Raw genomic sequence first — 54,201 nt, 5'->3', positions numbered from 1 at the left:
CTATGTACGACCCTACGAGAGCTCAGCCGAACGCGAAGCCGCTTTGCAGCCCTTCATTGACCGCTACAACTGGCTGCGACCACACTCCGCTCTTAATCACAGGCCGCCCATGTCTCGGATCCGCGCTGTGAACAACCTCCTGAGATTCGACAGCTAGCGCGCGTTCTCCATCGCCTCCAGCATTTCCTTCGTGATCAGCACGACGCCGTTGGGCGATCGGTGGAAGCGCCGCGCGTCCTCTGCCGCGTCCTCGCCGATCACCATGCCGTCCGGGATGTGGCAGCCGCGGTCGATCACCACCTTGGACAGGCGCGAGCCGCGGCCGATGTGCGTGTCCGGCATGATCACCGCTTCGTGGATGTTGCAGCACGCCTCCACGCGCACGTTGGAGAACAGCACCGAGCGACGGATGTTGGAGCCGATCACGATGCAGCCCCCGGAGATGAGCACGTTGGAGGTCTCGCCGTTCAGGCCGTTGACGTCCGGCACGAACTTGGCCGGCGGCAACTGCTCCTGGTAGGTCCAGATCGGCCAGTCGCGGTCGTACAGGTTGAGCTCCGGCAGGTCCGAGGCGAGGTCGAGGTTGGCCGACCAGAATGCGTCCACCGTGCCCACGTCGCGCCAGTACGGACGATGGCGTGTCGACGCCGGGATGCTGGAGAGGTTGAGCGGATGCGCCAGCGCGCCGCCGTCCCGCACGATGCGCGGGATCAGGTTCTTGCCGAAGTCGTGCTCGGAGGACTCGTCCTTGCCGTCCTCCTCCAGCAGCTTGTAGAGGTACTCAGCGCCGAACACGTAGATGCCCATGCTGCCCAGCGCCTTGTCGGGCTTGCCCGGGATCGGCGGCGGGTCCTTGGGCTTCTCCAGGAACGCGGTGATCTTGCGGTCCGCGTCCACGTGCATCACGCCGAGCGCCGTCGCTTCCATGCGCGGAACCTCGATGCAGCCCACCGTGCACTTGGCGCCGCTCTCCACGTGGTCCAGCAGCATCAGCGAATAGTCCTGCTTGTAGATGTGGTCGCCAGCCAGCACCAGGATGTACTCCGCCCCGTAGGCACGCAGGATGTCGATGTTCTGCGTGATGGCGTCCGCCGTGCCGCGGTACCAGAACGCCTCGTTGACGCGCTGCTGCGCCGGCAGCAGGTCGATGAACTCGTTCTGCTCGCCGCGCAGGAAGTTCCAGCCGCGCTGCAGGTGCCTCAGCAGCGAATGCGACTTGTACTGGGTGAGCACCCCCATGCGGCGGATGCCGGAGTTCAGGCAGTTGGAGAGTGCGAAGTCGATGATGCGGAACTTGCCGCCGAAATACACGGCCGGCTTGGCGCGGCGGTCGGTCAGCTCCATCAGCCGGGAGCCGCGCCCGCCGGCCAGCACCAGCGCGACCGTCTTCTTCGGCAATTCGCGCGCGAGGATCATCCGTTCCATCTCTTCACCGCCCGCGTCACCTTCCACCGCCTCGAGAATGCTCAGGTTTTCCTTCATGGTCTTGTCCCCTGGGAAGCCCGGCATTCACTGTGGGTCAGGGGCACATCCGCTCATGTAGGACGCTGCCGCCTTCCGCTCGCCCGCCCGGCGGGGGCACAGGAAGGGGCGTTCGGGGGTGGAGACGCAACACGGCCCGCCGCGCAGCCGCTAGCATGCGGCTCTTGGGAGCTTTCATGCCAGCCGCCGATCGCCTGCTCGCCGCGTTCCTGCTGCTCACCGCCGCCTTCCTCGCGCTGGTCGGCTTTGCCGCCTTCGAACTGGTCGTGGCCGGACAGCATGGCCCCGCGGCCGTGGTCGCGCTGGCCGGGCTCGGCGGCGCCGCGGCCGGGGCGTTCACCTACTGGCTGCTGCAGCGCGATGCGGTGACGCTCGCCTGGGAGGGTGAAGCGCTGGCCTTCGAGATCCCGATGGCGGATGAGCCTGCTGCCGCGGTGCAGCCCCACCTGGCCACGGCGATTGCGGAATCGCAGCCGACCACAGCGAGCGCTACCCTGCGGCGCGCTTCCACCAGCGTCCAGCACATGCCGGTGGCGGACCTGCCCGCCGCGTATGTGGATGCCGTCCTGCGCGGCGCCGAGGCGCGCCTGCGCGCGCTCGACGCGCAGCGCGAGCGGCATTGACGCGCAGCCGCGCGGCGCCTCCGCGAACTACAGCGGCCGCGCGATGTACACGCCTTCGCGGCCGGGGATCGCCTTGCGCGCAGGCATGAGGATGGCGCAGTCCTCGGGCGCGCGGACTTCCGTGTCGCCATCGGTGGCGATCAGTTCGCCCTTGGCGAAGGTCTCGAAGCCCACGACCGGCCGCGTGAAGCGGAACCCCGGCGTGCGGATCACGTAGGTCTGCAGCAGCAGGTAGCGGCGCTGCGGTGCGACATTGCGCGGGCGTGCCTCGATCAGCCCGAAGTGCGCAAGGAAGTCGAGCGCCACCTCGACCGCGAGATCCGACGTGGCTTGGCGGAAGTGCTGGCCGCACTCGGCGACCATCGCGACCCCGGCATCCGAATCCGCTTCGCCGTGCCGCCCGTGCTGGATCACCGGGACGCCGGAGCCGAGCCCGTCCGGCATCACGAGGTGCACCGCGGGCCGGCCGATGGCCAGCGCCGCTTCCGCGTTGCGCGCAAAGGCGGGATAGACCCAGAACGGCTCGACGTCGTTGGACGTCGAGTGCAGGTCCAGGATGTGGTCCGCCGCCGCGACCACCGGCCGCAGTTCGCGCGCGCGCCGCAGCTCGGGGCTGTCCTCTTCGCCCTCCAGCCATTGCGGCGACCAGACGCGGTTGAGGTTGTGCACGAGCTGGCGGCTGTCGAAGGGCTGTTCCGGGTTGAACGACTCGTAGGCCGCCACGTTCGCGAAGCTCACCGTGAGCGTGCCGATGCGCGGACGGACGCTGTGGTCCAGCAGGTGCGTGGCCGCCACCATGCCGCAGAACTCGTTGCCGTGCGTGAGCGCATTGACCAGCACGTGCGGACCGGGGCGTCCCGACTCAAAACGGTGCACGTACGGAATGCCGGTGTTGCCCTCGCGATAGGCGGACAGGTCACGCGGCAGGACTTCGAGGGCGGGCTGGGTCGACATGGAAGACGATGACGTGAAGAGTGGGAAGGCAGTGTACCCACCGTGCGCCTTGCATCTGCGGGGACGCGAACCATACTGGATGCAACGTGGAAGGAGTCCGCGATGTGCCATCTCGCCCGTGAAGAGTCGTTCGAGTCGCAGGCCGGCCGCGAGGGCGTGCCTGCACAGCCGCCACGGGTGCGTCCGCGCCGCGCGGCCGTGGTCGCCGCGCTGCTGGTCGGTGGCTTCGCCGTGGCGGCGCTGCTCGCGCCGTCCAAGGTGGCGCCACTGTCGCCCCCGGCCGCGGCACGCAGTGACGTGCACGCAGCGCTGGCGTCGCTGCAGGCCGTGCCGGCGGTGCCGGCGGCAGGAGGTCTCGAACGCACCGCGCTGCCTGCCGACGACGACGTGCCTTCCGCGCCGGACACGGCGCGCCTGGGCGCCGCACCCTGCCACCACGGCATGTAGCGCGCGCCGGAGCTCCGATGCAGGGGCTTGGCACGGGGCCGCGGCCGGGGCCCTCCGTTTAGGGCACCATCGGGCGGATGCTCCTGCCCGACGCCGCCCCTGCCCGCTGGATCGTGGGAGCCGTGGCGGTGGCCGCTATCGCAGGAGTGGTCGCCCGTCCCTGGCGCCTGCCCGAGTGGTGCTGGCCCGTGGCGGCTGCGCTCGTGCTGGTCGGGCTGCAATTGCTGCCGGCGCGCGAGGCCTGGCAGGCCGCGGCGGGCGGCTGGGACGTGTACCTCTTCATCGGCGCGATGATGCTGGTGGCCGAGCTGGCGCGCCGCGAAGGCCTGTTCGACTGGCTGGCCGCCTTGGCGCTCGAACGGGCTAGCGGCTCACCCGCCCGCCTGTTCGTGCTGGTCTATGCGGTGGGCGTGCTGGTCACGGTCTTCATGTCCAACGATGCCACGGCCGTCGTGCTCACGCCGGCGGTCGCGGCTGCCGCGCGTCGCGCCCGCGTCGACCCGCTGCCCCCGCTCTTCGCGTGCGCCTTCGTGGCCAATGCCGCGAGCTTCGCGCTGCCGATCTCCAATCCCGCGAACCTCGTCGTGTTCGACGGCGCGCTGCCGGGACTCGCACGCTGGATCGCGGTCTTCGGGACGGCGGCGCTTGCTGCGACGGTCGCGACGTATCTCTGCCTGCGCTGGTGCTTCCGCCGCGAGCTCGCGGGCGAGGTCAGCGAAAGCCATCGTCCGCCTCTCGGACACACGGGACGCGTGACCGCGGCGGTCGTCGTGCTCGCGGCCGTCGCGCTGATGGGCGCGTCGGCGCTGCAGTGGCCGCTCGGGCCGCCCGCGGCGCTCGCTGCGGTGCTGGGCCTCGCCTGCGTGTGCGTGGCGAAGCGTGAGTCCCCGGCGGCTGCCTTGCACGCCGTGTCCTGGGGCTCGCTCGCGCTCGTCGCCGGGCTGTTCGTGATCGTGAAAGGCATGGAGCACGTCGGCGCGGTGCAGGCGCTCGCGCAGCTCGCGGCGCCAGGCCGGGGCCGCGGCTTCGATGCGCTCGCAGGCGCCGTGACGGCGCTGGCCGGCAACGCCATGAACAACCTGCCGGCCGGCATGCTTGCCGCAGCGACGCTGTCGGCCGTGCAGGCGCCCGAAGGCCTGCGCAGCGCGGTCGCGGTCGGGATCGACCTCGGGCCCAATCTCACCATCATCGGCTCGCTGTCCAGCGTGTTGTGGCTGATCGCCTGCCGGCGCGAAGGCGTGGCGATCAGCGCGTGGCGCTTCGCTCGCGTGGGAGCGCTCGCGATGCCGGTGGCGCTGGCCTGTGCCTTCGCGTTGCTGCGGGTGTCGTAGGCTGGCGGTGAGGCGCAGCCGAACCCCAGCTTGCTGCGCGACGCTGGATCGCTGGGGTTCGCTGGCGCTCACCACCAGCCTGCGAGTCGAATCCGAGCGTCACGACCCCGGCTGCGACGCGTAGCGACGCACGTGGAAGCCTTCGTCCTCGGAGGGCGGCTGGAACCAGGAGGAGATCTGCACGAACTCTTCTTCGGTGAGGTGGTGCGAGCCCTCGGGCCGCGCCACGTTGCGTTCGGCGATGCGGGCAAGGCAGGTCGCATCCGGCGTGTCGAGGAAGTGCATGGTGTGCGGCACGCCCGCCTGCTCGAACACGAAGCGGAACCACGCGCGCGACGCCCGGGTGTTCGCGGGAAAGTCCAGCACCACGCTGCGGCCCGACGCCAGCAGCTCGATCGCGAGCGGCCCGATGACCGTCTTCAGCCGCTGCGCGTAGCGACGGTAGTCGTCGAAGGTCTTCATCTCCTCGCCATAGAGGCGCGCGAGCCACACGTCCTCGCTGACGAGGACCGCGTCGTGCTCCTGCGCAAGGCGTTTCGCCACCGTGCTCTTGCCGGCGCCGGCCTTGCCGCAGAGGAAGTGCAGCGTCGCTTCGGCCTTCATCGCGGCATCACTTGGTAGAAGTCCCAGCCCGCGCTGCGCCCGCCGAGGCATGTGGCCAGCGTGTCTTCTACCCGACGCCACATCTCGAGGCGATTGCGCCAGCGGCGCGTCTGGTGTCCTTCGTTGTCGAACAACAGGTACTCCACGGGCCGGCCGCGCTGCCGCAGGCCGGCGACGACCTCGTCGGAATCCTGGCGTTGCACGCGGATGTCGTTCGCGCCCTGGATCACCAGCAGTGGCGCCGTGATCTCGTCCAGGTGGGACACCGGCGCCTCGCGCATCATGCGTGCGCGCTCCTCGGGCTTCGCAGGATCGCCATAGAAGGCGATGAAGTAGTGGCGGTTGCGCCAGAACGGCGGCCAGTTCTCCATCACGCGCACCCAGTTCGCCACGCCGACCAGGTCGACGCCGCACTTCCAGTCCTGGCGCTTCTGGATCAGCTGCATCAGGACGGAGTAGCCGCCGTAGCTCGCCCCCAGCACCGCCATGCGCTGCGGATCGGCGAGGCCCTGGCCGACCGCCCACTGCGCCGCCTCGGCGATGTCGGCCTGCACCTTGTCCCAGGACTGCATCCGGCCCGCGGCTAGATGCTCGCGCCCGTAGCCCGCGGACCCGCGGTAGTTGACCGTCAGCACCGCATAACCGCGGTTCGCGAGCAGCTGGTCGCCGTTGAATCCCGCGGTGCGCCACTCGTCACGCACCCAGGGACCACCGTGGATGTCCACGACCAGGGGAACGGCTCCCTGCACACCGCGGGGGCGGATCACGTAGCCGTGGATGGTGCGGCCGTCGCTGGCGCGAAAGGAGTACGGCTCTTCCGGCGACAGCGCTGCCCGGCGCAGGGGCTCCTTCGGGTCCAGCCGCGTGACTTCGCCGGTCGAGCGATCGAGCAGCAGTTCCGCATCGTCGAAATCGCCGCGCGCATGGAGGATCCAGCGTCGGCCGTCCTCGCTGCTGCTCTGGGGCTGCAGCGCGCGCGGCGCGTCGTCCAGTGCCCCGGTGGCGCGTGCGCGTTCGGCGGCGCGCTGCACGTCCGCGCCAAGCGCCGCGTCGAGGTAGCGGATCTGCGGAAAGCCGGGCACCACGGCGTACCCCACGGGGCCGCTCGCGAAGCGGGTGTAGTACACGCGGGCGATGTCCACGTCGGCGTCGGATGCGCGCATCGTCTCGCCTCCGGTGACGGTGTCGACCTCGATCACCGCGAGCTTGTCGCGTCCGAGGTTGGACACGCCCCAGGCCTTGTGCTTGTCCGGCTCGATGCGGTGGATCCAGTAGCTGTCCCAGGGGCCCGCCGTGCGCAACGTGCGCCAGCCACCCGTGCCATCCGGCACCTCGAAGGCGTGGCCGGAGCCGTCGGTCGCCCCGAGCTGGCGGATGCGGCCGGCGAGCTGCCGGTCCTCGCCGAGGATCCATTCGAGCACCTGCCCGTCGCTGCGCGCGATTTCGCGCACGCTGCGGGTGGTGACATCGGCTTCATACAGGTCCATCGTGGCGCGGTCGCGGCGGTTGCTTGCAAGGAAGAACCGGCTGCTGCCGGGCGCACCGTAGCCGACGATGGTGGAGCGCACGCCGGGCCAGGGCGTGACCTGCCAGGGCTCGAACGCACCGCGGGTGTCGATCACCTGGATCTGGGTGTTCTCGTCGCCGCGCAAGTCCTTGATGTAGGCAATGTGGCGGTTGTCCGCCAGCCAGAGGTAGGACGGCCCCGCCGGGCGCGCGAGGTAGCCCGTGGCGAAGGTGCGCGTGTCGCCACCCGCAACGCGACGCACAGCGAGGCCCGTATCGGTGCCCACGGCTTGCGACCACACCAGCCATTCGCCATCGGGCGAGAGCTGGAAGCCGCCGGCGAAATCCACGTTCGCGACGAAGCGCCGCACGGGCACCAGCGGCGCCAGCGTGCCTTGCGCTTGCGCGGCGGCCAGCGCCGGATGGCGCGCTGGCGTGGCGCAGCCGGCAAGCAGGAACGTGGCCGCGAGCGCGAGCGGCGGCAGGATGCGGTGCAGTCGCATGGGTCCCCTCCCTGGAGGGGACGCAGTGTAGGGTCGTTCAGTCCGCCGCGCTCGCGCGCGTGAGACGCTTCAGGGTTTCCCCGTCCAGCTTCAGTTGCGCGGCGCGCACGAGCTCGGCCAATTGGGGGAGTGACGTCGCGCTCGCGATCGGGGATGCGACCGCGGGTTGCGCGATGGTCCATGCGAGCGCGACCTGGGCCGGCGTTGCGCCGGTGTGCCTGGCCGCGTCGTCCAGTGCGGCGAGGATGCGCCGTCCGCGCTCGTTCAGGTACTTCTTGACCACCATGGCGCCGCGCGGGCTCTTGGCCGCGTCGGCCTCGCTGCGGTACTTGCCCGTGAGGAAGCCGGAGGCCAGCGAGTAGTAGCCGATCGCGCCCACCTGTTCGCGCACGCACAGCGGCTGCAGCTCGCGCTCGAACTCCTCGCGGTCATACAGGTTGTACAGCGGCTGCAGCGACTCGTAGCGAGGCAGGCCCAGCCGCCGGCTGGTTTCCAGTGCCTCGGACAGCCGCGCGGCGGAGTAGTTGGAGGCGCCGATCACGCGCACCTTGCCTTCCTTCACGAGCGCGCCGAAGGTCTCCAGCGTATCGGCGAGCGGCGTGGACTCGTCGTCCTTGTGCGCCTGGTACAGGTCGATGCAGTCGACCTGCAGGCGCCTGAGCGAGGCCTCCACCGCTTCGCGGATGCGCTGCGGCTTCAGGCCGATGCGGCCCTCGCCCATGTCCATGCCGACCTTCGTGGCGATCACGACGCGGTCGCGCTTGCCCGATTGCTTCAGCCACCTGCCGATGACGGTTTCGGATTCGCCGCCCGTGTGACCCGGCACCCAGCGTGAGTACACGTCGGCGGTGTCGATGAAATTGAAGCCGGCGTCGACCCAGGCGTCGAGCAGTGAGAAGGAGGTCTTCTCGTCGGCGGTCCAGCCGAACACGTTGCCGCCGAAGCAAAGCGGCGAGACCTTCAGGGCCGAGCGGCCCAGGTTGCGGTAGTCCATGCGGGTTCCTCAGTGGGGAAAAGACGGGAGCGGACAGCCGTTCGGCTGTTCGGATTCACACCCCGCCGTGCGGATGCGTCGGGTCGACCCAGAGCACCTGCTCGGGCTGCTCCACGGGTGCGATGTCGAGGTTGATGGCGACGGCTTCGCCGTCGCTGCGGCACAGCACGCATTCGAGCGTCTCGGTGGCGCTGGCGTTGATCTCCTGGTGCGGCACATAGGGCGGCACGTAGATGAAGTCGCCGGGGCCCGCTTCCGCGGTGAACTCCAGGTGCTCGCCCCAGCGCATGCGCGCGCGGCCCTTGACCACGTAGATCACGCTTTCGAGGTGGCCGTGATGGTGCGCGCCGGTCTTCGCGTTCGCATGGATGCTGACCGTGCCTGCCCAGAGCTTCTGCGCGCCGACCCGGGCGAAGTTGATCGCGGCGCGGCGGTCCATGCCCGGCGTCTGCGCGGTGTTCGCGTCGAGCTGGCCGCCGGGGATCACGCGCACCCCGTCGTGCTTCCATTTCTCTTCGTGGCCCGGCTCGTGCGCATGGTCGTGGCCCGGGCCGTGCTCGTGGTGATGCTCGCTCATGGCGCCAGCGTACACCGGAACGCCGCAGGCAGCACAATGCGCAGCCATGACAGCCCCAGCGCTTCCCGTCCTCGATGCAGCCGCCCTGCGGGCGCTCGCGTCCCGCCATGCCGGCCCCGCTTGCCCCGCATGCGTGGCCATTCGCGCGCCGGGCTGGGAGGCGTTGCCCGGGTCCTTCGATGCCGCGGCGTTGCGCCGGGTAGGCACGCTGCGCCAACCCGGCACCGACGATCCGACGCTGGAGGAACACCACCCGGCCGGCACGCGGTCCTGGTCGCCCGACGCGCCGATCGCGCCCGCATGGTTCCCCTACAACCGCTGCGACGTGTGGGAGTGCGCTGCCTGCCACCGGCCCTTCCTGCGCTACACGGAGTACGGCGGCTATTACCAGGAGGAGCGCATCCGCGAACTGCTGCCGGACCGGATTGTCGATGCGCCCCGCTGAACTCCCTCGCTGAAGCGGTGGAGCGCTACCGCACGATGTCCTGAGCGCCGGCGCCGACAGGCGCTGTGCGCTGCCTCCTGCATGCTCGGCTGGAGATGCGACCTACGCTCGAGCACATGAAGAGCCAGTCCGTTTGCGTGCTCCTGTTCAGCGCCGCCATCGTTGCGGCCGCAGGAGCGACCACCCTGCCGAAGCATCCGCCCTTGACGAAGCAGGCCTACGCGGCGCAGAAGGCGCAGATCGATGCGCAGCTCGAGGCCAATCGCAAGCTGTGCGGCAACATGAAGGGCAACACGCAGGACATCTGCGAGGTCGAGGCGAAGGCTCGCGCCGACGCGCTGAAGGCCGAGCTGGAGGCCAGGTACAAGCCGAGCCCGGAGTCCATCTTCCAGTCCCGCAGCGTGACGGCCGAGGCGAACTACGCCGTGGCGAAGGCGAAGTGCAGTGTCGTCAAAGGGACTGCGAAGGACCGCTGCACGAAGGACGCCAAGGCGGCCCGCGAGGCAGCGCTGCGGCAAGCCAAGGTCGAGAAAGTACAGGAGACCGGCGGCGCGTTCGCGAACGGCGGCGCCCGGGCGCACAGGCATCTGCAGGACAGCGCGTCGTGAGTCCAGCGCTGTAGTCGGGCTCCGACACCGGCTGGGGCAGGCGTCCGACTGCTGGGCCTGGGGCCCGCGCGTTTCCTGAACTGGGGCCCCTCAGAATATTCCCCAAAGAAAGGACATCCATGAACAAGCTTTCCAGCCTCGCCATCGCCGTTGCCTTCGGCTTTGCCGGCCATGCCTTCGCCGCGGACAACACCGGCATGAGCAAGGACGCCTACAAGGAAGCCAAGGACAAGATCGAAGCCCAGTACAAGAGCGACAAGGCCGCCTGCGATCCCATGAAGGGCAACGCCAAGGACGTGTGCAAGGCCGAAGCGAAGGGCAAGGAAAAGGTCGCCAAGGCCGAACTGGAAGCCCAGTACAAGCCGTCCTCGCACAACGAAGAGAAGGCGAAGATGGCCAAGGCCGATGCCGACTACGACGTCGCCAAGGAAAAGTGCGAGGACCAGAAGGGTTCCGCCAAGTCCGCTTGCAAGAAGGACGCCAAGACCGCGCACGACAGCGCGAAGTCCCAGGCGAAGGCGGACGCCAAGGCCGCTGCCCCGGCCGACAAGGACAAGAAGTCCTGATGGTCCCGGCGTGGAGCGGCGGGTCCGCTCCACCCATCGATTGACGCACGCGGTTCGAACCGCTGCGCTCTCCTCGCGGGTCCGTATCACCCGGACCGGCCTGCCTGGCATGCCCAAGAGAAAGGGCCGACGCGCGCGTCGGCCCTTTTGTTCATGTGCGCGCGCGTCGGCTCGATACGACGGCGGTTACGCCAGGCCGATGCCGCGAAGATAGGCGTCCACTGCCTTGGATCCGTGCGCTTCCAGGTCGAAGGCCTCGGTATCGAGCAGCCAGTTCTGGATCAGGCCATCGAGCAGCGCGTGCAGGCCATGCGCGGCCACGCCGGCCGGCACCGACAGGCGCACGCCGCGCGCGTGCGCGCTCTGGAGCAGCACGTCGCGAAAGCGCTCTATCCACACGTTGCGCACCTGCAGGTGGCGCTCGCGCACGGCGCACAGGCTGTCCACGTATTCGACCTTGTGCGTGGCGACTTCGAACACGCGCCGCGTCTGCGGGTCGTGCACGGTCTGCTGCAGGGCGATGCGCAGCGACTTCTTCAGGCCGGGCAGCGGATCCTGGTCCGGCACTGCGTCGACGAGAGACATTGCGCACTGCAAGGGCATCGCGACCCGGTCCATCATCGCGTTGAACAGGTCCGCCTTGTCCTTGAAGTGCCAGTAGATGGCGCCGCGGGTCGTGCCCGCGGCCTGCGCGATGTCGTTGAGCGACGTGCCGGCCACGCCTTGCGCGAGGAAGACGTGCTCGGCCGCATCGAGCAGCGCACTGCGCGTCGCGAGCGCATCTTCCTTGGATCGGCGGACCATGGGCGGGAATATACATGCAATGTTGCATGTATATACTCGCGGGTTTGCGCTGGCCCGCTGTCCGGGGCCGTCCCTCGCACTTCACCGAACAAGAAACACGATGGCTGCTCGTCTGCCGCAGGTTCCTGCGTGGTCTCTCCTGTTTTCACTCGTGCTCGTCCTCGCCGCTTGCGGCAAGGACGGCGGCGGCGCAGCGCAGCAGGCGGGTGGCGGCACGCCTCCTCCGCCCGAAGTGGGCGTGGTCCGCGTCGCCACCGGCGATGTCGGCCTCGTCACCGAGCTGCCCGGCCGCCTCGAGCCGGCCCGCGTCGCGCAGGTGCGGGCGCGCGCCGCCGGCATCGTGCTCAAGCGCGTGTTCCGCGAAGGCAGCGACGTGCGCGCCGGCCAGGTGCTGTACCAGATCGACGCCGCTCCCTACCAGGCTGCGCGATCGAGCGCGCAGGCCGCGCTGGTCAAGGCGCAGGCCAACCAGGTGAAGGCGCAGGCGCTGGAGCAGCGCTATCGCCCGCTGGTGGAAGCCAACGCGATCAGCAAGCAGGAATATGCCGACGCAGTCGCCGCCGAGAAACAGGCGGAAGCCGACGTCGCTGCCGCGCGCGCGGCGCTGCGAACGGCCGACATCAACCTCTCGTATGCGACGGTGACGGCGCCCATCTCGGGGCGCATCGGCCGGTCGCAGGTGACGGAGGGCGCACTGGTGGGGCAGGGCGAGGCGACGCCGCTCGCGATCATCCAGCAGATCGATCCCATGTACGTGAACTTCACGCAGTCCGCGACCGAGGTGATGAACCTGCGGCGCGCGCTGCAGGCCGGCCGCCTGAAGCGCGCCGGCGAACAAGGCGCCGAGGTGCGCATCGTGCTCGAGGACGGGACGCTGTTCCCGCGGCCGGGCCGGCTGCTGTTCGCGGACCTCACGGTCGACCCCAACACGGGCCAGGTGACGCTGCGCGCCGAAGTACCGAACCGGGAAGGCCTGCTGCTGCCCGGCATGTACGTGCGCGTGCAGATCGAGCAGGCGAAGGCGAGGAACGCGATGCTGCTGCCGCAGCAGGCCGTCACGCGCTCGCCGCAAGGCGACACCGTGATGGTCGTGGACGCGAAGGGGCTGGTGAGCCCGCGCACCATCAAGATCGACGGCTCGCAGAACAACCAGTGGGTGGTCGTGGGCGGGCTGCAGCCCGGCGAGCAGGTGATCGTCGACGGCTTCCAGAAGCTGCGTCCCGGCGCCCCGGTGAAGCCGGTGCCATGGACGGCGGGAGACACCGCGCGCGCGGGCACCGCTGCCGCTCCCATGTCGGCGCCGCCGGCCGCGGCTGCGTCCGCGCCTGCCCCGGCTGCTTCTGCTGCCTCGGCCGCTGCGCAGGCGAAGAAGGGCTGAGCGCGCCATGGCGAAGTTCTTCATCGATCGGCCCATCTTTGCCTGGGTGATCGCGCTGTTCCTGCTGGTCACCGGCGCGGTCTCTATCACCAAGCTGCCCGTCTCGCAGTACCCGCCGGTGGCGCCGCCCGCCATCGTGCTGACCGCGACCTACCCCGGCGCCTCCGCCGAGACGCTGGAGCAAAGCGTCATCAGCGTGATCGAGCAGGAAATGAACGGCTCGCCCGGGCTGATCTACATGGAGTCGGTGACGCAGGCCAACGGCGTCGGCCAGATCACCATCAGCTTCGAGCCGGGCACCAACCCGGACCTCGCGCAGGTGGACGTGCAGAACCGGCTCGCGCGCGCGACGCCGCGCCTGCCCGCCGCCGTGACGCAGCAGGGCGTGCGCGTGGAGAAGTCGCGCTCGAACTTCCTGCTGTTCACGATCCTGTCCTCGGACGACCCGAACTTCACGCCGGTGGACCTGGGCGACTACGCCTCGCGCTCGGTGCTGCCGGAAATCCAGCGCATCCCCGGCGTGGGCCAGGCGCAGCTGTTCGGCACCGAGGCCGCGATGCGGGTGTGGATCGACCCGCAGAAGCTGGTCGGCTACAACCTGTCGGCGGCCGACGTGAACAACGCGATCCGGGCGCAGAACGCGCAGGTCGCCGCGGGCACCATCGGCGACCTGCCGAACGTGCCCGGCCAGTCGGTCGCAGCCACCATCGTCGTGCCCGGCCAGCTCACGACGCCGGAGCAGTTCGGCAACATCGTGCTGCGCTCCACGCCCGACGGCGCGACGGTCCGCCTGAAGGACGTCGCGCGGGTCGAGCTGAATGCGCAGACCTTCGCGAGCTCCGCCCGCCTGAACGGCAAGCCGTCCACCGGCATCGGCGTGCAGCTCTCGCCGTCGGGCAACGCGCTGGCCACCGCGGACGCGATCCGCAAGCGCATGGGCGAGCTCGCGCCCTACTTCCCGCGCGGGATGAAATGGGACATTCCGTACGACAGCTCGCGCTTCGTGCGCATCTCCATCCGGCAGGTGGTCGAGACGCTGCTGGAAGCCGTCGCGCTGGTGTTCCTGGTGATGTTCCTGTTCCTGCAGGACTGGCGCTACACCATCATCCCGACGCTGGTCGTGCCCGTGGCCTTGCTGGGGACCTTCGGCGCGCTGCTGGCGCTGGGCTTCTCGATCAACGTGCTCACGATGTTCGGCATGGTGCTGGTGATCGGCATCGTGGTGGACGACGCCATCGTGGTGGTGGAGAACGTCGAGCGGATCATGAGCCATGAAGGGCTGCCGCCGCGCGAAGCCACGCGCAAGGCCATGAGCCAGATCCAGGGCGCCATCGTCGGCGTCACCGTGGTGCTGGTGTCGGTGTTCGTGCCGCTCGCCTTCTTCGCCGGCTCCACCGGCAACATCTACCGCCAGTTCGCGGCGGTCATGGTGTCGTCGATCGGCTGCTCCGCCTTCATGGCGCTGTCGCTGACGCCCGCCCTGTGCGCTTCGCTGCTCAAGCCCGTGGAGGCCGGCCACCACGTGGAGAAGCGCGGGTTCTTCGGCGCGTTCAACCGCGTGTTCCAGCGCACGGCCAAGGGCTACGAAAGCGTCGTTGCCCGCGTGCTGCGGCGCGCGGCGCGCTACCTGATCATCTATGCCGCGATCGCCGGCGTGGCCGCGCTGATCTACGTGCGCCTGCCGACCTCCTTCCTGCCGCAGGAAGACCAGGGCTACATGATCGTCAACGTGCAGCTGCCGCCCGGCGCCACCCTGCAGCGCACCACCAGCGTGATGGAGCAGGTCGAGGACTTCATCCTCAAGCAGCCCGAAGTGCAGAGCATGGTGGGCGTGCTGGGCTTCTCCTTCTCCGGCCAGGGCCAGAACGCGGGCCTCGCGTTCGTGACGCTCAAGGACTGGAAGGATCGTGCGGGCGAGGAACACTCCGCCGGCAGCGTGGCCATGCGGGCTTTCGGCGCGCTGTCGCGCGTGCGCGATGCGTTCATCTTCCCGCTCAGCCCGCCGCCCATCCCCGAGCTGGGCGTCGCGTCCGGCTTCACCTTCCGACTGCAGGACCGCGGCGGCAACGGCCACGAGGCGCTGCTCGCGGCGCGCAACCAGCTGCTGGGACTCGCCGCGCAAAGCAAGGTGCTGACCCAGGTGCGCCCCGACGGCCTGGAGGACGCACCGCAGCTGCAGCTGGACATCGACCGCGACAAGGCGCAGGCGCTGGGCGTGAGCTTCGACGCGATCAATGCGACGCTGTCGACGGCGCTGGGCTCGGCCTACGTGAACGACTTCCCGAACCGCGGGCGCCTGCAGCGCGTGGTCGTGCAGGCCGATGCGCCTTCGCGCATGCAGCCGGAAGACCTGCTGCGCCTGAACGTGCCCAGCACGCAGGGCAAGGTCGTGCCGCTGTCCTCGTTCGCCACCACGCGGTGGATCACCGGCCCCATGCAGAGCGTGCGCTACAACGGCTATCCCGCGATGCGCATCTCGGGTGCACCGGCGCCGGGCTACAGCACGGGCGCGGCGCTCACCGAGATGGAGCGGCTGGCGGCGCAACTGCCGCCGGGCTTTGCCTACGAGTGGACCGGGCAGTCGCGCGAGGAAAAGCTCGCCGGCTCGCAGGCGCTGATCCTGTACGGGTTCGCGATCCTCGCCGTGTTCCTGTGCCTGGCTGCGCTGTACGAGAGCTGGTCCATCCCCTTCGCGGTGATCCTGGTGGTGCCGCTGGGCGTGCTGGGCGTGCTGCTCGCGACGCTGCTGCGCGGCTACGCGAACGACGTCTACTTCCAGGTGGGCCTGATCACCATCATCGGCCTGTCGGCGAAGAACGCCATCCTGATCATCGAGTTCGCCAAGGACTTGCAGGCCCAGGGCCGCAGCGTGATCGAGTCGGCGCTGGCGGCCGCGCACCTGCGCTTCCGTCCCATCATCATGACCTCGATGGCCTTCGGCCTCGGTGTGCTGCCGCTCGCGATCGCCAGCGGCGCCGGCTCGGCCAGCCAGCGCGCCATCGGCACGGGAGTGCTGGGCGGCATGCTCACCGGCACGGGGCTGGCGGTGTTCTTCGTCCCGATCTTCTTCGTCCTGATCCGCGGCCGCTTCCGGGGCAGCGAGCGCCAGCGCAAGCTGCACGCCCACGAACTGCCGCCGGAACTGCCGGCCGGCGCCACGGCGGGGGACCAGGTATGAGTGCACGCATGCGGACCCTCACCCCGCTGGCGGCGGCCTTGCTGCTGGCCGGCTGTTCCATGATCCCGACGTACCAGCGGCCGCCCGCGCCCGTCGCGGACAGCTTCCCCTATCCGTCGGCCACGGACGGCACGCCGGCGGCGCAGCTGCCCTGGGAAAACTTCTTCACCGACGCGCGCCTGCGCTCGCTGATCGCCAGCGCGCTCGCGAACAACCGCGACCTGCGGGTGGCCGTGCTGAACATCGCCCAGGCGCGGGCCCAGTACGACATCCGCAACGCCGATCGCCTGCCGAACGTGGGCCTGAACGCCAGCGCGACGCGCGCTCCGAATGCGTTCGGGAAGGAAGCCAGCATCTACACGGCCAACCTGGCCGTCAGCAGCTGGGAGCTGGACTTCTTCGGCCGGGTTGCCAGCCTCAGCGAATCCGCGCTGGACCAGTATTTCGCGACCGAGGAAGGCCGCAAGGCGGCCCAGATCACGCTGATCTCCACCGTCGCCAACACCTGGCTGGCGCTCGCTGCCGACGAGGAACTGCTGCGGATCACGCGCGAGACGCTCGCCACGCGCGAGGAGACGCTGCGGCTGAGCAAGCTGCGGTTCGAGAACGGCGTCACCAGCGAGATCGACTTCCGGCTGGCGCAGTCGCTCACCGAGAGCTCGCGCGCGGCGCTCGCGCAGACCGAACGGCAGCGCGCCAACGACATCGACGCGCTCGCGCTGCTGGTCGGCCAGCCGTTGCCGCCCGACTACACGACCGGGGTCGACACGCTGGGCGTCACCTTGCCCGACGTGCCGGCAGGCGTGCCTTCGGACGTGCTGGTGCGGCGCCCCGACGTGCGCCAGGCGGAGCAGCAGTTGCTCGCCGCCAATGCGAACATCGGCGCCGCGCGTGCGGCCTTCTTCCCGCGCATCTCGCTGACCGCGGGCGCTGGTACGGCCAGCACGCAGCTCTCGGGCCTGTTCAAGGGCGGCTCCTTCGTCTACTCGGCCGGAGCCTCGCTCGTCCAGCCGATCTTCGACGCGGGCCGCAACAGCGCCAACCTGGCCTCGGCCGAAGTCGCGCGCGACATCGCCGTTGCGCAGTACGAGCGCAGCATCCAGCAGGCGTTCCGCGACGTCGCCGATGCGCTCGCGGGCCGCGCCACCTACGGCGAGCAGGTGCGCGCGGTGGGCGCGGTGGTGGAAGCCGAGTCGGCGCGCTACCGGCTGGCGCGCCTGCGCTACGACGCCGGTGTCGCGAGCTACCTGGACCTGCTCGATGCGCAGCGTTCGCTGTTCGCCGCGCAGACGACACTGGTGCAGTCGCGCCTGCAGCGGCTGCAGAACCAGGTGCTGTTGTACCGCTCGCTGGGCGGGGGCTGGACCGAGCCGCCGGTGGCGGCGCGCTGAAGCGCGTCCGGCGCGCGGGCGCTCAGTGGCGCGTGCGCCGGGGCAGGGCGCGCAGCCACTGGCCGACGCGGGACTGGGCGATGGTGGAGAGCAGGCTCAGGGCAAGCATGGGACGGGTTCCGTGCAATCTCGTGATGCGTTCATCTTCGTGCCGGCGGCCAGCCGGGAGCGTCGGCGCCGCGCGGCATTGCGCGTCGCCGCGTCGCCCACGGCCGTAGGAGCCGCGACGAACACAAAGGTCTTCAGGGGGCGTCGCCGCGCGCGACCTGGTGGTACACGCTGGTGATCGCGTAGCCCTTTTCCTCGATCTGCGCGCGCGGGTCGTCGATCTCGTAGGGATGCAGGTGCTCCTCCGCGTCGTCGACGTGCACGTCTCGCTGGCGTGCCTGCCAGTCGACGTTGGTCGCTTCTTCGGGGATGGGCTGGCCGGTGGGCACGATCAGGTAGCTGAGCTTGTCACCGGGCTCGCTGCGGCGGTAGATGTCGACTTGCATGGGCCGCATTCTTGGCCCAACGGCAAACCGGCGGGCGTAGGACGGCGCCTATGCTGGGGGAAATCAGGAGAGGCGGCGCGTGGCGCAGCGGCGCCGGCCAGCCCCGAGGGGGTTTACGGTCGAGGTCGACGGGTCTACACTCTGCAACCCACTTCTGACCCCTGGACGCGCCATGATCGATCGATCGCGACACAGTGTCCTGGTGGTGGACGACAACGCGTCCGCCCGGTACGCGACCGCGCGCAACCTCAGCGCGGGCGGCTTCCACGTGCTGGAGGCCGCGGCGGGCGCGCAGGCGCTCGAACTGGTGGAGTTCGTCTCCGCAGTCGTCCTCGACGTGCACCTGCCCGACCTCCTGGGCTTCGAGGTCTGCCGGCTGCTGCGGTCGCGTCCAAGCACGGCCGCACTGCCCGTGATCTACGTGTCCGCGATGTACGTGAGCGAGATGTCCCGGGAGCAGGGCATGGAGGTCGGCGGCAATGCGTACATGGTCGCCCCCGTCGATCCCGACGCGCTGCTGGCGACGCTCGACCAGCTCATAGGCGAGGGACCGGCGTACCTGCACTAGCGTCGCGCAGGACCGCTAAACCACCATCGGCGTCGCAGCGCCATCCAGCGACAGGATCGCGCCCGAGATGTAGGAAGCCTTGGGCGACGCCAGGAACAGCACGGCCGCGGCGATCTCCTCGGGTTGCGCGAGCCGGCCCAGCGGCATCCTGGCCTCCGCGGCGCGCCGCACTTCCTCCACCGAGCTGCCGCGCAGGCGCGCATCGGCGGCGAAGCCCTCGGCGAGCCGGTCGGTCAGCGTGAGCGTCGGGTTCACTGCGTTCACGCGCACACCGTGCGCGCCCCAGGCGGCCGCCAGGCCCGCGCTCGCCAGCATCAGCGCCGCGTTGGCGGAGCCGCCGGGCAGGTGCGTGGGCGTGGCGACCTTGCCGCCCATCCCGATCACGTTGACCACGCTGCCGGCGCCCCGCGCGCCCATGCGCCGCACCACGGGGTCCAGCACGTTGATCGTGGTGAAGAACTTCGAATCCATCGCATCGCGCCAGGCCTGCGGGGCTAGCTCCGCATAAGGCGTGCGGCGCGCCGCGCCGGCGGAGTTGACCAGGATGTCGATGGGGCCGTGCGCCTGTTCCGCCGCCTCGATGGCTCGCAGCGCGTCCTGCGCGTCGCGCAGGTCGGCGCAGAAGCCGGCCACGGCTGTCCCGAGCGTGGCGCGCGCCTGCTCCATGCGCTGGGCGTCGCGGCCGACGATGCTCACGCGGCAGCCCTCGTTCAGGAACTCGCGGGCGCAAGCCAGCCCGATGCCGCGGCTGCCCCCGGTGATCAGCACGTGCTTGCCGTGCAACTGCAGGTCCATGGTCTCGCTCCTAGGGAATGTCCAGCACCACGTTGCCCATCACGCTGCCTTGCTCCACGATCTCGTGGGCGCGCGCGATCTCGGAGAGCGGCAGGCGCAGGCCGACGGTGTGTTGCAGCGCGTTCGCGCCCAGCAGCGTGTCGAATTCGCGCAGCCCGGCGGCGCGGTCCTCGGCGGGGATCTCGTAGATGAATTCGAACAGGATGCGCGCGCGGCTGCGCATCAGCCACATGCCGGGCAGCGTGGACTCCGCCGCGCCCATGCCGTAGACCACGATCGTGGCGCCGGGCCGCAGGCACGCGGGATAGAGATGCGCATTGGCCGTGAGGTCCATCTCGATCACGGCATCGGCGCCGCGGCCGCCGCTGAACGCATGCACGCGCTCGCCGACGTTCTCGCTGCGGTAGCGGATCACGTGGTCGGCGCCGGCGCGCAAGGCATGCTCGGCTTTCGCATCCGTGCTGACGGTCGTGAGCACGGTGGCGCCCGCGCGCTTGGCCAGCTGGATCGCGTAGTGCCCGACCGAGCCGGCGCCGCCGGACACCAGCACCACCTGGCCCGGCTGGAGTTCGGCCCGGCGCACCGCCTGCAGCGCGGTGAAGGCGGGAATGCCCAGGCAAGCGCCTTCGGCGTCGCCCAGCGCATCGGGCATGCGCACGGCCTGCGCGGAGGGCAGGGCGATGTACTGCGCCGCGGTGCCGAACGGACGGTTCCACTGCGCGTTCCAGGTCCACACGCGTTCGCCGATGCGCGACGCCGGCACGCCCGGGCCCACTGCATCGATCACGCCCGCCCCGTCGCTGTGCGGGATGATCAGCGGCCACGCGAGCGGCGGCCGGCCGGGGCCGCCGCGGCGCGTCTTGTAGTCGGACGGGTTCACGCCCGAGGTGTGCAGGCGAATCCGCACTTCGCCCGGACCGGGCTGCGGCGTCGGCTGTTCGCCGAACTGCAGCACCTCCGCGGCGGGGCCGGTGCGGGTGTAGAAGGCAGCTTGCATGGAGATCTCCGTGGCTCAAGCCGGCGTGCGCGCGCGGCGGTGCAGTGCGTACGAGAAGCAGGCGCCCAGCAGCGGCAGGGCGAGTGCGGGGACGAGCAGCAGCGGCGTGGGGCCGCCATGGTCGAAAGCGTAGCCGGCCAGCGTGACGCCGATCGCCTGGCCGTTGAAGAAGCAGAAGGCGAACAGGGCCATGGCGGTGCCGCGGGTGGCGGGCGCCATCTGGGTCGCGTTGGTCTGCAGTGTGTTGTGCAGCAGGTAGGTGCCGAAGCCCACGGCCAACGCCGTCGGCGCCGCGATCCACGCGACGGGCGAGACAAGGAAGGAAAGAAAGCCGAGGCCCATGACGATGCCGCCGGCCAGCACCATGCGGCGCTCGCCCAGCCGGCGCACCACGTGGCGTGCCACCAGCGCATACACCAGGCCGCCCAGGGCGTACATGGCGATCATCCCGGCCGCGGTGGAGAGCGCGAGGCCGAAGCGCTGGTGCAGGTACGTCGGCAGGAAGGCGAGCGGGCCCAGCAGGAACACGCCCTCGGCGAACACGCAGGCGATCACCACGCGCGCCCAGGGAATGGCGAGCACGGCCGCGAGCTGGCCGGCAAAACCGAAGCGGCCGCCTCCGCGCACCGGCGGCGCGGCCGGGATGTGCCGCAGCCGCACGAACAGCAGCGTGCCGACCACGACATAGCCCGCACTCAGCGTGCCGAAGGCTCCGCGCCAGCCCAGCGCCGAGTCGGCGAACAGCCCGCCACCGAGCTGGCCGGCCGTCATGCCCGACAGCGTCCCCATCAGCAGGCGCGCCAGCGTCGCCTGGCGCTGCTCGTAGTGCACCGCATCGCCGATCCAGGCGATGGCCAGCGGGATGACGCCCGCCGCCGTGATGCCCCACAACACGCGCAGCCGCACCAGCGCGTCGAAATCCGGCGCGAGCGTGCAGGCCAGCGAGCTCGCCGCGCAGGCGAACAGCGACGCGCACATGACGCGCGCCTTGCCGTAGCGGTCGCCCAGCGGCCCGAACAGCAGTTGCGAAATCCCGTAGGCGATCGCGAACGTGAGCACCACGCGACCCGCGACGCCCGGCGTCACGGAGAAGTCGGCGGCGAGTCGCGGCAGCAGGCCGTCGCAGATGCGCAGGGCGGCGCCGCTGAAGAACCCGGCGATGGCCAGCAACACCACGGCGGCACGCGTGGCGCTGTTGTCGGCCTGGGTGGATGCGGCGGAGGCAACTGCAGGAGAGGTCACGGACTATCCTACAACGACGGCGCCCGCAGTCATCCGGCGTTGGCGCCGTCCTACGGCCTGGCCCAGCGATTCGCGCGAGCATCGTGCGCGATGAACCTGCCCCGCGTCCAGCTCACCGCCGGTGAACACCAGATCGTCGTGCACGTCGCCCGCAGCGACGAGGAGCGCGCCGTCGGCCTCATGCACCGGCGCGAGCTCGCGCCGGACGAAGGCATGCTCTTCATGTGCGACACGTGCGAAGTCCAGAGCTTCTGGATGAAGGACACGCCGCTGCCGCTGTCCATCGCCTTCCTCGAGGACGACGGCACGATCCTGAAGATCGCCGACCTCGAACCGCACGACCTCGAGGGCGAGTCCTCCGGTGACCCCGTGCGCTTCGTCCTCGAAGTGAACCAGGGCTGGTTCCGCGAGCGCGGCATCGCCCCGGGCTGCCGGCTCGCCGGCCCTCCATTCCTCGGATGAACACCACCATGCAAGGCATTCCCGACCGCGCCGCCATCGCGCAGGTCCTCGTGCACCCCGGCGAGCCCTATCCCCTGGGCGCCACCTGGGACGGCGAAGGCGTGAACTTCGCGCTGTTCTCCGAGAACGCCACGCGCGTGGAGGTCTGCCTGTTCGACGAGCACGGGCAGGAGACCCGCGTCGCGCTGCGCGAGCAGACGGCGTTCATCTGGCACGGCTACCTGCCGGGCCTGGCGCCGGGACAGCGCTACGGCTTCCGCGTGCACGGGCCGTACGACCCCGATCGCGGCCTGCGTTTCAACCCGAACGTCGTGCTGCTGGACCCGTACGCACGCGCGCTGGACAGCGTGGAGGACTTCGGGCGCGGCCTGTTCGGCTACGTCACCGGCGACGAGCGCGAGGACCATGCCATGCAGGAGCAGGAGCAGCGTGGCGTCCCGCTCGGCGTGGTGGTGGACAACGCGTTCGACTGGGAGGGTGACCGCTGGCCCAACACGCCGCTGCACGAGACCGTGCTGTACGAGGCGCACGTCAAGGGGCTGACCATGCTGCACCCCGACGTTCCCGAGGAATTGCGCGGCACCTACGCCGGGCTCGGGCACCCCGCCACGGTCAACTACCTCAAGCGACTCGGCGTCACGGCGGTGGAGCTGATGCCGGTGCATGCGCACCTGGACGATCCCTTCCTGCTGGACAAGGGCCTGACGAACTACTGGGGCTACTCCACGCTCAACTTCTTCGCGCCCGACCTGCGCTACAGCGCGGCGTACCGACGCGGCGACCCGGTGGGCGCCGTGCGCGAGTTCAAGGAGATGGTGAAGTCGCTGCACGCCGCGGGGCTGGAGGTGATCCTGGACGTGGTCTACAACCACACCGCCGAGGGCAACCACATGGGGCCGACGCTCAGCTTCAAGGGCATCGACAACCCGACCTACTACCGGCTGGTGCCGGACAACCCGCGCTTCTACTTCGACTACACGGGCACCGGCAACACGCTCAACGTGCGGCATCCGCAGACGCTGCAGCTGATCATGGATTCGCTGCGCTACTGGGTGCTCGCCATGCACGTGGACGGCTTCCGCTTCGACCTGGCGAGCACGCTGGCGCGCGGGCTGCACGAGGTCGACCAGCTCTCGGGCTTCTTCACCATCATCCACCAGGACCCGGTGCTGTCCAACGTGAAGCTGATCGCCGAGCCGTGGGACGTGGGCGAGGGCGGCTACCAGGTCGGCAACTTCCCGGTGAAGTGGGCCGAGTGGAACGGCATCTACCGCGACTCGATCCGCGCTTTCTGGAAGGGCGAGGGCGGCCTGGCGAGCGACCTGGGCTACCGCCTCACCGGCTCGAGCGACCTGTACCAGGGCGACGGCCGCAAACCCTCGGCGTCGATCAACTTCATCACCGCGCACGACGGCTTCACGCTGCGCGACACGGTGAGCTACAACGACAAGCACAACGAAGCCAACAAGGAAAACAACCAGGACGGCCACAACGACAACCGTTCCTGGAACTGCGGCGCGGAAGGGCCCACCGACAACGAGGAGGTGAACCGGCTGCGCGCCCGCCAGCAGCGCAACTTCCTCGCCACGCTGCTGCTGAGCCAGGGCACGCCCATGCTGCTGGGCGGCGACGAATGCGGGCGCACGCAGCAGGGCAACAACAATGCCTATTGCCAGGACAACGAGATCAGCTGGCACGACTGGGCCGGCATGGACCGCGCGCTGCTCGCCTTCACCGAGCGGCTGATCCGCATCCGCAAGCGCCATCCCGCGCTGCACCGGCAGAAGTTCTTCTCCGGCCGGCCCATCCGCGGCACCGACATCCAGGACGTGATGTGGTACCGGCATGACGGCCAGCTGATGGCCGACGAGGACTGGCAGAACCCGCACACCCAGTCGCTGGCGATGTTCCTGGCGGGCAACGGCCTGAAGGAAACCGATCGCCAGGGTCGGCGGCTGGAGGACGACCACCTGCTGCTGATGCTCTCGGCCTCGCACGAGGACCTGGAGTTCACGCTGCCCGAGCTGCAGGGGTGCACGCACTGGGAACTGCTGCTGGACACGAGCGACGACGACGCGAGCGAGACGCGTCCGGCCGGCGACAAGACGCTGCTGCCGGGCCGCACGCTCAAGCTGTACCGCTGCCCCCGGAGCTGACGGACTGGCCGCCCGCGGCGACGAACAGCGTCGCCGCGGCGATCACGGCGTCGGGCTGGTCCTTGTGCGGCGAGTGGCCGCAGTGCGGCAGCTCCAGCAGGCGCGTCTGCGGCACCGCGCGTGCGATGCCGCGCACCTGCTCCAGCGTTCCGTATTCGTCGTCGACGCCCTGGATGGCCAGCAGCGGACAGGTGATCGCGCGGATCTCCTGCGCGATCGACCAGTCGCGAAACACGGGCGACAGCCAGGCGTCGTTCCAGCCCCAGAACGCGGAATCGGGATCCGCGTGGTAGCGCGCCAGCTTCTGCCGCAGGTCGGTCGTGCGGTAGGCCTCGCGTGCCTGCCGGATGCTGGTGACGGAGATCTCCTCCACGAAGATGTGCGGCGCCAGCACGATCGCGCCGCGCAGCGCCTGCGGGAACGCGGCCGCGTAGAGCAGCGCGATCGTTCCGCCGTCGCTGTGGCCGAACAGCCAGGGCCGCTTCACCTCCAGCGCGCGCAGCACGGCGGGCAGCACGTGGCGCGCCTGCTTGTGCATGAAGTCCGGCTGCCAGTGTTCATCGGCGGGCCGCGGCGTGGACTGGCCGTAGCCGGGGCGCGAATACACGAGGCCCCGCACGCCGGCGGCATCGCACAGGCGCGCGGGGAAGTCGCGCCACATCGCCACCGAGCCCAGGCCTTCGTGCAGGAAGACGAGCGTGGGCGCGGCCGCATCGGCTTTGCCGACCCATGCATATTCGATGCGGGTGGACGTGCCGGCAAGCTCGAGGGAGAGGAAGGCCATGGCAGCCAATATAGTGCAGGCTGCCGGAGAACTTTCGCATGAACCCCATCGACGCACCGCGCCCCGAGGGCGCCGAGGAAATGCCGCAGGCCACGCGGCTGGACGACGTCCGCATCCGCGACGTGCGCCCGCTGATCTCGCCCGCGCTGCTGCAATACGAACTGCCGGCCGACGAGGCCGTGCAGGCCTTCATCGAGCGCAGCCGCACCGAAGTGGCCGCCGCCGTGCACGGGACGGACCCGCGGCTGCTGGTCGTGGTGGGGCCCTGCTCGATCCACGACCACGCGCAGGCGATGGAGTACGCGCGGCGCCTGCGCGGCCTGGCCGACGAACTGCGCGAGGACCTGCTGCTGGTGATGCGCGTGTACTTCGAGAAGCCGCGCACGACCGTGGGCTGGAAGGGCTACATCAACGACCCGCGCCTGGACGGCAGCTTCCGCATCAACGAGGGCCTGCGCCTCGCGCGCCAGTTGCTGCTGGAGATCGCCCAGCTCGGCTTGCCCGCAGGCACCGAGTTCCTGGACCTGCTGAGCCCGCAGTACATCTCGGACCTGATCAGCTGGGGCGCGATCGGCGCGCGCACGACCGAGAGCCCGAGCCATCGCCAGCTGGCGTCCGGCCTGAGTTGCGCGATCGGGTTCAAGAACGGCACGGACGGCAGCGTGCAGATGGCCGCCGACGCGCTGCAGGCCTGCCGGGCGCCGCATGCCTTCATGGGCATGACCAAGATGGGCGTGGCCGCCGTCTTCGAGACCGAGGGCAACGCCGACTGCCACATCATCCTGCGTGGCGGCTCGCGCGGGCCCAACTATGCGCCGGCGGACATCGAGGCCGCCTGCGCGCTCGCGCGCAAGGGCGGCGGCAGCGGGCGCGTCATGGTGGACTGCTCGCACGCCAACTCGGGCAAGGACTACCGCAAGCAGCCCGAAGTGGCCCGCGAACTCGCGCGCCAGATCGCGGGCGGCGAGCGCCGCATCCTCGGGGTGATGGTGGAGAGCCACCTGCACGGCGGCCGGCAGGACCTCGAGCCCGGCAAGCCCTTGCAACCGGGCGTCTCCATCACCGACGGCTGCCTGGGCTGGGAGCAGACGCAGGACGTGCTCCGCGAGCTCGCCGCCGCGGTGCGCAGCGCGCGCGCCGGCTAGGCGAACCAGGCCGGGTTCACGCCACCAGCCACTCGATCGCGGCGCCGAGTTCCGTGAAGACGCGCAGCTGCAGGCCCTTGGACTGCGCTGCGAGTTCGCTGGCGTGCGTGATCTTGTCCGGCGGCACCAGCGAGGCGACGCGCTCCAGGTGCGACAGGTATTGGTGCGCCAGCAGCCCGATCTCGCGTTGCTGCTCGATGCCGAAGGTGCCCACCACGTCCATGAGGTTGATCAGCAGGCGCCGGTCGCCTCGTTCGCGGGTGCGATGGGCCATTTCGACCAGCGCCGGTATGGCGTTCTCCACGAAGGCAAGGGCGGTGATCTCGACGACGGCGAAGCTCGGGCCGTGGGTGTAATTCAGCAAGGCGGGCACGTCCTGAGTATGCCTGCGCAAGAGCGCAGGACCTCTCCTCCATCGGTCGTGTTTGCGCGCCGCAACGCCGCAGTACGGCGAAAGCAACATCGCGCAAGCTGCGTGTCAGGCGTAGCTGTAGAAGCCGCGGCCCGTCTTGCGCCCCAGCCGGCCCGCGTCCACCATTTCCTGCAGCAGCGGCGCAGGACGGTACTTGGGATCCTTGAAGCCGTCGTAGAACACCTTCATCACGGCGAGCATGATGTCGAGCCCGATGAGGTCCGCCAGCGCCAGCGGGCCGATGGGATGGTTGCAGCCCAGGCGCATGCCCGCGTCGATGTCCTCGGCGGTCGCCAGGCCCTCCTGCAGTACGAACACCGCCTCGTTGATCATGGGGCAGAGGATGCGATTGACGACGAAGCCGGGGCTGTTGCGCACGGTCACCGGCGTCTTGCCGATCGCCTTCGCGAATTCCGCGCACACCGCGTGCGCGGCGTCGTCGGTCTGCAGCCCGCGGATCAACTCCACCAGCGCCATCACCGGCACCGGGTTGAAGAAGTGCATGCCGATGAAGCGGCCGGGATGCTTCATCACGGCGGCGAGCTGCGTGATGGAGATGGAGGACGTGTTGCTGGCGACGACGGCATCGTCGCGCACGATGTCCTCGACCTGGCGCAGGATGCGCAGCTTCAGCTCGATGTTCTCGGTGGCGGCTTCGATGACCAGGTCGCAGTCGCGCAGGTCGGCGTACTGCGTGCTGCCCTTCACCAGCGCGAGCGCCTTCGCTTTCGCGTCCTCGGTGAGCTTCTCCTTCTTCACCAGCCGGTCGAGGCTGCCGGAGAGCGTCTTCACGCCGCGCTGCACGGCCTCGTCGCTGATGTCGATCATGGTGACGGGCAGGCCGACGACCGCGCACGCCTGCGCGATGCCGTTGCCCATGGTGCCGGCGCCGATGACGCCGATCTTGCGGATGCTGTTCATGTTCAGGCTCGCTCGAAGATCGCGGCGATGCCCTGGCCGCCGCCGATGCACATGGTCACCAGGGCGTAGCGGCCGCCGGTGCGCTGAAGTTCGTAGACCGCCTTGGTGGCGATGATCGCGCCCGTGGCGCCGACGGGATGGCCCAGCGAAATGCCGGAGCCGTTGGGGTTCACCTTCGCAGGGTCCAGCTCCAGCGCGCGCGTGACGGCGCAGGCCTGGGCGGCGAAGGCTTCGTTGGATTCGATCACGTCCAGGTCGGTGGCCTTGAGGCCGGCGCGCTGCAGCGCCAGGCGCGTCGCCGGCACGGGGCCCAGGCCCATGATCTTCGGGTCGACGCCCGCGTGCGCGTAGGCGACCAGCCGCGCCATCGGCTTGAGGCCGTGCTTGCGCACGGCGTCGCCGCTGGCCAGCACCAGGGCCGCCGCCCCGTCGTTGAGGCCCGAGGCATTCCCGGCCGTGACGCTGCCTTCCTTGTCGAAGGCCGGCTTCATCTTGGCGAGCTGCTCGATGGTGGTGTCGGCGCGCACGTGTTCGTCGGTGTCGAACAGCACGGTGCCCTTGCGCGTGGCGACCTCCACCGGGACGATCTGCTCCTTGAAGCGGCCTTCGGCGACGGCGCGGGCGGCGCGCCGGTGGCTTTCGACGGCCAGCGCGTCCTGCATCTCGCGCGTGATGCCGTCGCGCTTCGCCACGTTCTCCGCGGTGATGCCCATGTGGATGCGGTGGAACGGGTCGTGCAGGATGCCCAGCATGTAGTCCGTGGCCGCGAGGTCGCCCATGCGGCCGCCCCAGCGCGCGCCCTGCATGAAGTAGGGGCCGCGGCTCATGGACTCGGCGCCGGCGCCGATCGCGATCTCGGCGTCGCCGAGCATCAGCACCTGCGCCGCGGAGACGACCGCCTGCAGGCCGGAGCCGCACAGGCGGTTGACGTTGAACGCCGGCGTCTCCAGCGGCAGGCCGGCTTCGATCGCGGCCACGCGCGAAAGGTAGGCGTCGCGCACGTCGGTGGGGATCACGTTGCCCATCACGACGTGGCCGACGGTGTTGGCGTCGGCGCCAGAGCGGCGCAGCGCTTCCTTCACGGCGGTGGTGGCGAGCTGGGTGAGCGGCACGTCCTTGAGGCCGCCGCCGAAAGTGCCGATCGCGGTGCGCGCGGCACCGACGACGAAGATATCGCGAGTCATGAGAGGTCCAGTGGGATTACATGTTGCGGCGGTACTGGCCGCCGACTTCGAACAGGGCATTGGTGATCTGCCCCAGGGAACACACGCGCACGGCGTCCATCAGGACTTCGAACACGTTGCGATTGGCGATGACAGCCTCCTGCAGGCGCTGCAGCAGCGCCGGCGCCTCGGCTGCGTTGCGGGCGTGGAAGTCGCGCAGGCGCGCCAGCTGGCCCTGCTTCTCTTCTTCGGTGGAGCGCGCGAGCTCCAGCTTCTCCAGCACGGCGTCGCCGTGGGGATTGCGGAAGGTGTTGACGCCCACGATGGGCAGCTCGCCCGTGTGCTTCAGCATCTCGTAGTGCATGCTCTCGTCCTGGATGCGACCGCGCTGGTAGCCGGTCTCCATCGCGCCCAGCACGCCGCCGCGTTCGGCGATGCGCTCGAACTCCGCCAGCACCGCCTCCTCCACCAGCTCGGTGAGTTCGTCGATGACGAACGCGCCCTGGTTCGGGTTCTCGTTCTTCGCCAGGCCCCACTCGCGGTTGATGATCAGCTGGATCGCCATCGCGCGCCGCACGGAATCCTCCGTGGGCGTGGTGATCGCCTCGTCGAAGGCGTTGGTGTGCAGCGAGTTGCAGTTGTCGTAGATCGCGATCAGCGCCTGCAGCGTGGTGCGGATGTCGTTGAACTGGATCTCCTGCGCGTGCAGCGAGCGGCCCGAGGTCTGGACGTGGTACTTGAGCTTCTGGCTGCGCTCGTTGGCGCCGTAGCGTTCCTTCATCGCGACCGCCCAGATGCGGCGCGCCACGCGGCCCAGCACCGTGTACTCCGGGTCCATGCCGTTGGAGAAGAAGAAGGACAGATTGGGCGCGAAGTCGTCGACGTGCATCCCGCGGGCGAGATACGCCTCGACGAAGGTGAAGCCGTTGGACAGCGTGAAGGCGAGCTGCGAGATCGGGTTGGCGCCAGCCTCGGCGATGTGGTAGCCCGAGATCGACACCGAGTAGAAGTTCCGCACGTCGTGGTGCACGAAGTACTCGGCGATGTCGCCCATCACCTTCAGCGAGAACTCGGTGGAGAAGATGCAGGTGTTCTGGCCCTGGTCTTCCTTCAGGATGTCGGCCTGCACGGTGCCACGCACGTTGGCGAGCACCCATTCGCGGATCTTGGCCGCCTCGGTGCCGGTGGGCTCGCGGCCGTTGTCGGCCTTGAACTTGGCAAGCTTCTGATCGATGGCGGTGTTCATGAACATCGCCAGGATCGTCGGCGCCGGGCCGTTGATGGTCATCGACACCGAGGTCGCGGGATCGCACAGGTCGAAGCCCGAGTACAGCACCTTCATGTCGTCCAGGGTCGCGATGGACACGCCGGAGTTGCCCACCTTGCCGTAGATGTCCGGGCGCGGATCGGGATCGTTGCCGTACAGCGTGACCGAGTCGAAGGCGGTGGACAGGCGCTTGGCCGGCATGCCGGCGGACAGCAGCTTGAAGCGCTTGTTGGTACGGAACGCGTCGCCTTCGCCCGCGAACATGCGCGTGGGGTCCTCGTTCTCGCGCTTGAAGGCGAACACGCCGGCGGTGTAGGGGAAGCTGCCGGGCACGTTCTCCAGCATCAGCCACTTCAGGATCTCGCCGTGGTCCTCGTACTGGGGCAGCGACACCTTGCGCACCACGGTGCCCGACAGCGAGGTGTAGGTGAGCGCGGTGCGGATCTCGCGGTCGCGGATCTTCACCACGTACTCGTCGCCGGCGTAGGCCTTCTGCATGTCGGGCCACTGCTTCAGCAGGTGCAGGGCGTCCTTGTCCATGCGCGCGAGCCGCTGTGCCGCCAGGTCCAGCGTGGCTTCCGCCGCAGGCGCGCGCCCGGGCTTCTCCAGCTTGAGCATGCGCGCGGCTTCCTTCAGTTGCTGGATCTCGCGGGCGAGCCGCACCTGTTCGCGCACGCGCTTCTTGTAGCCGCGCACGGTGTCGGCGATGTCGGCGAGATAGCGAGTCCGGCCGGGCGGCACGACCGGCGCCTGGTTGGTGCTGTGGCGCACGGAGACCTGCGGCAGGCGGCCCTCGCGCAGGGGCAGGCCGAGCTCCTGCAGGCGCGGCTTCAGCGCCTGGTACAGCGCCGTCACGCCGTCGTCGTTGAAGCGCGCCGCCATGGTGCCGAACACCGGCATCTCCTCCGGCCGCTTGCCGAACGCCTCGCGGTTGCGCTGCACCTGCTTGGCGACGTCGCGCAGCGCGTCGGCCGCGCCCTTGCGGTCGAACTTGTTGATCGCCACGAACTCGGCGAAGTCCAGCATGTCGATCTTTTCCAGCTGGCTGGCCGCGCCGAACTCCGGCGTCATCACGTACAGCGGGATGTCCACGTGCGGCACGATGGCCGCATCGCCCTGGCCGATGCCGCTGGTCTCGACGATGACGAGGTCGAAGCCGGCGGCCTTGCACGCGGCGACCGTGTCGCCGAGCGCGGCGCTGATCTCGCTGCCGAAGTCGCGCGTGGCGAGCGAGCGCATGTACACGCGCGGCCCTTGCTTCCAGGGGCCGATCGCGTTCATGCGGATGCGGTCGCCGAGCAGGGCGCCGCCGCTCTTGCGTCGCGAGGGGTCGATCGAGACGATCGCCACGCGCAGGCTGTCGTCCTGGTCCAGGCGCAGCCGGCGCACCAGTTCGTCGGTGAGCGAGGACTTGCCGGCGCCACCGGTGCCCGTGATGCCCAGGACGGGCACGCGGCGCTGGCCGGCGGCCGTGCGCAGGTCCTGCACCAGCTTCGCGTCGGCGCTGCCGCCCTCCAGGGCGGTGACGAGTTGCGCGAGCGCGCGCCAGCCGAGTTCGGTGTGGCCCTGGATCGCGTCCAGCGACTTCGGCGCGTACGGCGACAGGTCGCGGTCGCAGCGCATCACCATCTCGCCGATCATCCCGGCCAGGCCCATCTTCTGGCCGTCCTCGGGGCTGTAGATGCGCGCCACGCCGTAGTCCTGCAGCTCGCGGATCTCGGAGGGCACGATCACGCCGCCGCCGCCGCCGAACACCTGGATGTGCTCGCCGCCGCGCTCGCGCAGCAGGTCGACCATGTACTTGAAGTACTCCAGGTGGCCGCCCTGGTAGGAGCTGATGGCGATGCCCTGCACGTCCTCCTGCAAGGCGGCCGTGACCACCTCGTCGACGCTGCGGTTGTGCCCCAGGTGGATCACCTCCGTGCCCATGGACTGCAGGATGCGCCGCATGATGTTGATCGCTGCGTCGTGCCCGTCGAACAGCGATGCGGCCGTGACGAAGCGCACCTTGTGGGTGGGGCGGTAGCTGGCGAGCGCCTTGAATTCGGCGGACAGGTCGGTCATGGTCGGATGGTCAGTTCACTTCACTTTGACACCCGCGACGCCGGGCGGGTCGGGGGGGTAGCGCAGTTTGAGCCCGTGCAGCGTGTCGCGCACGATGCTGGCGATCATCAGGTTGCGGTGCGTCTTGGAGTTCGCCGGCACGATGGTCCACGGCGCCCATTCCGTGCTGGTCGTGCGCAGCAGCGCCTGGTAGGCCTTCTGGTAGTCGCGCCAGTGCTTGCGCACCTCGAGATCGCCGGCAGCGAACTTCCAGCGCTTGGTCGGGTCGTCCACGCGGGCCTGCAGGCGCACGCGCTGTTCTTCCGAGCTGATGTGGAGCATGAACTTCAGGATCACCGTGGCGTTCTCGCACAGCATGCGCTCGAAGTCGTTGATCTGGCGGTAGCGCTCCTCCGTGCGCTCGCGGGTGAGCTTGCCGTTCACCACGGGCACCAGCACGTCCTCGTAGTGGCTGCGGTTGAACACCACGATCTCGCGCGCGCGCGGCATGCCGTGGTGGATGCGCCAGAGATAGTCGTGCGCCCGCTCGTCCTCGCTGGGCGCCTTCCACGGGATGCTGTGCACGCCCAGCGGGCTGGTGCGCGAGAACACGGCCCGGATCGCGCCGTCCTTGCCCGAGGCGTCCATGCCCTGCAGCACGACCAGCAGGGCGTAGCGCCCGTCCGCGTAGAACAGGTTCTGCAGTTCGTCGAGCTCCTGCGCGATGGCGTCGACCTGCTGCTTGTCCTTTTCCTTGTCGCCGCTGGACCAGGGGGTGGCCGCCGGGTCGACCTCGGACAGCTTGAAATCCGCGGCATGCTTGCCCGCGGGGGGCTGCCAGTCGGCGGCGCGGGGCGCCTGGAAGCGGGGCTTGGGCATGAAGGGGGGACTTTAGTTGACGTTTACGTCAACGTCAATTTTCCCACGGTCGGCGGCCAGCGTACAGCACGCGGCCCGCCGGGGGGATCTCCGGGGAGACGACGGTCACTATGCTCGGGCGACCTCCTGGGCCGGGGACTAGGACAAACGCCAATGCACGTTCGCCGGCCGACCCGCAGGGGGATACTGCCGCCTTCCAAGTGAGGAGACCGATGCAAATGGACCGTCGCAATTTTTTCCAGGGGTCCGCGGCCGTCGCTGCGGCCGCCGCGGGCCTGGCCGGCTGCGCGAGCACCGGCGCTGACGTGGCGATGGGCAGCGGCGCCAAGCCGCTGTTCGCCGTGCCGGACAGCTTCGTGCCTGTCGTGGGTTCGAGCGAGGTCTTCCCGGTGCGCCGGATCTACTGCATCGGCCGCAACTACGCGGCGCATTCGCGCGAGATGGGTTCGGACCCGAATCGCGAGCCGCCGTTCTTCTTCCAGAAGCCCACCGACGCCATCCAGCACGTGACGCCGGGCGTGGTGGCGGACCATCCCTATCCCACGCTGACGAAGAACTACCACTACGAGGTGGAGCTCGTGGCCTTCCTGCACCGGGGCGGCCGCAACATCCCGGTGGAGCGCGCGCTGGACCACGTCTACGGCTACACCGTGGGCCTCGACATGACGCGCCGCGACCTGCAGCAGGCGATGGGCAACGAGAAAAAGCCCTGGGAAATCGGCAAGAGCTTCGACCACTCCGCGCCCATGGGCCCCGTGCATCCGGTGGCGCTGGTCGGGCACTTCACGCAGGGCGCGATCTGGCTGAAGGTCAACGGCCAGACCAAGCAGAGCGCCGACCTCAACCAGATGATCTGGTCCGTCGCCGAGCAGATCGCCCACCTCTCGCAGGCCAACGAGCTCTACCCCGGCGACATCATCTACTCGGGCACGCCCGCCAACGTCGGCCCGGTGGTCCGCGGCGACGTGATGGAGATCCACATCGACAAGCTGCCGAGTTTGCAGGTGCGGGTGGTGTGAGCGGAGCGTCTTGGCGGCCAGGAGAACGCAGAGGACGCAGAGATTACGCAGAGAGCGCAGAAGGGAAACCGATTTCCTTGAAAGTCTTCTCTGCGTCCTCTGCGTAACCTTTGCGTCCTCTGCGTTCCGTTGCCCGATAGCGCTGGCGCTCCGCCGCTTTCGCCGGGTGGCAAAATCGGGGCATGAACGCCCCCGTCCCTTCTCCCGATCGCGATCAGCCGCGGCCCGCCGAAGGCTATGCGGGTGATGTCACGCCCGAGCTGGCTTGCCGCTGGTGGCAGGCGGGCGAGGCCGTGCTGGTGGATGTGCGTACCGATGCCGAGCGCGAGTGGGTGGGCTTCGTGCCGGGCGCGGTGCCGCTGGCGTGGAAGCAGTGGCCCGGCATGCAGGTCGATCCCGACTTCGGCGCGCGCATCCGCCAAGCCGTGCCCTCGGGCAAGAAGGTCGTGCTGCTTTGCCGCAGCGGCGTGCGCTCCATCGCCGCGGCGAAGCTCGCCACGCAGCAGGGCGTCGAGGCCTACAACATCCTGGAAGGCTTCGAGGGCGACGCCGACGAGCAGGGGCACCGCGGCCGCAAGGGCGGCTGGCGCCTGCGCGGCCTGCCCTGGCGCCAGAACTGACAGGGCGCCGCGCGCCCGTCTTCCGCTTCCCATTTCTCCGCTTCCCACTTCTCTCGACAAAGGTCCTCCATGCCCGTGAACCTGAGCGCCCCGCGCGCGGAATCGCTGCACGCCGTCCCGGGCGTGCGCATCGGCGTCGCCGAGGCGGGGATCCGCAAGGCCAACCGCAAGGACCTCACCGTGTTCCTGCTGGACGAAGGCGCCGCCGTCGGCGGCGTGTTCACGCGCAACCGCTTCTGCGCTGCGCCGGTGCAGGTCTGCCGCGAGCACCTGGCGCGCGGCGACATCCGCGCGATGGTGATCAACACCGGCAATGCCAACGCCGGCACGGGCGAAGACGGCCTGGTGCGCGCCCGCGCCACCTGCGTCGCCGCCGCCCGCCTGCTGAATGTCGCGCCCGAGCAGGTCCTGCCGTTTTCGACGGGCGTGATCATGGAGCCGCTGCCGGTGGACCGCATCGAGAAGGGCCTGCCCGCCGCCCTGGCCGACGCGCGCCCGGACCACTGGCTGCGCGCCGCCGAAGGCATCATGACCACGGACACCGTGCCCAAGGCGTTCAGCCGGCAGGTGCAGGTCGAGGGCGCGACGGTGACGATCACCGGCATCAGCAAGGGCGCCGGCATGATCCGCCCCAACATGGCCACGATGCTGGGCTTCCTGGCCACCGATGCGCAGATCGATCCACGGCTGCTGCCGGAGCTCGCGTTCGAGCTGGCCGAGGGCTCGTTCAACCGCGTCACGGTGGATGGCGACACCTCCACCAACGACTCTTTCATCGTGGTCGCCACCAACAAGGCCCGGCATCCCGTGATCACCTCGCTGCACACGGCCGCCGGCGCCGCGCTCAAGGGCGCGATGCTGGAGGTCGCACGCCAGCTCGCGCAGGCGATCGTGCGCGACGGCGAGGGCGCGACCAAGTTCATCACGGTGCGGGTCGAGGGCGGCCGCACGGCCGCGGAGTGCCGGCAGGTGGCGTACGCCATCGCGCACTCGCCGCTGGTGAAGACCGCCTTCTTCGCGAGCGATCCCAACCTGGGCCGCATCCTCGCCGCCGTGGGCTACGCCGGAATCGAGGACCTGGACCAGGCGCACATCGAGCTGTTCCTCGACGACGTGCACGTGGCCACGCGCGGCGGCCGCAATCCGTCCTATCGCGAAGAGGATGGCCAGCGCGTGATGAAGCAGTCGGAGATCACCGTGCGCGTGGCGCTCGGGCGCGGCGAAGCGTTCGACCAGGTCTGGACCTGCGACTTCAGCCACGAGTACGTCACCATCAACGCCGACTACAGGTCCTGATCCACCACCCGGCCTCTCCCGGAGGGAGGGGCGGCACCCGTTGCCAAGAAAGAAACCCCGTGAGCCAGAATTTCGACGCGCTCATCTCCCGCGCCATGCAACTGCTGGACCGCCTCGAGGCCGTGCTGCCGCAGCCGCTGTCCGCCCCCGACTGGAACGCCGCCATCGCTTGGCGCTATCGCAAGCGTGCCAGCGGCCATGGCGTGCTGGAGCCGGTGAAGCACGTGGCGGACATCCGCCTCGAGGACCTGAAGGAGATCGAGCCGCAGAAGGAGAAAATCCAGCGCAACACCGAGCAGTTCGTGCACGGGCATCCCGCCAACAACGTGTTGCTGACCGGCGCGCGCGGCACCGGGAAGTCCTCGCTGGTGAAGGCCTGCCTGAATGCGTATGCGAAGCAGGGCTTGCGGCTGATCGAGATCGACAAGGCCGACATGGTGGACCTGCCGGACGTGATCGACGTGGTGTCGGCGCGGCCCGAGAAGTTCATGGTCTTCTGCGACGACCTCTCCTTCGAGGAGGGCGAGCCGGGCTACAAGGCGCTGAAGTCCATCCTCGACGGCTCGGTGGCCGCGGCGACGCCCAACGTGCTGATCTATGCGACCAGCAACCGGCGCCACCTGCTGCCCGAGTACATGAAGGAGAACCTCACCTACAAGCACACGGACGACGGCGAGGTGCATCCGGGCGAAGTGGTGGAGGAAAAGATCTCGCTGTCCGAGCGCTTCGGCCTGTGGGTGAGCTTCTATCCGTTCAGCCAGGAGGAGTACCTGCACATCTGTGCGACCTGGCTGCAGCACTTCGGCGTGCCCGCCGCGGACATCGAGGCGGCCCGCCCGGAGGCGCTGGTCTGGGCGCTGGAACGCGCCTCGCGCAGCGGCCGCGTGGCCTACCAGTTCGCCCGCGACTACGCGGGACGGCATCACGCGTGAGTACTGCAGGTGTCCTCGTGGCCGATGGCGATCGCCCGCGCGAGGGCGGTCCCGAGCGCAAGGAAGTCGAAGTCGCCGTCGGCGTGCTGATCCGCCCCGACGGCGCCTTCCTGCTCACCTCGCGTCCACCCGGCAAGGTGTACGAGGGCTACTGGGAATTCCCCGGCGGCAAGGTCGAGCCCGGCGAAACCGTGGAGCAGGCGCTACGCCGCGAACTGCAGGAAGAGATCGGCATCACCATCGGGGCGGTGCATCCGTGGCACGTGGAGCGCGTGGACTACCCGCACGCGCTGGTACGGCTGAACTTCTGCAAGGTCCACGACTGGACCGGCACCCTCCACATGCACGAAGGCCAGCAGTACGCCTGGCAGCAACTGCCGGTCACGGTGCAGCCGGTGCTGCCGGGAACCGTGCCGGTGCTCGCGTGGTTCGCGCAGGAGCGCGGGTTCGTGGGGGACACGTACTGGGTGTGAGCACGGGCAAGGTGAACGCAGAGTGCGCAGAGGTTACGCAGAGAACGCAGAGGGAAAACGGAAAGCCTTCAAAGGTTTTCTCTGCGTCCTCTGCGTAACCTTTGCGTCCTCTGCGTTCTCCTGCCCGGTGAAGCGCTCGCGCCAGCCGAGCGCCTACTGCTCCTTCGGATCGCCGAACGGCAAATCGTCCGGTGGAGCCGGATCGGGCACACGGAACGTTTCGCTGGCCCAGGCGCCGAAGTCGATGCCCTTGCAGCGTCCGCTGCAGAAGGGCCGGTAGGGATTGCTGGGTGCGTACACGCTGTCGCCGCCGCAGGCGGGGCAGCGCACGATGCGAGCTTTCTCGGCACGGGTAGCCATGGCGCTTGGAGTCAGGCGCAGAGCGTGAGTTCGAACGGCGTGTTCTCGGTGCTCGCGAGCATCTTGTCGTTGTCCTGGCGCATGAGCCGCACCGACACGATGAGGCGGTTGCCGCTGATTTCCGGCACCACGCCGAGCGACTCGTCGATGCGCAGGCGCAGCAGCTGGAAGGTGCGGCCCTGCGGCAGCGTCTGCTGCAGCTGGCCGCCCGCGGCCATCACCTTCTGCGGCGCGCCCGAATCGCGCAGCAGGCGCAGCAGCTGGTGGATGGACTCGGCGAGCGGCGCCAGCGTGTTGGCCCAGCGCTCGAGGTCGGCGCGCCGCTGCTCCGCTGGCAGGTGCTGCCACGCGTAATAGGCCGGCAGGTCGAACTCGCAGGTGCCTCCGGGAATGCCGGCGCGGCTGCGGATGCTCATGAGCCACTCGTTCTCGGTGAGCGACTGGCCCGCCTTGCCCGGCGTGCCGTTGACCGCGCTGAAGCAGGTCTCCAGCTGCCGGATCACGCCATCGAGCGCCTGCTCGGAGATCGCCGGATTGCCGCGGTAGGCGTTGAGCTGCTGCTTCTGACGCTCCAGGTCCTTCAGCACGTCGGACTTCAGGTCCGCGCGCGCCGCCACGTCCATCACTTCGAAGATGGTCGCGAGCGCATAGTGGTGGTCCAGCGGATGGCTGCGGGGAATCAGCTCGCCCAGGCGGCGGAACAGGTGTTCCAGCCGCAGGTAGGTCCGGATGCGTTCGTTGAAGGGGTATTCGTAGAGGATCACGCGCGGACGGTGGACGGCAGGGGCCAGGAGCAGGGCGCCATCATAGCCCGAAGCTCCGCGCCGCCTGTTCCACTTCGTACCGCAGTGCTTCCAGCGTGAGTCCCTCGTTGCAGATCACCAGGTCGGCCGCGGCGAGCCGCAGCGCGCGCGGCGCCTGCGCCGCGATGATCGCGCGGACCTCGTCCGGAGCCAGGCCGCTGCGCGCCACCACGCGAGCCACCTGCGTCTCGGGCGAGCAGTCGACGACCAGCACGCGGTCGACCTGCTGGCGCCAGCGGCCCGACTCCACCAGCAAGGGGATGTCGAAGACGATGCAGCGCGCGCCGGCCGCCAGCGCCGCGTCCACCTGGCGCGCGACTTCCTCGCCCACCAGCGGATGGATGATCTGCTCCAGTTCGCGCCGCGCCTCCGGATGGGCATAGGCGCGTTGGCGCATGCGGGCCCGGTCCAGCGCGCCGTCGGCAGTGACGAACTCCGGGCCGAAGCGCGCGCGGATCGCGACTATCGCCGCGCCGCCCGAGGCCGTCGTTGCACGCGAGATCGCGTCGGCATCGATGGCCGCGGCGCCCAACGCCTGCAGCATCGCCAGCACGGTGCTCTTGCCGCTGCCGATGCCGCCGGTGAGGCCGATGCGCGCGGCCATGCGCTGCCTCAGTGTGCGCCGAAGGGGAAGGCGAAGGGCAGCAGGGCCGGCATGGCGGCCGGGCTGAGCGCCAGCGCCAGCAGGCCTGCACCCGCCAGGTAGGGGCCGAAGGGCATGGGGATGTCCTTGTTGGCCAGCTTGCCCACGAACAGCAGCAGGATGCCGATCGCCGCGCCGACGATGGATGACAGCAGGATGATCGCCACCAGGTAGGGCGCGCCTAGCCAGGCGCCGAGCGCGGCCAACAACTTGAAGTCCCCGTAGCCCATGCCTTCCTTGCCGGTGGCCAGCTTGAACAGCTGGAAGATGAGCCAGAACACGCCGTAGCCGAGCGCCGCGCCCCACACCGCGGAGGCGAGCGGCACGGTCCAGCCTGCCGCGGAGGCGAGCAGGCCGAGCCACAGCAAGGTGTAGTTCAGGTCGTCGGGCAGGATCTGCGTGTCCATGTCGATCAGGAACAGGCAGATCAGCAGGGCGGCGAAGGCGGCCCACGCGGCGGCCTGCAGGCCCAGGCCCCAGCGCTCGCCGCACAGGAAGAAGAAGGCCGCCGTCACGACCTCCACGACCGGGTAGCGCACGCTGATGCGCGCCTTGCACTGCGAGCAGCGCCCGCGCAGGGCGAGCCAGCTCACCACGGGGATGTTCTCGTACCAGCGGATCTGGTGGCCGCAATGCGGGCAGCGCGAGCGCGGCGCCACCAGGTTGAACACGGGCTCCGCTTCCTCCTTCGCGGGCTGGCCGGTGAAGTCCGCGCATTCGGCGGCCCACTGCCGCTCCAGCATCTTCGGGAAGCGATAGATGACGACGTTGAGGAAGCTTCCGATCAACAGGCCGAAGATGGCGGCGAGGATCGCCGCCTCGAGACTTGCAGGCAGCAGCATCAGACGACGGAACCGAGTTTGAAGATCGGCAGGTACATGGACACGACGATGCCGCCGATGATGGTACCCAGGATCACGATGATGATCGGCTCCATCAGGCTGGACAGGCCCGCCACCATGTCGTCGACTTCGGCTTCATAGAAGTCCGCCGCCTTGCCCAGCATGTGGTCGATGGAGCCCGACTCCTCGCCGATGGCGCACATCTGCAGCACCATCGACGGGAACACGTTGGCGTTGGTCATGGCAGCGGTCAGGCTGGTGCCGGTGGACACCTCCTGCTGGATCTTCTGCGTGGCCATGGCGTAGACGGAGTTGCCGGAGGCGCCGCCCACGGAATCGAGCGCTTCCACCAGCGGCACGCCGGCGGCGAACATGGTGGCCAGCGTGCGCGTCCAGCGGGCGATCACGGACTTGTAGACCAGGTTGCCGAACAGGGGCAGCTTGAGCATCAGCCGGTCCATGAACTGCTGGACCCGCTCGTTGCGCTTCCAGGCCTGCATGAAGAAGTACAGCGTGCCGCCGATGCCGCCGAAGATCAGCCACCACCACTTGACGAAGATTTCGGACACGGCGATCACGAACAGCGTGGGCGCGGGCAGGTCGGCGCCGAAGGAAGTGAACACCTCCTTGAAGGCCGGGATCACGAAGATCATGATCACCGACACCACGACGAAGGCCACCACCAGCACCGCGATCGGGTACATCAGCGCCGACTTGATCTTGGACTTGATCGCCTCGGTCTTCTCCATGTAGACCGCCAGCCGGTCCAGCAGGCTTTCCAGGATACCGGCGGCCTCGCCCGCTTCCACCAGGTTGCAGTAGAGGTTGTCGAAGTACATCGGGTACTTGCGGAACGCGGCCGACAGCGAGGTGCCGGTCTCGACGTCGGTGCGGATGTCGTTCAGCAGCTTGGTGACGCTGGCGTTGGCGTTGCCGCGGCCCACGATGTCGAAGGACTGCAGCAGGGGCACGCCGGCCTTCATCATGGTGGCGAGCTGGCGCGTGAAGATCGCGATGTCCTTCGGCTTGATCTTGGAGCCCGAGCGCATCCGGCGCTTCTTGATCTTCAGCGGCGACACGCCCTGGCGCCGCAGGGACGCCATGACCTGGTTCTCGCCGGCGGCGCGCGTCTCGCCCCGCACGGACTTGCCGTTGCGGTCCCGTCCCTCCCACTCGAAGACGAATTCCTTGGTTGCCGTCGCGGCCATCTGCGCTCCCCTGTTATTCGTTCGTCACGGCCAGGACTTCCTCGAGGGAAGTCATGCCCTGCCTGACCTTGTGCAGGCCGGATTCGCGCAAGCTGCGCACGCCTTCCTTGCGGGCCTGCTCGGCGATCTCCAGCGCACTGCCGTCCGCCAGGATGATGCGTTGCATGTCCTCGCTGATGGGCATCACCTGGTAGATGCCGACCCGGCCCTTGTAGCCGTTGTTGCAGGCCGAGCAGCCGACCGGCTGGTAAGGCGTCCAGCTGCCGTCGACCTGTTCTTCCTTGAAGCCCGCGTCGATCAGCGTCTCGTACGGAATGTCTATCGGCTTCTTGCACTGCCCGCACAGGCGGCGCGCCAGGCGCTGCGCCGTGATCAGGATCACCGAGGACGCGATGTTGAACGGCGCGATGCCCATGTTGCGCATCCGGGTCAGGGTCGCCGGGGCATCGTTCGTGTGCAGCGTGGACATGACCATGTGGCCGGTCTGGGCGGCCTTGATGGCAATGTCGGCGGTTTCCAGGTCGCGGATTTCGCCGACCATGATCACGTCCGGATCCTGGCGCAGGAAGGACTTCAGCGCCGCCGCGAAGGTGAGTCCCGCCTTTTCGTTCACGTTCACCTGGTTGACGCCCGGCATCCCGATTTCCGACGGGTCCTCCGCGGTGGAGATGTTCACGCCGGGCTTGTTCAGCAGGTTCAGGCAGGTGTACAGGGACACGGTCTTGCCGGAGCCGGTCGGGCCGGTGACCAGGATCATGCCGTAGGGCCGGCCGATCGCCTCCATGAGCCGTGCCTTCTCCTCGGGCTCGTAGCCCAGGGCCTCGATGCCCAGGCGCGCGCTGCTCGGATCAAGGATACGGATCACGATCTTCTCGCCGAACAGCGTGGGCAGGGTCGAGACCCGGAAGTCGATCACCCGTTCGGCGCTGACCTTCAGCTTCATCCGGCCGTCCTGGGGGATCCGCTTCTCGGAGATGTCCATGCGGGAGATCACCTTGATGCGGGAGGCCAGCTTGTCCTTGATGGCCACTGGCGGCGACGCGATCTCGCGCAACTCGCCATCGATGCGGAAGCGCACGCGGTAGGTGTGCTCGTACGGTTCGAAGTGCAGGTCCGAGGCGCGCATGCCGATCGCGTCCAGCAGCATCTTGTGCAGGAACTTGACGACCGGGGCGTCGTCGACGTCGGAGGTCGCGGCGCCGTCGTCTTCGGCGATCGTCGAGTCGATCGTCGACTCGTCGAACTCGAAGTCGTCGCCGATGATGCTGTCCATCGCCTCGGTGGCCGAAGTCCCGAGGCTCTCGACCATCTTGGTGAGCTTGTCGTACTCCGCGATGATCCAGTCCACGCCCATCTGCGTGGCGAACTTGATCTTTTCGGCGGCGGACTGGTCCGACGGATCGGCCGTGGCGACGATCAGGCGGTTGTTCCGCTTGGACAGGACGACGATGCGGAAGTCCGCGCAGATCTTGCGATCGAGCAGGCCCTTGGGCAGCCGCGTCGTGTCGATTGCGTCGAGGTCCAGCACGGGCGCGCCGAAGGCGGTCCCCATGGTGTGGGCGAGATCGGCCGCCGACACCGCGCCCGAACCTGTGAGTTCAGCGATGAAGCTCGTGCGGTTGGCCTGCGCCTTGCGGTAGATCTCCTCCGCCGCCTTCTGCCCCAGCTTGCCGGCCGACACGAGCGCGCGGCCGAGGCCGGGCAGGGCGACGGCGGAGGCTTCGGTGAACGGATCGACAGCGGCCATGGAGGTAATTCAAGCAGCCGGAGGCAGCCCGGCAGGGAAAAGTCAGTGCCCGATCATCCCGAAAAGCAGAGTTGGTGTAAATGAAGGGCCTTTACGACGAGGCTCTGCGTTGGTAGGAAGTCACGTTGCCCCGAGGCGGGACCGATTTGGCAAGGGGGTTTTGTGCGATTGCGCGCCGAGCGGCACGCCAGCGCCGGTGAACGGCGCCGCAAGGAAGAACAGCACCGCGAGGGTGCTGTTCGATGGGATCCTGGTCGGGGTGAGAGGATTCGAACCTCCGGCCTCTACGTCCCGAACGTAGCGCTCTACCAGGCTAAGCTACACCCCGATGGCTGCCGCGCCGTGCCCTGAGCTGCCTCAGTTGCGCCGCGCGAGCAGCGAAGCCGCCAATTGTACCAAAGCCTGAGCGTGCTCATTCGCCGGTAGCTGTGCCGCGGCTGACATCGCGCGCTTTGCTTCGGCCGCAGCCGCGTCGTGCGCGACCTCCAGCGCCCCCGTCGCGCGCACAATCTCGACCACGTGCTCCAGTTCGGCGAGATCGCCCGTTTCCACGGCGCGCCGGATCAGCGCGCGCTGATCGTCGCTGCCGCGGCGCATCGCCGCGATCAGGGGCAGCGTGACCTTGCCTTCGCGCAGGTCGTCGCCGAGGTTCTTGCCCAGTTCCTCCGCCGTGCCCGCGTAATCGAGCACGTCGTCGATCACCTGGAACGCCGTGCCCACGGCCTGCCCGTACTCCGCGCAAGCCTGCTCCACGGCCGGCGGGGCGCCGGCCAGCACGGCGCCCAGCCGCGCGCTGGCCTCGAACAGCTTGGCCGTCTTCGAGCGGATGACCTGCACGTACGCCGCTTCGTCGAGGTTGGGGTCGTGCATGTTCATCAGCTGCATGACCTCGCCCTCGGCGATCACGTTGGTCGCGTCGGCCAGGATCTCCATGACGCGCATGTCGTGCGCATCCAGCATCATCTGGAAGGCGCGCGAATAGAGGAAGTCGCCCACCAGCACGCTGGCGGGGTTGCCGAAATGCTCGTTGGCCGTGGCCCGGCCGCGGCGCAGCGTGGACTCGTCCACCACGTCGTCATGGAGCAGCGTCGCGGTGTGGATGAACTCGACGACCGCCGCGAGATTGAAGCGCTGCTCGCCGCGAAAGCCGAGGGCGCGGCACACCAGCAGCAGCAGGGCCGGGCGCAGGCGCTTGCCGCCCGAGGAAATGATGTACCGGGACACTTGCCCCACGAGCGGCACGGTGGAGGCCAGGCGACGCGCGACGACGCCATCCACTTCGCGCATGTCGTCGGCGATCAAGGCAAGGACGGCGGTTGCACTGGGGGAAGAGTCGGTCAAGAGGGGCAATCCGCAGAGTTGCGCGGATTATAGGAAGACCCCCTGGCCCAGCCGGACCTGGCCCGGGGCTCCGTTGTCAGTGACCACCAACAATGCTATACTCGCCGGCTTTCCGGAAATCCGTCTGGAAAGAGTCGATGCTCCCCGCGCGGGGACGCTCGGACTGATGGCCCCTATCGGGGGGCCGTTCCATGTGAGGTCAAACCATGTACGCGGTCATAAAAACCGGAGGCAAGCAGTATCGTGTTGCTTCCGGCGACAAGATCAAAGTAGAACAGATTGCTGCGGACATCGGCCAGGAAATCACGATCGACCAGGTTCTCGCTGTCGGCAACGGCGGCGACCTGAAGATCGGGGTGCCCCTGGTGTCGGGTGCCACGGTGAAGGCGACGATCGTCGCGCACGGCAAGCACGAGAAGGTGCGCATCTTCAAGATGCGTCGCCGCAAGCACTACCAGAAGCACCAGGGCCACCGCCAGCAGTACACCGAACTGCAAATCGGTGACATCGCCGGCGCCTGAGGAGCACAGGAAATGGCACAGAAAAAAGGCGGCGGCTCTACGCGAAACGGGCGCGACTCCCAGCCGAAGATGCTGGGCGTGAAGGCCTTCGGCGGCGAACTGATCAGCGCCGGCTCCATCATCGTGCGCCAGCGCGGCACCAAGTTCCACCCCGGCACCAACGTCGGCGTGGGCAAGGACCACACGCTGTTCGCGCTGGTCGACGGGCACGTGAGCTTCAAGGTCAAGGGCGCCCTGAACAAGCAGACGGTCAACGTCACCCCGGCGGCTTGAGTTAACCTCATCCCGCTGACAAGAAGCCCCGACTTGTCGGGGCTTCTGCGTTTTTGCCCGCGCGGAATCGCGCTGCGGTTTGCAGAGGTATCGAGGCTCTTATGAAATTCGTGGACGAAGCATTCATCGACATCGCCGCCGGCGATGGGGGGAACGGCTGCGTCTCGTTCCGCCACGAGAAGTACAAGGAATTCGGCGGTCCCAACGGCGGCGACGGCGGCCGGGGCGGCCACGTGTGGGCCGTGGCGGACCCGAACCTCAACACCCTGGTGGACTACCGCTTCTCGCGCCGGCACGAAGCCGGTCGCGGCGAGCACGGCATGGGCTCCGACATGTTCGGCGCCATGGGTCACGACATCACGCTGAAGATGCCCGTGGGCACCATCATCACCGACGCCGAGACCGGCGAGGTGCTGTACGAGCTGCTGCAGCCGGGCGAGAAGATCCTGATCGCCAAGGGCGGCGACGGCGGCTTCGGCAACATGCGCTTCAAGAGCTCGGTGAACCGCGCGCCGCGCCAGAAGACGCCCGGCTGGCCGGGCGAGAAGAAGAGCCTGAAGCTGGAGCTGAAGGTGCTCGCCGACGTGGGGCTGCTGGGCATGCCTAATGCCGGCAAGTCCACGCTGATCGCGGCCGTGTCCAATGCGCGCCCGAAGATCGCGGACTATCCCTTCACCACGCTGCACCCGAACCTGGGGGTCGTGCGCGTCGGTCCGGAGCAGAGCTTCGTGGTCGCCGACGTGCCGGGCCTGATCGAGGGCGCGGCCGAAGGCGCGGGCCTCGGCCACCAGTTCCTGCGTCACCTTCAGCGCACGCGACTGCTGCTGCACGTCGTGGACATCGCACCCTTCGACGAAGGCGTCGACCCGGTCGCGCAGGCCAAGGCGATCGTGCAGGAGCTGAAGAAATACGACAAGGCGCTGTACGAGAAGCCGCGCTGGCTCGTGCTGAACAAGCTGGACATGGTGCCGCAGGAAGAGCGCGCCGCGCGCGTCAAGGACTTCGTGAAGCGCTTCCGGTTCAAGGGCCCGGTGTTCGAGATCTCCGCGCTCACGCGCGAAGGCTGCGAGCACCTGGTGCAGGCGATCTGGCAGCACGTGCACGCGGTGCAGGTCGCCGAGCAGCCGCACGTCGAGGTCGACCCGCGCTTCGCGGGCGGTGAAAATACCGCGCCATGAGCCGCCGGGCCGCCCCAAGGCGAATCCCGCAGCGCGCAGCGCGGAGGGGTAGTCCAGTGAGCCGCGCACGGCCGCCCCGCGGGGCGGGCGGCGTCCCGCGGTGCACGGAGGCATTCGGATGACGGAGAACAAGGACGGCGCGGTGCTGCTGCGGGAAGCGCGGCGCATCGTCGTCAAGGTGGGGTCGAGCCTGGTCACCAACGAGGGACGCGGGCTGGACGAGCACGCCATCGGCGAATGGAGCCGGCAGCTCGCCGCGCTCGCCGGCCAGGGCCGCGAAGTGATCATGGTCTCCAGCGGCGCGATCGCCGAAGGCATGAAGCGTCTCGGCTGGGTGACCCGCCCGCAGGAACTCGACAAGCTGCAGGCCGCCGCGGCCGTCGGCCAGATGGGCCTGGCGCAGATGTACGAGACCAAGCTGCGCGAACATGGCATGGGCTCGGCGCAGGTACTGCTCACGCACGCGGACCTGGCCGACCGCGAGCGCTACCTCAATGCGCGTTCGACGCTCCTGACCCTGCTGTCGCTGCGCGTCGTGCCGGTGATCAACGAGAACGACACCGTCGTCAACGACGAGATCAAGTTCGGCGACAACGACACGCTGGGCGCGCTGGTGGCCAACCTGGTGGAGGCGGACCTGCTGGTGATCCTCACCGACCAGAAGGGGCTGTACAGCGCAGACCCGCGCAAGGACCCGCAGGCGCGCTTCATCCAGCAGGCACGCGCGGGCGACGCCGCGCTGGAACAGATGGCAGGCGGCGCCGGCTCCAGCATCGGCAAGGGCGGCATGATCACCAAGGTGCTGGCGGCCCGGCGCGCTGCCGGCTCCGGCGCTTCCACCGTGATCGCCTGGGGCCGCGAGACCGACTGCCTGCTGCGGTTGGCGCAGGGCGAGATCATCGGCACGCTTCTGGTCGCTCCCGACCAGAAGAGCCAGGCACGCAAGCGCTGGATGGCGGACCACCTGCAACTGCGCGGCGCGGTGACGGTGGATGCGGGCGCGGCGGCCAAGCTGCGCGCCGAGGGCAAGAGCCTGCTGCCGATCGGCATGACGGCCGTGGAAGGCGACTTCTCGCGCGGCGAAGTGATCGCCGTGCGCGACCCGTCCGGCCAGGAGATCGCGCGGGGCCTCGCGAACTACGCGGCCGCCGAAGCGCGAATCCTGTGCCGCAGGCCTTCCGCCGACATCGAGAAGCTGCTCGGGTACATCGCCGAACCGGAGATGATCCATCGCACCAACCTGGTCGTGACGCGCTGAGGTCGTGCGCTGTCACTCGGTCGGCCGGTGGAGACGCGCGGCTGCGTGCTAGCAATTGAACGCAGAGTGCGCAAAGGTCACGCAGAGGACGCAGAGGGAAACCAGGAATCCTTCAAAGGTCTTCTCTGCGTCCTCTGCGTAACCTTTGCGTCCTCTGCGTTCTCCTGTTCCCCCGCGCACCCCACCCCATAGCCGGGCACGCTGCCAAGCTTCAGCGGTTCACGCCTCCGCCCAGGAAGCGGCGGTCGACCGGCGCCTTCAGGTCCAGCGCGATCTGCGCTGCGGATCCGTTGGGCGCGCGCTCCATGCAGGCGCCGCCGCGTGCGATCGCCATGCTGTGGCGCGTGCTCGCGACGCCGGTACGCAGTGGCTGCCAGCTGGCGTCGGTGACCGGCACCCAGCCCTGGCCCGGTGTGTAGCGCGCGTACACCTTCACCTGGCCCCCGTCGCAGCGCAGGCCTTCGTACATCGCGTTGATGGCGCCGCTGGAGCTCCTGGCGACCACCACGTAGCGCACGACGCTGTCGCTGCCGACGCTGATGGACGCCGGATCGACACCGAAGGTGAGCCTGCTGCCTTCGACCTCGATCGGGATCAGGCCCTGCGTTCGCAGCGGCGGAGGCGGCGGCGTGTCCAGTTCCTGCCACTCGGGCACGTCCGGGATGTAGGAGTTGTCGGGGGTGCCCGGCGGGGCGCCCAGTTCCGCCGCCGAAGCGGCGGTGACCGCGCCGGCCAGTGCCAGCGCCAGGACTCTACGAAGCATGCTTTCCCTTGTCGCCCGCGGGCTCGGAGCGTCCCTGCGGATTCGGTTCGAACGTCGCGCCGGGCGGCAGTTCCATGCCGGCGGCCGGCAACGGGTGATGGACGTGTTCGTGCGGACCGTGCTCGTCGCGCCCGCGCATGCCGCTGCGCAGGTAGCGATTGCGGTGGTCGTTGCGTGGCAGGAAGCGCGCGAGCTCGCGCAGCGCCATTTCGTACACGCCCCGCTTGAACTCCACCACCACGTCCAGCGGCACCCAGTAGTCGTTCCAGCGCCAGGCGTCGAACTCGGGATGGTTGGTCGCGCGCAGGTTCAGGTTGTGGTCCTGTCCCATCAGCTGCAGCAGGAACCAGATCTGCTTCTGGCCCTTGTAGTGGCCGCGGGCGTCGCGCCGGATATAGCGCTCCGGCACTTCGTAGCGGAGCCAGTCGCGGGTGCGCGCGACGATGCGGACATGCTCCGGCAGCAACCCGATTTCCTCGTGGAGTTCCCGGAACATGGCCTGTTCGGGGCTTTCGCCGCGGTCGATGCCGCCTTGCGGGAACTGCCAGCTGTGTGTCCGGATGCGTTTGCCCCAGAACACCTGGTTTTTCTGGTTGAGCAGGATAATGCCGACGTTGGGCCTGAAGCCGTCCCGGTCCAGCATAATCACACCCCAAAATCTTTGAACTGAGCCCATGATACATGGCGCCTCCCCGCGCTGGAAGGGCTCAGCAGTCGCCACTCCCCGCCCACATCGATGAGAGCCTCCCAGTTCCTGATTTCCACCCTGAAGGAAGCGCCTGCCGACGCGGAAGTGGCCAGCCACAAGCTGATGACACGCGCCGGCATGATCAAGAAGCTCGGTGCGGGCATCTACACCTACATGCCCATGGGGCTGCGCGTCATCCGCAAGGTGGAGGCGATCGTGCGCGAGGAGATGGACCGCGCCGGCGCCGTGGAGTGCACGATGCCCGTCGTCCAGCCGGCGGAGCTGTGGCAGGAGACCGGCCGCTTTGCCAGCATGGGCCCGGAGCTGCTGCGCATCCAGGACCGGCACGAGCGCGACTTCGTGGTGCAGCCCACCAGCGAGGAGGTCGTCACCGACATCGCGCGCCAGGAGCTGCGCAGCTACAAGCAGCTGCCGAAGAACCTGTACCAGGTGCAGACCAAGTTCCGCGACGAGCGCCGTCCGCGCTTCGGGCTGATGCGCGGGCGCGAGTTCATCATGAAGGACGCGTACTCGTTCGACCGGGACGTCGCGGCCGCGAAGCGAAGCTACGAAGGCATGGCGAAGGCGTACCGCCGCATCTTCGACCGCTTCGGCCTGCGCTATCGCGCGGTGGCGGCGGACAGCGGCGCCATCGGCGGCGACCTGTCCGAGGAATTCCAGGTGATCGCCGCGACCGGTGAGGACGCCATCGTCTACTGCCCGGACAGCGACTACGCCGCGAACATGGAAAAGGCCGAAGCGCTCGCGCCCAAGGGCCCGCGTCCGGCAGCCACGCAGGCCATGCGGAAGGTGCCGACGCCGGGCAAGAGCACCTGCGCGGACGTCGCCGCGCTGCTGGGCGTGCCGCTCGCGACGACGGTGAAGTCCCTCGTGCTGGCGACCGACAAGCTCGATGCGCAAGGCGCCGTCGCCGGCACGCAGCTGTGGCTGCTGCTGCTGCGGGGCGACCACGACATGAACGAGATCAAGGTCGGCAAGGTGCCGGGCCTAGCCGCCGGCTTCCGGTTCGCCACCGTCCCCGAGATCGCATCGCACTTCGGCACGCAGCCCGGCTACCTGGGCCCGATCGCGCTGAAGGAAAAGGTGAAGATCGTCGCCGATCGCGAGGTCGCGCTGATGGCCGACTGGATCTGCGGCGCCAACGAGGCGGACTACCACCTCACCGGCGTCAACTGGGGCCGCGACCTGCCCGAGCCCGACCTGGTCGCGGACCTGCGCAACGTGGTCGAGGGCGATCCCTCGCCGGACGGCAAGGGCCGGCTCGCCATCGAGCGCGGCATCGAGGTCGGCCACATCTTCTATCTCGGCACGAAATACTCGAAGCCGATGAACGCCACCTTCCTCGACGAGGACGGCAAGCCCAAGCTGTTCGAGATGGGCTGCTACGGCATCGGCATCACGCGCCTGCCCGCCGCCGCCATCGAGCAGAACCACGACGAGCGCGGCATCGTCTGGCCCGATGCCATCGCGCCGTTCACCGTGGTGCTGTGCCCGATCGGCATGGACCGCAGCGCGGACGTGAAGGCCGCCGCGGAAAAGCTGCACGACGAACTCGCGGCGGCCGGCATCGACGTGATGCTGGACGACCGCGGCGAGCGCCCGGGCGCCATGTTCGCCGACTGGGAACTGATCGGCGTGCCGCACCGCGTGGTGCTGTCCGATCGCGGGCTGAAGGAAGGGCAGGTGGAGTACCAGCATCGCCGCGACGCCGCGCCGACGAAGCTCGCCGCCGACAGCGTCGCCGCCTTCCTGAAAGAGCGGCTGGCCGCGTGATCACGCGCCGGCAGGTGCTCTTGCCGGCCGTGGCCGGTGCAGGGCTGTGGGCGGCCTGCATCCCGCCCGCGCTGGCCGGTGCCCAGGTCGAAGAGCCGCTCGCCGATGCGGTGCGCACGGCGCTCAGTTCCGCGATCTCCTCCAGCGCGCCCCCCGTGCCCGTGTTCACGGACATCGATGCGCGCCTGAGATACCTGCGCTGGCTGGGCGCGATGAGCCGCCGCCTGCAGCGCCGCACGCCCGAGTGGAACGAGCGCCGCGAATTCCTGCAGACCGTCTGGTACGAAAGCAAGCGGGCCGGACTCGAGACGGGGCTGGTGCTGGGGCTGATCCAGGTCGAGAGCAACTTCCGCAAGTTCGCCGTGAGCCCGGTGGGCGCGCGCGGCTACATGCAGGTGATGCCGTTCTGGACGCGCCTGATCGGCAACGGCGACCCGTCCTCGCTGTTCCACATGCAGACGAACCTGCGCTTCGGCTGCGTCATCCTGCGCCACTACCTCGATCGCGAGGCGGGTGACCTCTTCATGGCGCTGGGCCGCTACAACGGCAGCCGCGGGCGGCCGCAGTACCCGAACGCGGTGTTCGCGGCGACCCGGACCTGGGCCTGGAAGGAACCGGCGCCGTCCGACCCACCGCCGGCTGGGGGCATCACGCTGCCCGGCTCCTGAGCCTTACTGGATGAAGCCCATGCGGCCCTTGCCGTTGCCGCAGCGGGGCAGGTCGTCGGCGACGATGCTGCCGCGGTGCGCCAGGCGCGCATTGCCGAAGCCGGTCATGAGCGCGCGCCGCATTTCGCGCGGCGCGAGTTCCGCCAGGCAGTCGAGCACGTCGTCGGCGGGCTCCTCGTCGAAGCGCCGGCCCCAGCCGTGGTCGCCCCGGATCGAGAGGTACAGGTTGCGCGCGATGCAGCGGGCCTGTTCGTGCGTGGGCGACTCGATCTGGAACACGTTCATGCGGTTCATGATCGGCTCGGGAATGCAGCGCTCGTCGTTGGCCGTCATGATCCAGATGACCTGGCTCGCGTCGATCGCGATCTCGGCGAATTCGTCCATGAAGGATTCGGCCGTGTCGTGCTCCAGCAGGCTGTAGAGCGAGCCGAGCGGGTCGTACTGCGCGTCCGCGCTGGCCTTGTCGATCTCGTCCACGACGATCACAGGGTTGGCGTACTGGCCGTCCACGATGGCCTCGAACACCTTGCCCGGCTTGGCGCCCTTCCACTGCGAGGATGCGCCGGAGAGCAGCCAGCCCGCCGTCATGGAGCTCATGGGAACGAGGCTCATGCCGGTCCCGAGCAGGTCGGCGAGCTGCCGCGCAAAGTGCGTCTTGCCGATGCCGGGCGGCCCGAGCAGCAGCATGGGCGTGATCTCGATGCCATCGCTTGCGTCCTGCGACAGCGCGACGTGGCGCTTCACGTCGTCGAGCGCATCCGCGAAGTTCGGCAGCTGCTCGTACAGCGACTCCATCTCGGGAATCCCGCTGGGCTTGACCTGGAAGCGCTCGGGGCCGCGTTCGAGCATGCGCTCGTACGTGGCGCGGAGGTTCTCGTGGTCGCGCGCGGGCAGCTTGGCCAGCTTGCGCTCGACGTCGTTCGGTCGGAACACGCTGCGCAGGTTGGCGATGGGCAACTTCAGGCCCGGGGTTTGCGGAACAAGGCTACGCGATTGCATCGGCCACTCCTTCACGACTTTGCTTTCATTCGAGCATAGGCCGTGCCAGCCAGGCAACCAATGGCCGCGCTTTCGCGCGGATATGTCAGCAGGAATCGACAGTGGACGCGGGAGGATGGCCGTTTGGCAGCCGGTTCGCGGGAGTGCTAATCGCTTTGCACTCAAGAAGCTTCAAACCAAACAACCGGACGCAGAGGGCGCAAAGGTGACGCAGAGGACGCAGAAGAATGCAATTCGGAAGGAATGCATTCGACCTTTGAAGGTCTTCTTTTGCGTCCTCTGCGAAACTTCTGCGTCCTCTGCGTCCGGTTGTTGGTCTTGAGGCCCGAACGAACTCAGGCCGACTGTCCGAGCACCTGTTGCAGTTCGCCGCTCTGGTACATCTCCATCATGATGTCCGAGCCGCCGATGAATTCGCCGCGCACGTAGAGCTGCGGGATGGTCGGCCAGTTGCTGTATTCCTTGATGCCCTGGCGGATGTCGGCATCCTCGAGCACGTTCACGGTCGTGAGCTGCTTGGGATCGACGCCGCAGGCCTTGAGGATCTGGATCGCGCGACCCGAGAAGCCGCACATGGGGAAGGACGCATTGCCCTTCATGAACAGCACGACGTCGCTGTTCTTGACGAGTTGGTCGATGCGTTGCTGGACTTCGCTCATGGGAAACATTCTCCTGGGCAGGAAAGCAGGGATCTGGCTGCGGATTATCCCAGTTCAAGCCAGCGGCCGCCGGAGCAGCGCTCATGCCCCGCCAGGTCGCGCCGGCTCGCGACCTCGGCAAAGCCGGCTTGGGCCAGCAGCGCGCGCACGGCCGCGGCCTGGTCCCAGCCGTGCTCCAGCAGCAGCCAGCCGCCGGGCAGCAGGTGGGCGGGCGCCTCGGCCACGATGCGGCGCAGGTCGTCCAGCCCGTCCGCGCCTGCGGTGAGCGCCTCGCGCGGCTCGTGCTGCAGCGCAGGCAGGTGCGGATCGGCCTCGGCCACGTAGGGCGGGTTGCTGGCGATGAGGTCGTACGCGCCGCCGCCCATGAGCCAGGAGGCCTGACGGAACCGCACCGGCAGCCGCAGGCGAGCGGCGTTGGCGGCCGCGACCGCGAGCGCGCCGGCGCTCCGGTCCACGGCCTCCACCTGCGCGTCGGCGCGCGCCGACTGGATCGCCAGTGCGATCGCGCCGCTGCCTGTGCCGAGGTCGATCACGCGGGGCGCCTTCCGTTCGCGCAGCACCTCGAGCGCCCACTCCACGAGGGTTTCGGTGTCGGGTCGCGGCACCAGCACGCGCGCATCCACTTGCAGCCGCAGCCCGAAGAACTCCTTGTGCCCGACCAGGTACGCCAGCGGCTCGCCGGCCACGCGCCGCGCGCAGAGCTGCTCGAAGGCCTGCTGCGCGGCGGGCTCCAGTGGATCGCCGTCATGGGCCAGCAGCCAGGCGCGCTCGCCTGCGTCCCGTCCCAGGACGTGCAAGAGCAGCAGCTGCGCATCCAGGCGCTCGACTTCGAGCGCGGCCGCGGCGGTGAGGGCCTCGTGCAGGTTCACGCGCGTGCGGCGCCCATGCCGACCTCGAGCTCCTCCAGCTGCTCGGCGCGGCGGGCCAGCAGCAGGGCCGAGATCAGTTCGTCCAGGTCGCCCTCGAGCACCGCGCCCAGCTTGTACAGCGTGAGGTTGATGCGGTGGTCGGTCACCCGTCCCTGGGGGAAGTTGTAGGTGCGGATTCGGTCGGAGCGGTCGCCGCTGCCGATCAGGCCCTTGCGCGTGGCCGCCTCCTTCGCAGCACGCTCCGAGCGCTCCTTCTCCTGGATGCGCGCGGCCAGCACCTGCATGGCCTTGGCCTTGTTGCGGTGCTGCGAGCGGTCGTCCTGGCACTCGGCCACGATGCCCGTGGGAATGTGCGTGATGCGGACGGCGGAGTCGGTCTTGTTCACGTGCTGGCCGCCGGCGCCCGAAGCGCGGAAGGTGTCGATGCGCAGGTCGGCCGGGTTGATCTGCACGGCCGCGGCCTCGTCGGGTTCGGCCAGTGCCGCCACCGTGCAGGCGCTGGTGTGGATGCGGCCCTGGCTCTCGGTGG

The 54,201-nt window shown here is 69.0% G+C and carries 55 protein-coding genes and 1 tRNA gene (1 of these 56 running past the window's edge); 25 read left to right on the top strand and 31 right to left on the bottom strand.

Translation table 11 applies throughout. From position 1 onward, the window contains the following. Positions 1 to 157: integrase core domain-containing protein (locus JJB11_RS13035; RefSeq protein WP_201171588.1), on the top strand; the 157-nt coding region annotated here is incomplete at its 5' end. Here JJB11_RS13035 and glgC read toward each other — a convergent pair. Then, the gene (glgC, locus tag JJB11_RS13030; protein WP_201171681.1) at positions 154 to 1,416 is read right to left on the bottom strand and encodes a glucose-1-phosphate adenylyltransferase; all 1,263 of its coding nucleotides are present in this window, start codon (positions 1,414 to 1,416) and stop codon (positions 154 to 156) included. The genes JJB11_RS13035 and glgC overlap by 4 nt on opposite strands. Before the next feature lie 242 nt (positions 1,417 to 1,658). Between glgC and JJB11_RS13025 the strand changes: the two genes are divergently transcribed. Beyond that, positions 1,659 to 2,105, top strand: coding sequence for a hypothetical protein (locus JJB11_RS13025; RefSeq protein WP_201171587.1), 447 nt, complete (start codon positions 1,659 to 1,661; stop codon positions 2,103 to 2,105). 27 nt (positions 2,106 to 2,132) lie between these two features. On the opposite strand, the gene JJB11_RS13020 is transcribed toward JJB11_RS13025, so the two are convergent. Then, positions 2,133 to 3,059, bottom strand: coding sequence for a M14 family metallopeptidase (locus JJB11_RS13020; protein ID WP_201171586.1), 927 nt, complete (start codon positions 3,057 to 3,059; stop codon positions 2,133 to 2,135). A gap of 102 nt (positions 3,060 to 3,161) precedes the next feature. Here JJB11_RS13020 and JJB11_RS13015 point away from each other — a divergent pair, with 102 nt between their 5' ends. Together JJB11_RS13015 and JJB11_RS13010 are read left to right on the top strand one after the other, a co-directional pair. Further along, positions 3,162 to 3,506 (top strand): hypothetical protein, encoded by a 345-nt coding sequence (locus tag JJB11_RS13015; RefSeq protein ID WP_201171576.1) that lies wholly within the window; start codon positions 3,162 to 3,164, stop codon positions 3,504 to 3,506. Positions 3,507 to 3,583: 77 nt separating this feature from the next. After that, entirely contained in the window at positions 3,584 to 4,837 is a 1,254-nt protein-coding gene (locus tag JJB11_RS13010; RefSeq protein WP_201171574.1) for an SLC13 family permease, read from the top strand. Between the two features lie 99 nt (positions 4,838 to 4,936). On the opposite strand, the gene JJB11_RS13005 is transcribed toward JJB11_RS13010, so the two are convergent. Genes JJB11_RS13005 through JJB11_RS12990 form a run of 4 tightly spaced genes read right to left on the bottom strand, consistent with a single transcriptional unit; the run spans position 4,937 to position 9,020 of the window. Then, a complete protein-coding gene (locus JJB11_RS13005) occupies positions 4,937 to 5,440 on the bottom strand; it encodes a P-loop nucleotide/nucleoside kinase family protein (protein WP_201171572.1) in 504 nt (167 codons plus the stop codon). Then, the gene (locus JJB11_RS13000; protein ID WP_201171570.1) at positions 5,437 to 7,449 is read right to left on the bottom strand and encodes a S9 family peptidase; all 2,013 of its coding nucleotides are present in this window, start codon (positions 7,447 to 7,449) and stop codon (positions 5,437 to 5,439) included. Before JJB11_RS13000 ends, JJB11_RS13005 begins: the two co-directional genes overlap by 4 nt. A 37-nt stretch (positions 7,450 to 7,486) precedes the next feature. Beyond that, positions 7,487 to 8,443, bottom strand: coding sequence for an aldo/keto reductase (locus JJB11_RS12995; RefSeq protein ID WP_201171560.1), 957 nt, complete (start codon positions 8,441 to 8,443; stop codon positions 7,487 to 7,489). Between the two features lie 55 nt (positions 8,444 to 8,498). Continuing rightward, the gene (locus JJB11_RS12990) at positions 8,499 to 9,020 is read right to left on the bottom strand and encodes a cupin domain-containing protein (RefSeq protein WP_201171558.1); all 522 of its coding nucleotides are present in this window, start codon (positions 9,018 to 9,020) and stop codon (positions 8,499 to 8,501) included. Positions 9,021 to 9,066: 46 nt separating this feature from the next. On the opposite strand from JJB11_RS12990, the gene JJB11_RS12985 reads away from it, so the two are divergent. The 3 genes from JJB11_RS12985 to JJB11_RS12975 all read left to right on the top strand — a co-directional run bounded on the left by JJB11_RS12985 (position 9,067) and on the right by JJB11_RS12975 (position 10,639). After that, positions 9,067 to 9,465, top strand: coding sequence for a hypothetical protein (locus JJB11_RS12985; RefSeq protein ID WP_201171547.1), 399 nt, complete (start codon positions 9,067 to 9,069; stop codon positions 9,463 to 9,465). A 116-nt stretch (positions 9,466 to 9,581) separates the two neighbouring features. After that, a complete protein-coding gene (locus JJB11_RS12980) occupies positions 9,582 to 10,073 on the top strand; it encodes a hypothetical protein (protein WP_201171545.1) in 492 nt (163 codons plus the stop codon). A 119-nt stretch (positions 10,074 to 10,192) separates the two neighbouring features. Next, positions 10,193 to 10,639: a hypothetical protein gene (locus JJB11_RS12975; protein ID WP_201171542.1), complete on the top strand. Its 447-nt coding sequence runs from the start codon at positions 10,193 to 10,195 to the stop codon at positions 10,637 to 10,639. 186 nt (positions 10,640 to 10,825) lie between these two features. Here JJB11_RS12975 and JJB11_RS12970 read toward each other — a convergent pair whose 3' ends face one another. Then, positions 10,826 to 11,443, bottom strand: a complete 618-nt coding sequence (locus JJB11_RS12970; protein ID WP_201171539.1) for a TetR family transcriptional regulator — start codon at positions 11,441 to 11,443, stop codon at positions 10,826 to 10,828. A 100-nt stretch (positions 11,444 to 11,543) separates the two neighbouring features. Between JJB11_RS12970 and JJB11_RS12965 the strand changes: the two genes are divergently transcribed. From JJB11_RS12965 to JJB11_RS12955, 3 genes are read left to right on the top strand one after another with little or no spacing between them, the layout of a single operon-like run. Next, positions 11,544 to 12,821: an efflux RND transporter periplasmic adaptor subunit gene (locus JJB11_RS12965; protein ID WP_201171537.1), complete on the top strand. Its 1,278-nt coding sequence runs from the start codon at positions 11,544 to 11,546 to the stop codon at positions 12,819 to 12,821. Positions 12,822 to 12,828: 7 nt separating this feature from the next. After that, the gene (locus JJB11_RS12960) at positions 12,829 to 15,999 is read left to right on the top strand and encodes an efflux RND transporter permease subunit (protein ID WP_201171535.1); all 3,171 of its coding nucleotides are present in this window, start codon (positions 12,829 to 12,831) and stop codon (positions 15,997 to 15,999) included. Between the two features lie 8 nt (positions 16,000 to 16,007). Further along, entirely contained in the window at positions 16,008 to 17,390 is a 1,383-nt protein-coding gene (locus JJB11_RS12955) for an efflux transporter outer membrane subunit (protein ID WP_201964799.1), read from the top strand. A gap of 242 nt (positions 17,391 to 17,632) precedes the next feature. Here JJB11_RS12955 and JJB11_RS12950 read toward each other — a convergent pair whose 3' ends face one another. Beyond that, positions 17,633 to 17,884 (bottom strand): DUF6139 family protein, encoded by a 252-nt coding sequence (locus JJB11_RS12950; protein ID WP_201171528.1) that lies wholly within the window; start codon positions 17,882 to 17,884, stop codon positions 17,633 to 17,635. Between the two features lie 172 nt (positions 17,885 to 18,056). On the opposite strand from JJB11_RS12950, the gene JJB11_RS12945 reads away from it, so the two are divergent. Continuing rightward, positions 18,057 to 18,452 (top strand): response regulator transcription factor, encoded by a 396-nt coding sequence (locus tag JJB11_RS12945; RefSeq protein WP_201171525.1) that lies wholly within the window; start codon positions 18,057 to 18,059, stop codon positions 18,450 to 18,452. Positions 18,453 to 18,467: 15 nt separating this feature from the next. Here the strand turns inward: JJB11_RS12945 and JJB11_RS12940 are convergent, their stop codons facing one another. From JJB11_RS12940 to JJB11_RS12930, 3 genes are read right to left on the bottom strand one after another with little or no spacing between them, the layout of a single operon-like run. Then, a complete protein-coding gene (locus JJB11_RS12940; RefSeq protein WP_201171522.1) occupies positions 18,468 to 19,247 on the bottom strand; it encodes an SDR family oxidoreductase in 780 nt (259 codons plus the stop codon). Positions 19,248 to 19,257: 10 nt separating this feature from the next. Then, the gene (locus JJB11_RS12935) at positions 19,258 to 20,244 is read right to left on the bottom strand and encodes an NADPH:quinone reductase (RefSeq protein ID WP_201171519.1); all 987 of its coding nucleotides are present in this window, start codon (positions 20,242 to 20,244) and stop codon (positions 19,258 to 19,260) included. Positions 20,245 to 20,259: 15 nt separating this feature from the next. Then, entirely contained in the window at positions 20,260 to 21,486 is a 1,227-nt protein-coding gene (locus JJB11_RS12930) for an MFS transporter (RefSeq protein ID WP_201964798.1), read from the bottom strand. A 90-nt stretch (positions 21,487 to 21,576) separates the two neighbouring features. Here JJB11_RS12930 and JJB11_RS12925 point away from each other — a divergent pair, with 90 nt between their 5' ends. After that, positions 21,577 to 21,948, top strand: coding sequence for a DUF192 domain-containing protein (locus JJB11_RS12925; RefSeq protein ID WP_201171516.1), 372 nt, complete (start codon positions 21,577 to 21,579; stop codon positions 21,946 to 21,948). Further along, complete coding sequence (glgX, locus tag JJB11_RS12920) at positions 21,945 to 24,104, top strand: glycogen debranching protein GlgX (protein WP_201171513.1); 2,160 nt, start codon at positions 21,945 to 21,947, stop codon at positions 24,102 to 24,104. Before JJB11_RS12925 ends, glgX begins: the two co-directional genes overlap by 4 nt. Here glgX and JJB11_RS12915 read toward each other — a convergent pair. Further along, positions 24,076 to 24,888: an alpha/beta fold hydrolase gene (locus JJB11_RS12915; protein WP_201171511.1), complete on the bottom strand. Its 813-nt coding sequence runs from the start codon at positions 24,886 to 24,888 to the stop codon at positions 24,076 to 24,078. The two genes, glgX and JJB11_RS12915, sit on opposite strands and share 29 nt — an antisense overlap. Positions 24,889 to 24,926: 38 nt before the next feature. On the opposite strand from JJB11_RS12915, the gene JJB11_RS12910 reads away from it, so the two are divergent. After that, complete coding sequence (locus tag JJB11_RS12910) at positions 24,927 to 26,033, top strand: 3-deoxy-7-phosphoheptulonate synthase (RefSeq protein ID WP_201171509.1); 1,107 nt, start codon at positions 24,927 to 24,929, stop codon at positions 26,031 to 26,033. A 16-nt stretch (positions 26,034 to 26,049) separates the two neighbouring features. Here JJB11_RS12910 and JJB11_RS12905 read toward each other — a convergent pair whose 3' ends face one another. The 5 genes from JJB11_RS12905 to JJB11_RS12885 all read right to left on the bottom strand — a co-directional run bounded on the left by JJB11_RS12905 (position 26,050) and on the right by JJB11_RS12885 (position 32,718). Beyond that, positions 26,050 to 26,406 (bottom strand): STAS/SEC14 domain-containing protein, encoded by a 357-nt coding sequence (locus tag JJB11_RS12905; RefSeq protein ID WP_201171501.1) that lies wholly within the window; start codon positions 26,404 to 26,406, stop codon positions 26,050 to 26,052. 105 nt (positions 26,407 to 26,511) lie between these two features. Then, positions 26,512 to 27,366, bottom strand: a complete 855-nt coding sequence (locus JJB11_RS12900; protein WP_201171490.1) for a 3-hydroxybutyryl-CoA dehydrogenase — start codon at positions 27,364 to 27,366, stop codon at positions 26,512 to 26,514. Between the two features lie 2 nt (positions 27,367 to 27,368). After that, complete coding sequence (locus JJB11_RS12895) at positions 27,369 to 28,550, bottom strand: acetyl-CoA C-acyltransferase family protein (protein ID WP_242528936.1); 1,182 nt, start codon at positions 28,548 to 28,550, stop codon at positions 27,369 to 27,371. Between the two features lie 16 nt (positions 28,551 to 28,566). Continuing rightward, positions 28,567 to 31,860 carry a fused isobutyryl-CoA mutase/GTPase IcmF gene (gene icmF, locus JJB11_RS12890; protein ID WP_201171487.1) on the bottom strand — a complete coding sequence of 1,098 codons (3,294 nt, stop codon included), beginning with the start codon at positions 31,858 to 31,860 and terminating at the stop codon, positions 28,567 to 28,569. Positions 31,861 to 31,875: 15 nt separating this feature from the next. Next, complete coding sequence (locus tag JJB11_RS12885; protein ID WP_201171480.1) at positions 31,876 to 32,718, bottom strand: PPK2 family polyphosphate kinase; 843 nt, start codon at positions 32,716 to 32,718, stop codon at positions 31,876 to 31,878. Positions 32,719 to 32,930: 212 nt separating this feature from the next. On the opposite strand from JJB11_RS12885, the gene JJB11_RS12880 reads away from it, so the two are divergent. From JJB11_RS12880 to JJB11_RS12860, 5 genes are all read left to right on the top strand, one after another. Then, on the top strand, positions 32,931 to 33,737 hold the full coding sequence (locus JJB11_RS12880; protein ID WP_201171478.1) for a fumarylacetoacetate hydrolase family protein: 807 nt from the start codon (positions 32,931 to 32,933) through the stop codon (positions 33,735 to 33,737). Positions 33,738 to 33,919: 182 nt separating this feature from the next. Continuing rightward, positions 33,920 to 34,357, top strand: coding sequence for a rhodanese-like domain-containing protein (locus JJB11_RS12875; RefSeq protein ID WP_201171476.1), 438 nt, complete (start codon positions 33,920 to 33,922; stop codon positions 34,355 to 34,357). Between the two features lie 69 nt (positions 34,358 to 34,426). Next, entirely contained in the window at positions 34,427 to 35,653 is a 1,227-nt protein-coding gene (argJ, locus tag JJB11_RS12870; RefSeq protein ID WP_201171474.1) for a bifunctional glutamate N-acetyltransferase/amino-acid acetyltransferase ArgJ, read from the top strand. Positions 35,654 to 35,748: 95 nt separating this feature from the next. Next, complete coding sequence (locus JJB11_RS12865) at positions 35,749 to 36,585, top strand: ATP-binding protein (RefSeq protein ID WP_201964812.1); 837 nt, start codon at positions 35,749 to 35,751, stop codon at positions 36,583 to 36,585. Beyond that, positions 36,582 to 37,058 carry an NUDIX domain-containing protein gene (locus JJB11_RS12860; protein WP_201171472.1) on the top strand — a complete coding sequence of 159 codons (477 nt, stop codon included), beginning with the start codon at positions 36,582 to 36,584 and terminating at the stop codon, positions 37,056 to 37,058. Before JJB11_RS12865 ends, JJB11_RS12860 begins: the two co-directional genes overlap by 4 nt. 153 nt (positions 37,059 to 37,211) lie before the next feature. Here JJB11_RS12860 and JJB11_RS12855 read toward each other — a convergent pair whose 3' ends face one another. The 8 genes from JJB11_RS12855 to JJB11_RS12820 all read right to left on the bottom strand — a co-directional run bounded on the left by JJB11_RS12855 (position 37,212) and on the right by JJB11_RS12820 (position 43,948). Next, positions 37,212 to 37,418, bottom strand: a complete 207-nt coding sequence (locus tag JJB11_RS12855) for a DNA gyrase inhibitor YacG (protein ID WP_201171471.1) — start codon at positions 37,416 to 37,418, stop codon at positions 37,212 to 37,214. A gap of 11 nt (positions 37,419 to 37,429) precedes the next feature. Next, entirely contained in the window at positions 37,430 to 38,182 is a 753-nt protein-coding gene (zapD, locus tag JJB11_RS12850; RefSeq protein ID WP_201171470.1) for a cell division protein ZapD, read from the bottom strand. 40 nt (positions 38,183 to 38,222) lie between these two features. Then, entirely contained in the window at positions 38,223 to 38,825 is a 603-nt protein-coding gene (gene coaE / locus JJB11_RS12845; protein WP_201171468.1) for a dephospho-CoA kinase, read from the bottom strand. Between the two features lie 8 nt (positions 38,826 to 38,833). Further along, a complete protein-coding gene (locus JJB11_RS12840; protein WP_201171466.1) occupies positions 38,834 to 39,706 on the bottom strand; it encodes a prepilin peptidase in 873 nt (290 codons plus the stop codon). After that, positions 39,706 to 40,914 (bottom strand): type II secretion system F family protein, encoded by a 1,209-nt coding sequence (locus JJB11_RS12835; RefSeq protein ID WP_201171464.1) that lies wholly within the window; start codon positions 40,912 to 40,914, stop codon positions 39,706 to 39,708. Before JJB11_RS12835 ends, JJB11_RS12840 begins: the two co-directional genes overlap by 1 nt. 13 nt (positions 40,915 to 40,927) lie before the next feature. Beyond that, a complete protein-coding gene (gene pilB, locus JJB11_RS12830) occupies positions 40,928 to 42,661 on the bottom strand; it encodes a type IV-A pilus assembly ATPase PilB (protein ID WP_201171462.1) in 1,734 nt (577 codons plus the stop codon). Between the two features lie 251 nt (positions 42,662 to 42,912). Beyond that, positions 42,913 to 42,989 (bottom strand) — tRNA-Pro (locus JJB11_RS12825). A 29-nt stretch (positions 42,990 to 43,018) separates the two neighbouring features. Continuing rightward, positions 43,019 to 43,948 carry a polyprenyl synthetase family protein gene (locus JJB11_RS12820; RefSeq protein ID WP_201171676.1) on the bottom strand — a complete coding sequence of 310 codons (930 nt, stop codon included), beginning with the start codon at positions 43,946 to 43,948 and terminating at the stop codon, positions 43,019 to 43,021. A 260-nt stretch (positions 43,949 to 44,208) separates the two neighbouring features. Between JJB11_RS12820 and rplU the strand changes: the two genes are divergently transcribed. From rplU to proB, 4 genes are all read left to right on the top strand, one after another. Continuing rightward, positions 44,209 to 44,523 (top strand): 50S ribosomal protein L21, encoded by a 315-nt coding sequence (gene rplU, locus JJB11_RS12815; RefSeq protein WP_201171460.1) that lies wholly within the window; start codon positions 44,209 to 44,211, stop codon positions 44,521 to 44,523. 12 nt (positions 44,524 to 44,535) lie between these two features. Next, positions 44,536 to 44,796 (top strand): 50S ribosomal protein L27, encoded by a 261-nt coding sequence (rpmA, locus tag JJB11_RS12810; RefSeq protein ID WP_201171458.1) that lies wholly within the window; start codon positions 44,536 to 44,538, stop codon positions 44,794 to 44,796. Between the two features lie 101 nt (positions 44,797 to 44,897). Beyond that, the gene (cgtA, locus tag JJB11_RS12805; protein ID WP_201171455.1) at positions 44,898 to 45,974 is read left to right on the top strand and encodes an Obg family GTPase CgtA; all 1,077 of its coding nucleotides are present in this window, start codon (positions 44,898 to 44,900) and stop codon (positions 45,972 to 45,974) included. Between the two features lie 118 nt (positions 45,975 to 46,092). Then, the gene (gene proB / locus JJB11_RS12800) at positions 46,093 to 47,232 is read left to right on the top strand and encodes a glutamate 5-kinase (protein ID WP_201171453.1); all 1,140 of its coding nucleotides are present in this window, start codon (positions 46,093 to 46,095) and stop codon (positions 47,230 to 47,232) included. 211 nt (positions 47,233 to 47,443) lie between these two features. Here the strand turns inward: proB and JJB11_RS12795 are convergent, their stop codons facing one another. Both JJB11_RS12795 and JJB11_RS12790 read right to left on the bottom strand, forming a co-directional pair. Continuing rightward, the gene (locus tag JJB11_RS12795) at positions 47,444 to 47,995 is read right to left on the bottom strand and encodes a CNP1-like family protein (protein ID WP_201171451.1); all 552 of its coding nucleotides are present in this window, start codon (positions 47,993 to 47,995) and stop codon (positions 47,444 to 47,446) included. Continuing rightward, positions 47,985 to 48,638 carry an RNA pyrophosphohydrolase gene (locus JJB11_RS12790; RefSeq protein WP_201171674.1) on the bottom strand — a complete coding sequence of 218 codons (654 nt, stop codon included), beginning with the start codon at positions 48,636 to 48,638 and terminating at the stop codon, positions 47,985 to 47,987. The genes JJB11_RS12795 and JJB11_RS12790 overlap by 11 nt, the downstream gene beginning before the upstream one ends. Before the next feature lie 93 nt (positions 48,639 to 48,731). Here JJB11_RS12790 and JJB11_RS12785 point away from each other — a divergent pair, with 93 nt between their 5' ends. Together JJB11_RS12785 and JJB11_RS12780 are read left to right on the top strand one after the other, a co-directional pair. Beyond that, positions 48,732 to 50,477, top strand: a complete 1,746-nt coding sequence (locus JJB11_RS12785; RefSeq protein WP_201171448.1) for a proline--tRNA ligase — start codon at positions 48,732 to 48,734, stop codon at positions 50,475 to 50,477. Continuing rightward, complete coding sequence (locus JJB11_RS12780) at positions 50,474 to 51,145, top strand: lytic transglycosylase domain-containing protein (RefSeq protein WP_201171446.1); 672 nt, start codon at positions 50,474 to 50,476, stop codon at positions 51,143 to 51,145. The genes JJB11_RS12785 and JJB11_RS12780 overlap by 4 nt, the downstream gene beginning before the upstream one ends. 3 nt (positions 51,146 to 51,148) lie before the next feature. Here the strand turns inward: JJB11_RS12780 and JJB11_RS12775 are convergent, their stop codons facing one another. The 4 genes from JJB11_RS12775 to prfA all read right to left on the bottom strand — a co-directional run. Beyond that, positions 51,149 to 52,144 carry an AAA family ATPase gene (locus JJB11_RS12775; protein ID WP_201171443.1) on the bottom strand — a complete coding sequence of 332 codons (996 nt, stop codon included), beginning with the start codon at positions 52,142 to 52,144 and terminating at the stop codon, positions 51,149 to 51,151. A gap of 335 nt (positions 52,145 to 52,479) precedes the next feature. Next, positions 52,480 to 52,803, bottom strand: coding sequence for a Grx4 family monothiol glutaredoxin (grxD, locus tag JJB11_RS12770; protein ID WP_201171436.1), 324 nt, complete (start codon positions 52,801 to 52,803; stop codon positions 52,480 to 52,482). Between the two features lie 44 nt (positions 52,804 to 52,847). Continuing rightward, complete coding sequence (gene prmC, locus JJB11_RS12765; protein WP_201171431.1) at positions 52,848 to 53,672, bottom strand: peptide chain release factor N(5)-glutamine methyltransferase; 825 nt, start codon at positions 53,670 to 53,672, stop codon at positions 52,848 to 52,850. Further along, positions 53,669 to 54,201, bottom strand: partial view of a peptide chain release factor 1 gene (gene prfA, locus JJB11_RS12760; protein ID WP_201171429.1) — the final stretch only. The gene runs 565 nt beyond the window's last position; only the last 533 of its 1,098 coding nucleotides appear in the window; the start codon falls outside the window, past its right edge; it ends in the stop codon at positions 53,669 to 53,671. Before prfA ends, prmC begins: the two co-directional genes overlap by 4 nt.

It is taken from the genome of Ramlibacter ginsenosidimutans, from assembly GCF_016654015.1.
Lineage (GTDB): Bacteria > Pseudomonadota > Gammaproteobacteria > Burkholderiales > Burkholderiaceae_C > Ramlibacter > Ramlibacter ginsenosidimutans.
This window is presented reverse-complemented; position numbering and strand designations above follow the sequence as displayed.

Excerpts from the sequence above, each read along its gene's own strand:
- JJB11_RS13015 (WP_201171576.1), top strand. The coding sequence starts at position 3,162 with ATGTGCCATCTCGCCCGTGAAGAGTCGTTCGAGTCGCAGGCCGGCCGC.
- JJB11_RS12940 (WP_201171522.1), bottom strand. The coding sequence starts at position 19,247 with ATGGACCTGCAGTTGCACGGCAAGCACGTGCTGATCACCGGGGGCAGC.
- JJB11_RS12985 (WP_201171547.1), top strand. The coding sequence starts at position 9,067 with ATGACAGCCCCAGCGCTTCCCGTCCTCGATGCAGCCGCCCTGCGGGCG.
- JJB11_RS12910 (WP_201171509.1), top strand. The coding sequence starts at position 24,927 with ATGAACCCCATCGACGCACCGCGCCCCGAGGGCGCCGAGGAAATGCCG.
- JJB11_RS12955 (WP_201964799.1), top strand. The coding sequence starts at position 16,008 with ATGCGGACCCTCACCCCGCTGGCGGCGGCCTTGCTGCTGGCCGGCTGT.
- JJB11_RS12965 (WP_201171537.1), top strand. The coding sequence starts at position 11,544 with ATGGCTGCTCGTCTGCCGCAGGTTCCTGCGTGGTCTCTCCTGTTTTCA.
- JJB11_RS13025 (WP_201171587.1), top strand. The coding sequence starts at position 1,659 with ATGCCAGCCGCCGATCGCCTGCTCGCCGCGTTCCTGCTGCTCACCGCC.
- JJB11_RS12785 (WP_201171448.1), top strand. The coding sequence starts at position 48,732 with ATGAGAGCCTCCCAGTTCCTGATTTCCACCCTGAAGGAAGCGCCTGCC.
- grxD (WP_201171436.1), bottom strand. The coding sequence starts at position 52,803 with ATGAGCGAAGTCCAGCAACGCATCGACCAACTCGTCAAGAACAGCGAC.
- JJB11_RS12990 (WP_201171558.1), bottom strand. The coding sequence starts at position 9,020 with ATGAGCGAGCATCACCACGAGCACGGCCCGGGCCACGACCATGCGCAC.
- JJB11_RS12935 (WP_201171519.1), bottom strand. The coding sequence starts at position 20,244 with ATGCAAGCTGCCTTCTACACCCGCACCGGCCCCGCCGCGGAGGTGCTG.
- JJB11_RS12865 (WP_201964812.1), top strand. The coding sequence starts at position 35,749 with ATGCAACTGCTGGACCGCCTCGAGGCCGTGCTGCCGCAGCCGCTGTCC.
- JJB11_RS12835 (WP_201171464.1), bottom strand. The coding sequence starts at position 40,914 with ATGGCCGCGACGGCAACCAAGGAATTCGTCTTCGAGTGGGAGGGACGG.
- JJB11_RS12970 (WP_201171539.1), bottom strand. The coding sequence starts at position 11,443 with ATGGTCCGCCGATCCAAGGAAGATGCGCTCGCGACGCGCAGTGCGCTG.
- JJB11_RS13020 (WP_201171586.1), bottom strand. The coding sequence starts at position 3,059 with ATGTCGACCCAGCCCGCCCTCGAAGTCCTGCCGCGTGACCTGTCCGCC.
- JJB11_RS12880 (WP_201171478.1), top strand. The coding sequence starts at position 32,931 with ATGCAAATGGACCGTCGCAATTTTTTCCAGGGGTCCGCGGCCGTCGCT.
- JJB11_RS12885 (WP_201171480.1), bottom strand. The coding sequence starts at position 32,718 with ATGCCCAAGCCCCGCTTCCAGGCGCCCCGCGCCGCCGACTGGCAGCCC.
- icmF (WP_201171487.1), bottom strand. The coding sequence starts at position 31,860 with ATGACCGACCTGTCCGCCGAATTCAAGGCGCTCGCCAGCTACCGCCCC.
- JJB11_RS12895 (WP_242528936.1), bottom strand. The coding sequence starts at position 28,550 with ATGACTCGCGATATCTTCGTCGTCGGTGCCGCGCGCACCGCGATCGGC.
- JJB11_RS12975 (WP_201171542.1), top strand. The coding sequence starts at position 10,193 with ATGAACAAGCTTTCCAGCCTCGCCATCGCCGTTGCCTTCGGCTTTGCC.
- JJB11_RS12950 (WP_201171528.1), bottom strand. The coding sequence starts at position 17,884 with ATGCAAGTCGACATCTACCGCCGCAGCGAGCCCGGTGACAAGCTCAGC.
- argJ (WP_201171474.1), top strand. The coding sequence starts at position 34,427 with ATGCCCGTGAACCTGAGCGCCCCGCGCGCGGAATCGCTGCACGCCGTC.
- JJB11_RS12925 (WP_201171516.1), top strand. The coding sequence starts at position 21,577 with ATGAACCTGCCCCGCGTCCAGCTCACCGCCGGTGAACACCAGATCGTC.
- JJB11_RS12795 (WP_201171451.1), bottom strand. The coding sequence starts at position 47,995 with ATGCTTCGTAGAGTCCTGGCGCTGGCACTGGCCGGCGCGGTCACCGCC.
- glgC (WP_201171681.1), bottom strand. The coding sequence starts at position 1,416 with ATGATCCTCGCGCGCGAATTGCCGAAGAAGACGGTCGCGCTGGTGCTG.
- JJB11_RS12875 (WP_201171476.1), top strand. The coding sequence starts at position 33,920 with ATGAACGCCCCCGTCCCTTCTCCCGATCGCGATCAGCCGCGGCCCGCC.
- rplU (WP_201171460.1), top strand. The coding sequence starts at position 44,209 with ATGTACGCGGTCATAAAAACCGGAGGCAAGCAGTATCGTGTTGCTTCC.
- pilB (WP_201171462.1), bottom strand. The coding sequence starts at position 42,661 with ATGGCCGCTGTCGATCCGTTCACCGAAGCCTCCGCCGTCGCCCTGCCC.
- JJB11_RS12915 (WP_201171511.1), bottom strand. The coding sequence starts at position 24,888 with ATGGCCTTCCTCTCCCTCGAGCTTGCCGGCACGTCCACCCGCATCGAA.
- JJB11_RS12960 (WP_201171535.1), top strand. The coding sequence starts at position 12,829 with ATGGCGAAGTTCTTCATCGATCGGCCCATCTTTGCCTGGGTGATCGCG.
- JJB11_RS13010 (WP_201171574.1), top strand. The coding sequence starts at position 3,584 with ATGCTCCTGCCCGACGCCGCCCCTGCCCGCTGGATCGTGGGAGCCGTG.
- JJB11_RS13000 (WP_201171570.1), bottom strand. The coding sequence starts at position 7,449 with ATGCGACTGCACCGCATCCTGCCGCCGCTCGCGCTCGCGGCCACGTTC.
- JJB11_RS12840 (WP_201171466.1), bottom strand. The coding sequence starts at position 39,706 with ATGCTGCTGCCTGCAAGTCTCGAGGCGGCGATCCTCGCCGCCATCTTC.
- JJB11_RS12995 (WP_201171560.1), bottom strand. The coding sequence starts at position 8,443 with ATGGACTACCGCAACCTGGGCCGCTCGGCCCTGAAGGTCTCGCCGCTT.
- cgtA (WP_201171455.1), top strand. The coding sequence starts at position 44,898 with ATGAAATTCGTGGACGAAGCATTCATCGACATCGCCGCCGGCGATGGG.
- proB (WP_201171453.1), top strand. The coding sequence starts at position 46,093 with ATGACGGAGAACAAGGACGGCGCGGTGCTGCTGCGGGAAGCGCGGCGC.
- rpmA (WP_201171458.1), top strand. The coding sequence starts at position 44,536 with ATGGCACAGAAAAAAGGCGGCGGCTCTACGCGAAACGGGCGCGACTCC.
- JJB11_RS12900 (WP_201171490.1), bottom strand. The coding sequence starts at position 27,366 with ATGAACAGCATCCGCAAGATCGGCGTCATCGGCGCCGGCACCATGGGC.
- JJB11_RS13005 (WP_201171572.1), bottom strand. The coding sequence starts at position 5,440 with ATGAAGGCCGAAGCGACGCTGCACTTCCTCTGCGGCAAGGCCGGCGCC.
- JJB11_RS12945 (WP_201171525.1), top strand. The coding sequence starts at position 18,057 with ATGATCGATCGATCGCGACACAGTGTCCTGGTGGTGGACGACAACGCG.
- glgX (WP_201171513.1), top strand. The coding sequence starts at position 21,945 with ATGAACACCACCATGCAAGGCATTCCCGACCGCGCCGCCATCGCGCAG.
- JJB11_RS12855 (WP_201171471.1), bottom strand. The coding sequence starts at position 37,418 with ATGGCTACCCGTGCCGAGAAAGCTCGCATCGTGCGCTGCCCCGCCTGC.
- JJB11_RS12790 (WP_201171674.1), bottom strand. The coding sequence starts at position 48,638 with ATGCTGGACCGGGACGGCTTCAGGCCCAACGTCGGCATTATCCTGCTC.
- JJB11_RS12980 (WP_201171545.1), top strand. The coding sequence starts at position 9,582 with ATGAAGAGCCAGTCCGTTTGCGTGCTCCTGTTCAGCGCCGCCATCGTT.
- JJB11_RS12775 (WP_201171443.1), bottom strand. The coding sequence starts at position 52,144 with ATGCAATCGCGTAGCCTTGTTCCGCAAACCCCGGGCCTGAAGTTGCCC.
- coaE (WP_201171468.1), bottom strand. The coding sequence starts at position 38,825 with ATGGCCGCGCGCATCGGCCTCACCGGCGGCATCGGCAGCGGCAAGAGC.
- JJB11_RS12820 (WP_201171676.1), bottom strand. The coding sequence starts at position 43,948 with ATGCGCGAAGTGGATGGCGTCGTCGCGCGTCGCCTGGCCTCCACCGTG.